At 62.4% G+C, this 55,052-nt stretch carries 58 protein-coding genes and 2 tRNA genes (2 of these 60 cut by a window edge); 35 read left to right on the top strand and 25 right to left on the bottom strand.

Annotation, left to right across the window (positions count from 1 at the left end; genetic code table 11):
• Positions 1–206, top strand: the final stretch of a protein-coding gene (locus B5M07_RS01600; protein ID WP_120349948.1) for an NAD-dependent succinate-semialdehyde dehydrogenase. It extends 1,270 nt beyond the left edge of the window; only the last 206 of its 1,476 coding nucleotides appear in the window; its start codon lies beyond the left edge, outside the window; it ends in the stop codon at positions 204–206.
• Between the two features lie 180 nt (positions 207–386).
• Here B5M07_RS01600 and B5M07_RS01595 read toward each other — a convergent pair whose 3' ends face one another.
• The 7 genes from B5M07_RS01595 to B5M07_RS01565 form a co-directional block, all read right to left on the bottom strand.
• Entirely contained in the window at positions 387–941 is a 555-nt protein-coding gene (locus B5M07_RS01595; protein ID WP_120349947.1) for a hypothetical protein, read from the bottom strand.
• Between the two features lie 247 nt (positions 942–1,188).
• The gene (locus B5M07_RS01590; RefSeq protein WP_067631156.1) at positions 1,189–1,659 is read right to left on the bottom strand and encodes an Hsp20 family protein; all 471 of its coding nucleotides are present in this window, start codon (positions 1,657–1,659) and stop codon (positions 1,189–1,191) included.
• A gap of 149 nt (positions 1,660–1,808) precedes the next feature.
• Positions 1,809–2,639: a trypsin-like serine peptidase gene (locus tag B5M07_RS01585; protein ID WP_120349946.1), complete on the bottom strand. Its 831-nt coding sequence runs from the start codon at positions 2,637–2,639 to the stop codon at positions 1,809–1,811.
• 49 nt (positions 2,640–2,688) lie between these two features.
• Positions 2,689–4,017 (bottom strand): glycolate oxidase subunit GlcF, encoded by a 1,329-nt coding sequence (gene glcF / locus B5M07_RS01580; RefSeq protein WP_120349945.1) that lies wholly within the window; start codon positions 4,015–4,017, stop codon positions 2,689–2,691.
• A 13-nt stretch (positions 4,018–4,030) separates the two neighbouring features.
• Positions 4,031–4,399, bottom strand: coding sequence for a hypothetical protein (locus B5M07_RS01575; protein ID WP_132444067.1), 369 nt, complete (start codon positions 4,397–4,399; stop codon positions 4,031–4,033).
• Positions 4,396–5,514, bottom strand: coding sequence for an FAD-binding protein (locus tag B5M07_RS01570; protein WP_120349943.1), 1,119 nt, complete (start codon positions 5,512–5,514; stop codon positions 4,396–4,398). The genes B5M07_RS01575 and B5M07_RS01570 overlap by 4 nt, the downstream gene beginning before the upstream one ends.
• Entirely contained in the window at positions 5,511–6,962 is a 1,452-nt protein-coding gene (locus B5M07_RS01565) for an FAD-linked oxidase C-terminal domain-containing protein (RefSeq protein ID WP_120349942.1), read from the bottom strand. The genes B5M07_RS01570 and B5M07_RS01565 overlap by 4 nt, the downstream gene beginning before the upstream one ends.
• 185 nt (positions 6,963–7,147) lie before the next feature.
• Here B5M07_RS01565 and B5M07_RS01560 point away from each other — a divergent pair, with 185 nt between their 5' ends.
• Positions 7,148–7,504 (top strand): hypothetical protein, encoded by a 357-nt coding sequence (locus B5M07_RS01560; protein ID WP_120349941.1) that lies wholly within the window; start codon positions 7,148–7,150, stop codon positions 7,502–7,504.
• A gap of 11 nt (positions 7,505–7,515) precedes the next feature.
• Here B5M07_RS01560 and rlmH read toward each other — a convergent pair whose 3' ends face one another.
• The 3 genes from rlmH to B5M07_RS01545 all read right to left on the bottom strand — a co-directional run bounded on the left by rlmH (position 7,516) and on the right by B5M07_RS01545 (position 9,921).
• Positions 7,516–7,986, bottom strand: coding sequence for a 23S rRNA (pseudouridine(1915)-N(3))-methyltransferase RlmH (gene rlmH, locus B5M07_RS01555; protein ID WP_120349940.1), 471 nt, complete (start codon positions 7,984–7,986; stop codon positions 7,516–7,518).
• 23 nt (positions 7,987–8,009) lie between these two features.
• Entirely contained in the window at positions 8,010–8,381 is a 372-nt protein-coding gene (gene rsfS / locus B5M07_RS01550; RefSeq protein WP_120349939.1) for a ribosome silencing factor, read from the bottom strand.
• A 184-nt stretch (positions 8,382–8,565) separates the two neighbouring features.
• The gene (locus tag B5M07_RS01545) at positions 8,566–9,921 is read right to left on the bottom strand and encodes a mechanosensitive ion channel family protein (RefSeq protein ID WP_120349938.1); all 1,356 of its coding nucleotides are present in this window, start codon (positions 9,919–9,921) and stop codon (positions 8,566–8,568) included.
• A gap of 278 nt (positions 9,922–10,199) precedes the next feature.
• Here B5M07_RS01545 and leuC point away from each other — a divergent pair, with 278 nt between their 5' ends.
• A complete protein-coding gene (leuC, locus tag B5M07_RS01540; protein WP_067940991.1) occupies positions 10,200–11,606 on the top strand; it encodes a 3-isopropylmalate dehydratase large subunit in 1,407 nt (468 codons plus the stop codon).
• 38 nt (positions 11,607–11,644) lie between these two features.
• Here the strand turns inward: leuC and B5M07_RS01535 are convergent, their stop codons facing one another.
• A complete protein-coding gene (locus B5M07_RS01535; RefSeq protein ID WP_120349937.1) occupies positions 11,645–11,860 on the bottom strand; it encodes a DUF2945 domain-containing protein in 216 nt (71 codons plus the stop codon).
• Positions 11,861–11,940: 80 nt separating this feature from the next.
• Between B5M07_RS01535 and leuD the strand changes: the two genes are divergently transcribed.
• From leuD to B5M07_RS01510, 5 genes are all read left to right on the top strand, one after another.
• The gene (leuD, locus tag B5M07_RS01530; RefSeq protein ID WP_120349936.1) at positions 11,941–12,546 is read left to right on the top strand and encodes a 3-isopropylmalate dehydratase small subunit; all 606 of its coding nucleotides are present in this window, start codon (positions 11,941–11,943) and stop codon (positions 12,544–12,546) included.
• A 275-nt stretch (positions 12,547–12,821) separates the two neighbouring features.
• A complete protein-coding gene (locus tag B5M07_RS01525; RefSeq protein WP_120349935.1) occupies positions 12,822–13,652 on the top strand; it encodes a hypothetical protein in 831 nt (276 codons plus the stop codon).
• Positions 13,535–14,641 carry an endonuclease/exonuclease/phosphatase family protein gene (locus tag B5M07_RS01520; protein WP_120349934.1) on the top strand — a complete coding sequence of 369 codons (1,107 nt, stop codon included), beginning with the start codon at positions 13,535–13,537 and terminating at the stop codon, positions 14,639–14,641. Before B5M07_RS01525 ends, B5M07_RS01520 begins: the two co-directional genes overlap by 118 nt.
• A 70-nt stretch (positions 14,642–14,711) precedes the next feature.
• Entirely contained in the window at positions 14,712–15,818 is a 1,107-nt protein-coding gene (gene leuB / locus B5M07_RS01515) for a 3-isopropylmalate dehydrogenase (RefSeq protein WP_067939242.1), read from the top strand.
• A gap of 188 nt (positions 15,819–16,006) precedes the next feature.
• Positions 16,007–16,083 (top strand) — tRNA-Pro (locus tag B5M07_RS01510).
• Positions 16,084–16,135: 52 nt separating this feature from the next.
• Here the strand turns inward: B5M07_RS01510 and B5M07_RS01505 are convergent.
• Both B5M07_RS01505 and B5M07_RS01500 read right to left on the bottom strand, forming a co-directional pair.
• Positions 16,136–16,894, bottom strand: coding sequence for a MauE/DoxX family redox-associated membrane protein (locus B5M07_RS01505; RefSeq protein WP_120349933.1), 759 nt, complete (start codon positions 16,892–16,894; stop codon positions 16,136–16,138).
• A gap of 146 nt (positions 16,895–17,040) precedes the next feature.
• Positions 17,041–18,438 (bottom strand): sensor histidine kinase, encoded by a 1,398-nt coding sequence (locus B5M07_RS01500; RefSeq protein WP_120349932.1) that lies wholly within the window; start codon positions 18,436–18,438, stop codon positions 17,041–17,043.
• A gap of 218 nt (positions 18,439–18,656) precedes the next feature.
• Between B5M07_RS01500 and queC the strand changes: the two genes are divergently transcribed.
• The 5 genes from queC (at position 18,657) to B5M07_RS01475 (ending at position 21,772) form a co-directional block, all read left to right on the top strand.
• On the top strand, positions 18,657–19,358 hold the full coding sequence (queC, locus tag B5M07_RS01495; protein ID WP_120349931.1) for a 7-cyano-7-deazaguanine synthase QueC: 702 nt from the start codon (positions 18,657–18,659) through the stop codon (positions 19,356–19,358).
• Entirely contained in the window at positions 19,358–19,711 is a 354-nt protein-coding gene (gene queD / locus B5M07_RS01490; RefSeq protein ID WP_067939230.1) for a 6-carboxytetrahydropterin synthase QueD, read from the top strand. Before queC ends, queD begins: the two co-directional genes overlap by 1 nt.
• A complete protein-coding gene (queE, locus tag B5M07_RS01485) occupies positions 19,708–20,415 on the top strand; it encodes a 7-carboxy-7-deazaguanine synthase QueE (RefSeq protein WP_067624221.1) in 708 nt (235 codons plus the stop codon). The genes queD and queE overlap by 4 nt, the downstream gene beginning before the upstream one ends.
• A gap of 15 nt (positions 20,416–20,430) precedes the next feature.
• On the top strand, positions 20,431–20,895 hold the full coding sequence (gene queF, locus B5M07_RS01480) for a preQ(1) synthase (protein ID WP_067624216.1): 465 nt from the start codon (positions 20,431–20,433) through the stop codon (positions 20,893–20,895).
• 211 nt (positions 20,896–21,106) lie between these two features.
• Complete coding sequence (locus B5M07_RS01475; protein ID WP_067624211.1) at positions 21,107–21,772, top strand: L,D-transpeptidase; 666 nt, start codon at positions 21,107–21,109, stop codon at positions 21,770–21,772.
• 46 nt (positions 21,773–21,818) lie between these two features.
• Here the strand turns inward: B5M07_RS01475 and B5M07_RS01470 are convergent, their stop codons facing one another.
• Both B5M07_RS01470 and B5M07_RS01465 read right to left on the bottom strand, forming a co-directional pair.
• On the bottom strand, positions 21,819–22,091 hold the full coding sequence (locus tag B5M07_RS01470) for a hypothetical protein (RefSeq protein ID WP_120352118.1): 273 nt from the start codon (positions 22,089–22,091) through the stop codon (positions 21,819–21,821).
• 109 nt (positions 22,092–22,200) lie between these two features.
• Positions 22,201–22,277, bottom strand: a tRNA-Arg gene (locus B5M07_RS01465).
• A gap of 172 nt (positions 22,278–22,449) precedes the next feature.
• Between B5M07_RS01465 and B5M07_RS01460 the strand changes: the two genes are divergently transcribed.
• A complete protein-coding gene (locus tag B5M07_RS01460) occupies positions 22,450–23,487 on the top strand; it encodes a LacI family DNA-binding transcriptional regulator (RefSeq protein WP_120349930.1) in 1,038 nt (345 codons plus the stop codon).
• Entirely contained in the window at positions 23,484–24,698 is a 1,215-nt protein-coding gene (locus B5M07_RS01455) for a winged helix-turn-helix domain-containing protein (protein ID WP_120349929.1), read from the top strand. The genes B5M07_RS01460 and B5M07_RS01455 overlap by 4 nt, the downstream gene beginning before the upstream one ends.
• On the opposite strand, the gene B5M07_RS01450 is transcribed toward B5M07_RS01455, so the two are convergent.
• On the bottom strand, positions 24,695–25,390 hold the full coding sequence (locus B5M07_RS01450; protein WP_120349928.1) for an aspartate/glutamate racemase family protein: 696 nt from the start codon (positions 25,388–25,390) through the stop codon (positions 24,695–24,697). The genes B5M07_RS01455 and B5M07_RS01450 overlap by 4 nt on opposite strands.
• 163 nt (positions 25,391–25,553) lie before the next feature.
• Here B5M07_RS01450 and B5M07_RS01445 point away from each other — a divergent pair, with 163 nt between their 5' ends.
• The 8 genes from B5M07_RS01445 (at position 25,554) to B5M07_RS01410 (ending at position 33,200) form a co-directional block, all read left to right on the top strand.
• Positions 25,554–26,795: an NAD(P)/FAD-dependent oxidoreductase gene (locus tag B5M07_RS01445; RefSeq protein WP_120349927.1), complete on the top strand. Its 1,242-nt coding sequence runs from the start codon at positions 25,554–25,556 to the stop codon at positions 26,793–26,795.
• Between the two features lie 38 nt (positions 26,796–26,833).
• Positions 26,834–27,823 (top strand): TRAP transporter substrate-binding protein, encoded by a 990-nt coding sequence (locus B5M07_RS01440; RefSeq protein ID WP_120349926.1) that lies wholly within the window; start codon positions 26,834–26,836, stop codon positions 27,821–27,823.
• Positions 27,824–27,899: 76 nt separating this feature from the next.
• Positions 27,900–28,424: a TRAP transporter small permease gene (locus B5M07_RS01435; RefSeq protein ID WP_067631297.1), complete on the top strand. Its 525-nt coding sequence runs from the start codon at positions 27,900–27,902 to the stop codon at positions 28,422–28,424.
• A 4-nt stretch (positions 28,425–28,428) separates the two neighbouring features.
• Entirely contained in the window at positions 28,429–29,745 is a 1,317-nt protein-coding gene (locus tag B5M07_RS01430; RefSeq protein WP_120349925.1) for a TRAP transporter large permease, read from the top strand.
• Positions 29,746–29,751: 6 nt separating this feature from the next.
• Positions 29,752–30,687 (top strand): hypothetical protein, encoded by a 936-nt coding sequence (locus tag B5M07_RS01425; protein WP_162931782.1) that lies wholly within the window; start codon positions 29,752–29,754, stop codon positions 30,685–30,687.
• Positions 30,680–31,408: a 5-oxoprolinase subunit B family protein gene (locus B5M07_RS01420; RefSeq protein WP_120349924.1), complete on the top strand. Its 729-nt coding sequence runs from the start codon at positions 30,680–30,682 to the stop codon at positions 31,406–31,408. The genes B5M07_RS01425 and B5M07_RS01420 overlap by 8 nt, the downstream gene beginning before the upstream one ends.
• Entirely contained in the window at positions 31,405–32,436 is a 1,032-nt protein-coding gene (locus B5M07_RS01415) for a biotin-dependent carboxyltransferase family protein (protein WP_120349923.1), read from the top strand. Before B5M07_RS01420 ends, B5M07_RS01415 begins: the two co-directional genes overlap by 4 nt.
• Positions 32,433–33,200, top strand: coding sequence for a LamB/YcsF family protein (locus tag B5M07_RS01410; RefSeq protein WP_120349922.1), 768 nt, complete (start codon positions 32,433–32,435; stop codon positions 33,198–33,200). Before B5M07_RS01415 ends, B5M07_RS01410 begins: the two co-directional genes overlap by 4 nt.
• On the opposite strand, the gene B5M07_RS01405 is transcribed toward B5M07_RS01410, so the two are convergent.
• The gene (locus tag B5M07_RS01405) at positions 33,197–34,066 is read right to left on the bottom strand and encodes a branched-chain amino acid aminotransferase (RefSeq protein ID WP_120349921.1); all 870 of its coding nucleotides are present in this window, start codon (positions 34,064–34,066) and stop codon (positions 33,197–33,199) included. The genes B5M07_RS01410 and B5M07_RS01405 overlap by 4 nt on opposite strands.
• A 171-nt stretch (positions 34,067–34,237) precedes the next feature.
• Between B5M07_RS01405 and B5M07_RS01400 the strand changes: the two genes are divergently transcribed.
• From B5M07_RS01400 to dxs, 5 genes are all read left to right on the top strand, one after another.
• Positions 34,238–34,750 (top strand): MarR family winged helix-turn-helix transcriptional regulator, encoded by a 513-nt coding sequence (locus tag B5M07_RS01400; protein WP_120349920.1) that lies wholly within the window; start codon positions 34,238–34,240, stop codon positions 34,748–34,750.
• Positions 34,747–35,448 carry a response regulator gene (locus tag B5M07_RS01395; protein WP_067628577.1) on the top strand — a complete coding sequence of 234 codons (702 nt, stop codon included), beginning with the start codon at positions 34,747–34,749 and terminating at the stop codon, positions 35,446–35,448. Before B5M07_RS01400 ends, B5M07_RS01395 begins: the two co-directional genes overlap by 4 nt.
• Before the next feature lie 109 nt (positions 35,449–35,557).
• On the top strand, positions 35,558–35,800 hold the full coding sequence (locus tag B5M07_RS01390) for an exodeoxyribonuclease VII small subunit (RefSeq protein WP_067264990.1): 243 nt from the start codon (positions 35,558–35,560) through the stop codon (positions 35,798–35,800).
• Positions 35,801–35,808: 8 nt separating this feature from the next.
• Complete coding sequence (locus B5M07_RS01385) at positions 35,809–36,693, top strand: polyprenyl synthetase family protein (RefSeq protein WP_120349919.1); 885 nt, start codon at positions 35,809–35,811, stop codon at positions 36,691–36,693.
• A gap of 41 nt (positions 36,694–36,734) precedes the next feature.
• Entirely contained in the window at positions 36,735–38,663 is a 1,929-nt protein-coding gene (gene dxs, locus B5M07_RS01380) for a 1-deoxy-D-xylulose-5-phosphate synthase (RefSeq protein WP_120349918.1), read from the top strand.
• On the opposite strand, the gene B5M07_RS01375 is transcribed toward dxs, so the two are convergent.
• The 7 genes from B5M07_RS01375 to B5M07_RS01345 form a co-directional block, all read right to left on the bottom strand.
• Positions 38,660–39,256, bottom strand: coding sequence for an exopolysaccharide biosynthesis protein (locus B5M07_RS01375; protein WP_120349917.1), 597 nt, complete (start codon positions 39,254–39,256; stop codon positions 38,660–38,662). The genes dxs and B5M07_RS01375 overlap by 4 nt on opposite strands.
• 26 nt (positions 39,257–39,282) lie before the next feature.
• A complete protein-coding gene (locus B5M07_RS01370) occupies positions 39,283–40,137 on the bottom strand; it encodes an SDR family oxidoreductase (RefSeq protein WP_120352116.1) in 855 nt (284 codons plus the stop codon).
• A 51-nt stretch (positions 40,138–40,188) separates the two neighbouring features.
• Positions 40,189–40,887 (bottom strand): YjbF family lipoprotein, encoded by a 699-nt coding sequence (locus B5M07_RS01365; protein ID WP_162931781.1) that lies wholly within the window; start codon positions 40,885–40,887, stop codon positions 40,189–40,191.
• Positions 40,884–43,052, bottom strand: a complete 2,169-nt coding sequence (locus tag B5M07_RS01360; protein WP_254693944.1) for a YjbH domain-containing protein — start codon at positions 43,050–43,052, stop codon at positions 40,884–40,886. Before B5M07_RS01360 ends, B5M07_RS01365 begins: the two co-directional genes overlap by 4 nt.
• Positions 43,053–43,205: 153 nt before the next feature.
• Positions 43,206–45,089 (bottom strand): polysaccharide biosynthesis protein, encoded by a 1,884-nt coding sequence (locus B5M07_RS01355; RefSeq protein ID WP_120349915.1) that lies wholly within the window; start codon positions 45,087–45,089, stop codon positions 43,206–43,208.
• Positions 45,090–45,331: 242 nt separating this feature from the next.
• Entirely contained in the window at positions 45,332–45,943 is a 612-nt protein-coding gene (locus tag B5M07_RS01350) for a sugar transferase (protein WP_067942490.1), read from the bottom strand.
• Between the two features lie 10 nt (positions 45,944–45,953).
• On the bottom strand, positions 45,954–46,847 hold the full coding sequence (locus B5M07_RS01345) for an NAD-dependent epimerase/dehydratase family protein (protein ID WP_120349914.1): 894 nt from the start codon (positions 46,845–46,847) through the stop codon (positions 45,954–45,956).
• A gap of 143 nt (positions 46,848–46,990) precedes the next feature.
• On the opposite strand from B5M07_RS01345, the gene B5M07_RS01340 reads away from it, so the two are divergent.
• Positions 46,991–48,109, top strand: a complete 1,119-nt coding sequence (locus B5M07_RS01340; protein ID WP_120349913.1) for a polysaccharide biosynthesis/export family protein — start codon at positions 46,991–46,993, stop codon at positions 48,107–48,109.
• Between the two features lie 6 nt (positions 48,110–48,115).
• Here B5M07_RS01340 and B5M07_RS01335 read toward each other — a convergent pair whose 3' ends face one another.
• Positions 48,116–49,360 (bottom strand): glycosyltransferase family 4 protein, encoded by a 1,245-nt coding sequence (locus B5M07_RS01335; RefSeq protein ID WP_120349912.1) that lies wholly within the window; start codon positions 49,358–49,360, stop codon positions 48,116–48,118.
• Positions 49,361–49,483: 123 nt separating this feature from the next.
• Here B5M07_RS01335 and ade point away from each other — a divergent pair, with 123 nt between their 5' ends.
• From ade to msrA, 6 genes are all read left to right on the top strand, one after another.
• Positions 49,484–51,286 carry an adenine deaminase gene (gene ade / locus B5M07_RS01330; RefSeq protein WP_120352114.1) on the top strand — a complete coding sequence of 601 codons (1,803 nt, stop codon included), beginning with the start codon at positions 49,484–49,486 and terminating at the stop codon, positions 51,284–51,286.
• Positions 51,283–52,746: an AMP nucleosidase gene (locus tag B5M07_RS01325; protein ID WP_120349911.1), complete on the top strand. Its 1,464-nt coding sequence runs from the start codon at positions 51,283–51,285 to the stop codon at positions 52,744–52,746. The genes ade and B5M07_RS01325 overlap by 4 nt, the downstream gene beginning before the upstream one ends.
• A gap of 127 nt (positions 52,747–52,873) precedes the next feature.
• Complete coding sequence (locus B5M07_RS01320; protein ID WP_007118569.1) at positions 52,874–53,161, top strand: HU family DNA-binding protein; 288 nt, start codon at positions 52,874–52,876, stop codon at positions 53,159–53,161.
• Positions 53,162–53,600: 439 nt separating this feature from the next.
• Entirely contained in the window at positions 53,601–54,470 is an 870-nt protein-coding gene (locus B5M07_RS01315) for a DMT family transporter (RefSeq protein WP_120349910.1), read from the top strand.
• Positions 54,471–54,549: 79 nt separating this feature from the next.
• Positions 54,550–54,999: a peptide-methionine (R)-S-oxide reductase MsrB gene (msrB, locus tag B5M07_RS01310; RefSeq protein WP_067624619.1), complete on the top strand. Its 450-nt coding sequence runs from the start codon at positions 54,550–54,552 to the stop codon at positions 54,997–54,999.
• A protein-coding gene (gene msrA / locus B5M07_RS01305) for a peptide-methionine (S)-S-oxide reductase MsrA (RefSeq protein ID WP_120349909.1) crosses the window boundary here: on the top strand, positions 54,996–55,052 show its start. It continues 453 nt past the right edge of the window; 57 of the gene's 510 nt are visible here — the first part of the coding sequence; the start codon lies at positions 54,996–54,998; the stop codon falls past the right edge of the window. The genes msrB and msrA overlap by 4 nt, the downstream gene beginning before the upstream one ends.

The following is a 55,052-nucleotide window of genomic DNA, read 5'->3' as shown; positions in this document are numbered from 1 at the left end:
CCTCCTACTTCTATGCCAAAGACCTCAGCCGTGTGTACAAGGTCGCCGAGGCGCTGGAATATGGCATCGTCGGCGTGAACACTGGCATCATCTCGACCGAGCTTGCACCCTTCGGCGGGGTCAAGCAATCCGGCCTTGGCCGCGAAGGCAGCCACCACGGGATCGAAGACTACCTTGAGATGAAATACGTCTGCCTGTCGGTCTAAAACTTAAAGACCAGCTGAAACGATCTAGGGCCGCCGGGATCACCCCGCGCGGCCCTTTCTTCACAGTGAAAGTCAGGTGTGAGGTAACGGCCCCGCCCCCCGGCACATAAAAAAGCCGACAGCACTTTCGTGCTGCCGGCCTCCGGGCGGGGGAGAGAAACGCCCTGGGAGTGACCCGTCTTAGTTGGTCCGGGTCTGCGCCGCGCTGCCCGCATTCACTTGCTGGGTCAGGGCTGCGGCGAATTCTTCGCCTGTCATGCCGATGACAAGTTGGCCTTCGGCGTCAACATCTTGGTCGATCTGCACGACTGCGCGGTCGCTATCGGCAGCGAAATCATTGGCCAGATCGATGGAATAGCGCACAGAGCCATCGGCCTGTGGTTCCGCATTGGAAATCGTGCCAATGACAGTGTCGTCCGACGCGACGGCCACGGTGCTGCCATCCAGCGCGATATCGACATCCGTGTCGCTCTCGCTCGGCATGGTCTCAGCGACCCGGTCTTCGACGTTCAGATCGGTGTCGGCCGAGATGGCGCTATCGGCGCCCGCCGCGACATCAGCACCGGTCGCAGTGTCGGCCATATCGGCGCCTACACCGGCGTTTGCTTCGGCATTCACATCAGCGCCAACGCCGACATCGGCGGTCTGAGCCTGTGCAGCAATCGGGGCGGCCAAAAGCGCCGTGACAGCCGTGGTCAGGGTCAGCTTGCGTAGGGAATTTGCATAGTTAGTCATGGTTCTTCCTTTCATTGCGCGTGCGGTACTCTGCACGCTGTTGCCCGAGCACGCCTGCCCGGTCCCCCACTCAACCCGACAGCTTTCGCATGGTTTCCCCCGCCCTGCTGCGCAGCAGAAAGCCGCCGTTTTCGCGCCCCACCTTCGGCAGATATTCTCCCACGAAGGGGCCCCCTCAAGCGCCGTTGCCAACAAAAAAAGGCCCGCTGGATAGCGGGCCTTCATAAAGCTCGGCATGGAACCGTGCTTAGTTCACGGATTTGGCGTCAACCACGTCCTTGTCGATCGACTTCACCTCGGAAGAGATGGCGATCTGACGTGGTTTCAGGGCCTCAGGCACCTGACGCTCAAGCTCGATATGCAGCATGCCGTTGGCATGGGCCGCGCCGATCACCTGAACGTGGTCCGCCAAATGGAAGCGGCGTTCAAAGGCGCGGGTGGCGATGCCACGGTGCAGGTAGGACTTGGCCTCATCCTCATCAGCCTTGCGGGCCGAAACGATCAGCGCCTTCTCACGGACTTCGACGCTCAGGTCGCTGTCGGAGAAACCAGCCACGGCGATCGAGATGCGGTAGGCATCGTTATCAAGCTTTTCGATATTATACGGGGGATAGCTGGGGGTGGCCCCATCATTTGTCAGAACCCGGTCCATCATGTTGGCGATCTGGTCAAAACCAACGCTGGAGCGGTAAAGGGGTGCGAAATCAAAACTACGCATGTGTTCATCCTCATCAGTGAGCGATTGACATATCGGGCCTTCCACCATTGGACAGACCCGGTTTTTCAAGCGCCGAAGCCCTATAGAGGCACTTCGGCAAAGCTCATGTGGGAAGGGTTTTGCGCGCTTTCAAGTCTTGGGCCACAGATTTACGGGCGGATGAATTTCGCCCCGGTGCCACGCTCTTCTCCGACCCGGATGCGTTTGCCTGCCGGGTTGGAATCCAGAAACACACCTTTGCCCGCCACCAGTTCCGCTTGCAGCAACGCCAAGGGCGCGCCCAGAGCGGTGCCAAGGGATACCTGCGTGCCCTCGACCTCGGCCTTGGCCGAAACGACTGAGACGATATGCGCCTCACCTGCGACAATGCTAAAGATCGGCGCGCCGCTGGAGCCGAAATCGACCGCGCAGGAGGTCACCAGAACCCCTTCCTGCTGGGCCAGCACCTTGCAGACCTCTTGCAGGGACGGCGCCTCGGCCCGGTCGCGGGCATAGCTGACCACGCCCACGCTGTCGCCGGGACGGGGGCGCGCGGCGGTGCCAAAGGGCCGGATCGTCGTGTTGCGGATGGGGCGGGAGAGTTCCAAGAGCGCCAGATCGTTGCGCACCCGGCCCGAGGAGACCTCACCATCATAGACGTAGTCGGGGTGCACCACGGCGCGGCGGATATCGCGGTAGGCACCGGCGCGGCCATTGCGCCAACCGGCAAGGAATTGCACCTCGCCATGGTCGATCCGGGCCTTGGTTTCGCGGTCAAACAGGCAATGCGCGGCGGTCAGCACCAGACGCGGAGCGATCAACGTGCCGGTGCAAAACCCGGTGCCGCCGATGTCGAGACGGCCCACGGCCTCCCAAGCGGCGGCGTCCACACCGTTGTCGAGCGCCTTGAGCGCGCTGTCTTGGGCCAGCGCCGCCGTGGCGAGGGTAAATACGCCGAGAATAGCCGCCAACAATTGTCGCAAAATGCACCTCAAAACCATGTCCACTTTGGCGGATATAGGGGAGTTGCGGCGAAAATACGGCGTAGGCTTAACGCAAACGCGGCACCTGCGCGGGCGCATCGGGATCACGGCTGAGCGCGGGCGGTTTTGGCCCACCGCAGGCCCAATCGAGCAGTTCGACGCTATGCACCACAGGCACCCCGGTGCCCGATCCGATCTGCATCATGCAGCCGATGTTGCCCGCCGCGATGACGTCTGGGGATTTCGCCTCTAGCGTCTTGATCTTGCGTTCTTTCAGCTTTGCCGAAATCTCGGGCTGCATCAGGTTATAGGTGCCCGCCGAGCCGCAGCAGAGGTGACTGTCCGCCGGTTCTACCACCGTAAATCCCGCCTGTTTTAGCAGCGTCTTCGGCGTGGCCTTGATCTGTTGCCCATGTTGCAGCGAACAGGCCGCGTGATAGGCGACGACCATGCCCTGCTCAGCCGGTTCGACAAAGGGCAGGTCCAACTCCGCGAGCAGCTCCGTCACATCCTTTGCCAAGGCCGAGACCCGCGCGGCATCCTCTGCCAGCGGGTCATTGCGGAACATATGGCCGTAGTCCTTGACCGTGGTGCCGCAGCCCGAGGTGTTGATCACGATGGCATCCAGCCCCTCGCCATCCATCTCAGCACGCCATGCCCGGATATTGCGTGCGGCATGGGCGTGGCTTTCATCGGTCTTGCCCATGTGATGGGTCAGCGCGCCGCAACAGCCCGCGCCTTCGGCCACCACCACCTCGCAACCCGCGCGGGTCAGTAACCGGATCGTGGCGTCATTAATATCGGTGTTCAGGGCCTTTTGCGCGCAGCCGGTCATCAGGGCCACACGCCGCAGCGGTTTGCCCTTTGCCGGGAAGCTTTGCGGATCGTCATTGCGGCTGACCGGAGGGATCGTTTTTGGCGCCATCTCAAGCATTGCGCGCAGCCGGGCGTCGGGCATCAGCCGCGCGAAAGGCCGCCCGATCTTGGCCCCCAATAGCGCCAGTCGAAAGCGTGTCGGATAGGGCAGGATCCGCGCCAGCATCCAGCGCAGCGCGCGTTCGCCTAGGGGCCGTTTATACCGTTCCTCGATATAGCTGCGGGCGTGATCGACCAGATGCATGTAATGCACGCCCGAGGGGCAGGTCGTCATACAGGCAAGGCAGGACAGGCAGCGGTCGATGTGCTGGACCGTCTTTGGGTCAGGATCACGGTCATTCTCAAGCATGTCCTTGATCAGGTAAATACGCCCGCGCGGGCTGTCCAACTCATCGCCCAAGACCTGATAGGTCGGGCAGGTCGCCGTGCAGAAACCGCAGTGCACACAGGCGCGCAGAATGTCGTTGCTGCGCTGCGTGTCAGGATCCTGCAATTGCTCGGGGGTAAAGGTGGTTTGCATGGATGCTCCGTTACTATGTGCTGCGCATCAGATTGGCGAGGACAAGGCCGAACCAAGGAACCGTCGTGCCTACGGCCCCCAAAACCCCGCTCCACCGGCGCATGGCGGGGCGCGGATCGGCGCGGCGCAGTGCTTGGACCACCAGCGCGATCACCCCGATCCAAGCGGCCCAGAGGGTGAGGGCGATGACCCCCAGCAACCACGGGCTGTCGCTCCAATAGCGCAGCAGTCCATAACGCAGGCCGGTGGCGAATAAAAAGGCGGCCAAGACCATCGCCCCCAAGGTGCGGACGGCCCGCAGGGAAGGCGGCACGGCGATCAACGCCTTAAACAGAAACGGGCCGATCAGAAAAACGATGAGAAAGACCAGCATCAATGTCATGGGGTCAGCGCCAAGGCTTCGGCGTTGAAGATGCCGCGCGGGTCGAACTTGGCCCTCAGCCCCGCCGTCAACCGCGCCACGCCCGGCGCTTCGGGTTCCTGCCGGGGCAGCAGAGTCTGCGCCGCGCTTTCGGCCCGCAATAGGGTCGCGTGACCGTCATACCGCCCCAACCGCGCGCGCAGGTCGGTGCCGGGCGCCATGCGCAGCCAGATCAGCCCCCCGGCCCAGTCATAAAGATGTGCCTCGGCCCCGGCTTTTGCCGCCAGCGCGGGGGCCTCGGTCGGGCGGCAGTGCACCCGCCAGACATCCCCCGCCGCCCCATGAAAGGCCGCAACATCGCGCAAATCGCGCCAGAGGGTCGCGGAGGGCTCTGCGTCCAGCACCTCAAGCTCGGCCCCCGTTGCGGCCAGCAAATCCTTCAGCCGCCCCGTCCGGTAGGAGACCGAGGTCTCAAACCCCTCCAACCGCAGAAACGACCGCCCCTGCGCCGGATCATGTGCCGCGCCGGTAACCTCAAAGGGGCTGCGCATGGCCAGCGCCATGGCGGCGATGGCAGCGGCGTCGTCCAGCCCCGAAAGCACGAGCGTTGCGCTGGTTTCCGGGGTGGGCAGCACCTTTAGCGACACCTCGGTCACGGCCCCCAAGGTTCCGCGCGACCCGGCCATCAGCTTGACCAGATCATAGCCGGTGACGTTCTTCATCACCCGGCCCCCGTTTTTGATAACGCTCCCCTGCCCATCGACAAAGCGCACGCCCAGAAGGAAATCCCGCGCTGCGCCGATGGCAAGCCGCCGCGGGCCGCTTACGTTGGCCGCAAAGATCCCGCCGATGGTCGGCGTGCCGCTGCGGCCCATAAGCGCGCGGTGGTCCATCGGTTCAAAGGCCAGCCGCTGCCCTTCGGCGGCCAATGTCGTCTCAATCTCGGAGACTGGCGTCCCCGCCTGCGCCACCAGCGTCAGCGCGCCCGGCTCATAGAGGCTGATGCCCCGCAATCCGGCAAGCGACAGGTCCGCCCCCGGCCCGGCCATGCCGCGCGTATTGCCACCCCGCAGGGACAAGGGCGCCTGCGCGGATCGGATCGCCTCGACCACTTCTGCTTCAGTCGTTACCGTCACGCGGCCACCGATGCGCCGCTGCCGCGCCGCCCTTCCGTGACATCCAAAGGAAAGACCTTGGCCGGGTTCAACAGCCACGCCGGATCAAACACGTCTTTCACAGCCAACTGCGCCTCCAGATCCGCCGGGGCATATTGCACATGCATCAGATCGCGCTTTTCGATGCCGACGCCATGCTCTCCGGTCAGACAGCCGCCCGCCTCAACACAAAGCCGCAGGATATCCGCGCCGAAGGCTTCGCATTTTTCCAGATCGCCGGGTTTGTTGGCATCAAACAGAATCAGCGGGTGCATATTGCCGTCGCCTGCGTGAAAGACGTTGCCGACTTTAAGGCCATAGCTGTCCGACATCTCGCCAATGCGCCGTAGCACCATCGGCAGCTCGTTCACCGGGATCGTGCCATCCAGACACATGTAGTCGTTGATCTGCCCCATCGCACCGAAGGCCGATTTGCGCCCCAGCCAGATCGCCGCGCTTTCTTCGGCGCTGGTGCTTTCGCGCAGTTCCACCGGGTTGTGGCGGCGGGCGATCTCGGTGATCAGGGCAAGCTGGTGATCGATCTCGGCGTCGGAGCCTTCGACCTCGACGATCAGCAGCGCCTCGCACATCGGGTAGCCTGCATGGGCGAAAGCCTCCGTTGCCTCGATACAGGGGCGGTCCATGAATTCGATCGCCACCGGCAGCACCCCGGCCTTGATGATGTCGCTGACACAGGCCCCCGCCACGGCGTTATCGTCAAAGCCCATCAGCACGGGCCGCGCGCCTTCGGGCTTGGGCAGAATCCGCAGCGTTGCCTCTGTCACCACGCCCAGCTGACCTTCGGAGCCGCAGACCAGCCCCAGAAGGTCCAGCCCGCCTGCATCCATATAGCCCCCACCGATTTCAACCACGTCGCCATCCATCATCACCATCGTGACGCCCAGCAGGTTGTTCGTGGTGACCCCGTATTTCAGACAATGCGCCCCGCCTGAATTCATCGCGATATTGCCCGCGATGGCGCAGGCCAACTGGCTGGAAGGGTCTGGCGCGTAGAAGAAGCCATCCTCCTCTACCGCGCCGGTCACGCTGAGATTGGTGCGCCCGGTCTGCACCCGCATCAGGCGGTTGTCATAATCGACCTCAAGCACCTCGGCCATCCGTGCCACACCCAGCACCACACTATCCGCCGTCGGCAGCGCGCCCCCTGCGAGCGAGGTGCCCGACCCGCGCGGCACGACCGGAACGCCTTCCTCATGGCAGATGCGCAGAACGGTCGAGACTTCTTCGGTATTGGCAGGCAGGGTCACGGCAAGGGGCGGACATTTATAGGCGGTCAGCGCGTCGCATTCATAGGCGCGGGTCTCATGCACATCGTCGATCACGGTATTCTCTGGCAGGGCCGCGCGCAGCCGTGCAACGACACGCGCCTTGCGCGCAATGATCCCGGCGTCGGGTGTTGGCATCTGCATGGCGATCCTCCTCTTACCGTGCAGCATAGGCCTTGCGCTGCGGGTTTGGCCAGTTTGCCGCGCGGATTGTGCAATTGCACCACTAATTCGCAGCATCACGGCGAATTGCGTGAGACCGACATCTGCTCACCTTGGAACCGCCGCCAGATGCGCTATATTCAGTCTGTTATTTTAGGTGGTCTTACATGTTCAAACGCAGCCTCATCCTCGCCTCGCTGGCTTTTGCCACACCGGCTTTGGCCGACCCGCCATCTATTGTGAATGTCACGGTTGAGCAGCTTGGTGACCTCTGGAAATTTGATGTCACCATTCGCCATGACGACAGCGGATGGGACCACTACGCCGATGCTTGGCGCGTTCTTGATCCCGATGGGGAGCCTCTGGGCACGCGCAATCTGGCCCACCCTCATATCAAAGAGCAGCCGTTCACCCGGTCACTGTCCGGTGTGCGTATCCCTGATGGGGTGGCTGAGGTGAGCATCCAAGCGCGCGACAGTTTGGATGGCTGGTCTTCCGAGGTTGTCACGATCCCGCTGCCCTAACCGAGATCCCCTCAGACCCGGTGGTAAGGCCCGCCCGATAGAATCGCCGCCGCGCGGTAGAGCTGTTCGGCCAGCATGACCCGCACCAGCATATGCGGCCAGACCATCTTGCCAAAAGACAGCGCATGATCCGCCTGCGCGCGCAGGCTGGGGTCGATGCCATCCGCACCGCCTATAACAAAGGCCAAATCACCCCGCCCGGCATCACGCCAAGTGCCAAGCCGTTCAGCAAAAGCAGGGGAGGTTTCGACTTTGCCGCGCTCATCCAACACGCAAATCACCGCACCTTGCGGAATCGCGCGTTGCAACAGGACGGCCTCGGCAGCCATGCCGCCGCCCTTTTTATCTTCCATCTCGACCACACGCGCAGGACCAAGGCCCAGCCCGCGCCCGGTCCGGTCGAACCGGGTGAGATAATCATCGACAAGAGTTTTTTCGGGACCGGCGCGAAGCCGGCCCATGGCGCAGAGATGTACCCGCATGGCTTAGTCCCGCAAAAGCAGGATCAGTGCGGCATGACCGCAGCCGCGTCTTCGCCGCCCAGCCACATCTTTTCGAGCTGGTAGAACTCACGCACTTCGGGGCGGAAGACATGCACAACAACGTCGCCTGTGTCGATCAAGACCCAGTCGCCGGTTTCGCGGCCTTCCATCTTGGACGTACGCCCGGTGGCGTCTTTGACGGCCTGCGCCAGCTTTTCCGCGATCGCCGAAACTTGCCGCGAGGAGCGGCCCGAGCAGATCACCATATAGTCGCCGATGGCCGTTTTGCCGCGCAGATCGATCTGCACGATGTCTTCGGCCTTGTCGTCATTCAGCGAGGAAAGGATAAGCGCCAGCAGGTCGTCGCTGGTTGCGATTTGCGAGGCGGCAGTCATTGCGGCCCCATGGTCAGCAGCCTGCGCTGCGTCAACGTTAAGAGACAGGACATTGTCCTCCTTCGTAATGCACCGCCAATGCTGAACGCTTGCCCCGGTGCCGAGCCCCCCTAATTTAGCGATATAGGCCAGATTTTTCAATGGACCCTATGCGCTCCGCGTGAACCGGGGCGCAAATCCCCGCCTAGTCAGGCAAATTCTCCGCCGCCGCCACCCTTGAGAGCGCCAATTGACTGTCTTCGATGACTTTCACCTCGCGCTGCGGGAAGGGGATGGAAATGTCGTTTTCCTTGAACGCATCCCAAAGCGCCAGATAGACATTGCCGCGAATGTTGGTCAGCCCGCCGGTCGGATCCTTGATCCAGAAGCGCAGGATGTAATCCACCGACGAATCGCCAAACCCGACGATATGGCAAACGGGCGCCTTGTAGCTTAACACCCGGTCGACGCCCTTGGCCGCATCGACCGCCAGTTTGCGCACCACATGCGGATCATCCGAATAGGCTGTGCCGAAATAGATATCGAGGCGCACAAAGTCATTGGAATGCGACCAGTTCACCACTTGTCCGGTGATCAGGTCTTCGTTCGGGATCAGGTATTCTTTGCCGTCCCGCGTCACCACAGAGGCATAGCGCGCGCCCAGTGTCTGGATCCAGCCAAAGGTCTCCCCCAGACTGATCACGTCGCCCGGTTTGATCGACTTATCGAGCAGAATGATCACGCCCGAGACGAGGTTCGACACGACCTTTTGCAGACCAAAACCAAGGCCCACACCGATCGCACCCGAGAGCACCGCCAGCCCCGTCAGATCAATCCCCACGGCCCGCACGCCGATAAAGAACGCCAATCCATAAAGCAGGATCTGCACGCCCTTCACCGCCAGCACCTGCATCGACGGGCTGATGTCTTCGTTCTTACGGATCGTCGCAGCAGTTGTCGTGCTGGCAAGCCGCGCCATGGTCAGCAACGCGCCGACCACCACCAAAGCCGTCAGGACGGTCAATACCGACAGCCGGAACTCCCCAATCGTCAGCGCCACGTCATCCAGAAACACCGCCACATCGTCCGCGACATTCAGCATGTAGAGCGTGGCATAGATCCACAGCCCCCATGTCACCATGCGCCGTAGGGGGCGGTTGCGCACCAGACGCGCGGCAAAGGCGATGCCGACATAGATCGCCGCCAATGTCGCCGCCAAGCCGATAAGATAAGACCGCGATGGCCAAGTGACGTTCTGCATCACCTGATACAACAGCCCCGCCAGCAGCGCGAACCACATCAGCCCCAGCCGCCGCTTGACCTGCACCACCACCCGCAGTTGCCACTTGGACCACCCTTCGCGCGAGCGGACCCAGTTTTGCAGCATCACACCGGTGACCCGATGCAGGATCCACGCCAGCGCAACCAAGGCCAGCAAGATCAAAATCTGGTTCTGCCGCCAACCGGGGCTTAGGACGCTCTCACCAAAGCCGAGCACCCCATCGAACAAAGCCTGAAGCGATAGAAGGAAGTTCGAGAAAGGGTGGGACTCAGGGATCATGTACGGCCTTTGCAACTCAGGAAGATCACGGTTGCACAGGCTCCTCGCCAGAGCAAGAACCGCCGCGCGACCGGCCCCGCACACCGCCCCACGATGCCACCTTGCGAGACTCGCTCAGGGTCTATATCCAAGGCCCCATGATACTGGTGTTTGATCTTTGCGACCGTGCGCGTCTGCGCGAACGCTTTTTCGGCGCGACGCATAGCGTTCTGGCCCGACTATAAGCCAGCCCTCTCAGCCACACCCATAGCCATTCCAAACCACGGGAGAGGACCATCATGTCCCCCAAGACGCTTTACGATAAAATCTGGGACGCCCATGTCGTCCACGAAGCCGATGACGGTACCTGCTTGCTTTATATCGACCGTCACCTCGTCCACGAAGTGACCAGCCCGCAGGCCTTTGAAGGACTGCGCATGTCGGGCCGCACCGTCCGTGCACCGGACAAGACCATCGCCGTGCCGGACCACAACGTGCCCACCACCGAAGGCCGCGAAGACCCCGAGGCGATGACCGAAGACAGCCGCATTCAGGTCTCCGCCCTCGATAAAAACGCGCGTGAATTCGGCGTGCATTACTACCCTGTCTCGGACGTGCGCCAAGGCATCGTGCATATCGTCGGCCCCGAGCAGGGCTGGACCCTGCCCGGCATGACCGTCGTCTGCGGCGACAGCCACACCGCGACCCACGGCGCTTTCGGCGCTTTGGCCCATGGCATCGGTACATCGGAGGTTGAGCACGTCCTTGCCACCCAGACGCTGATCCAGCGCAAGGGCAAGAACATGAAGGTCGAGATCACTGGCAAGCTGCGCCCCGGCGTCACGGCCAAGGACATCACCCTTTCCGTCATCGGCGCCACCGGAACGGCAGGCGGCACCGGCTATGTCATCGAATATTGCGGCGAAGCGATCCGCGACCTGTCGATGGAAGGCCGCATGACCGTCTGCAACATGGCGATCGAGGGCGGCGCGCGCGCGGGGCTGATCGCGCCGGACGAAAAGACCTTTGAGTATTGCAAAGGCCGCCCCCACGCCCCGAAAGGCGCACAATGGGAAGCGGCGATGGACTGGTGGAAAACGCTCTTCTCTGACGAAGACGCTCATTGGGACAAGGTCGTGACGCTGAAAGGCGAAGACATCGCGCCGGTCGTCACGTGGGGCACCTCGCCCGAGGACGTGCTGCCGATCACTTCGGTCGTTCCTGCGCCCGAGGATTTTAAAGGCGGCAAGGTCGACGCGGTGAAACGCGCGCTGGAGTATATGGACCTGACACCGGGCCAGAAACTGACCGACATCCAGATCGACACCGTCTTTATCGGCTCCTGCACCAATGGCCGCATCGAAGACCTGCGCGCCGCTGCCGCCGTGCTGAAAGGCAAGAAGATCAAAGACGGTTTGCGGGCCATGGTCGTACCCGGCTCAGGCCTCGTGCGTGCGCAGGCCGAAGAAGAAGGTCTGGCGGACATCTTCCGCGAGGCCGGTTTCGAATGGCGTCTTGCGGGCTGTTCGATGTGTCTGGCGATGAACCCCGACCAGCTTGCCCCCGGCGAACGCTGCGCGGCCACATCGAACCGCAACTTCGAGGGGCGTCAGGGCTATAAAGGGCGCACGCATCTCGTATCGCCCGGCATGGCCGCGGCGGCTGCTCTCACCGGTCATTTGACCGACGTGCGCGAATTGGCGTGACCGACCGGGGCGTGGATACCGGGCGCGTTGCGCGGGGCTCAGTTGGCCTTGCGCAACTCGCTGCCAGACTTCAGCACTTCGCTGCCGTCGTCCTGTTCGATCTTATAGGCCGGTTCGTCATCGCTCGCTTTGCGGGTCACCTCGCTGCCCTGCAGCTTCAGCGTGATCTTCTGCGTGTATTTCTTGACGATCTTGCCGGTCCCGGTGCCATTGCCCCAGTCCCATTCCACTTTCGTGCCGGTTTGGTACGACATGCCATGCCCTCCTGATACCCCATTTGCCTAGAACGCGCCGGTCAGCGGCGCGGTTCCCGCAATCTCCGAAGGATAACCCGATGGAAAAGTTTACAGAAATCACCGGCACCGCGGCTCCCATGCCGCTGGTGAACATCGACACCGACATGATCATCCCCAAGGTCTTTCTCAAAACGATCAAACGCTCGGGCCTTGGCGTGAACCTGTTCGACGAAATGCGCTATGACCGCGAAGGCAACGAAATCCCCGATTTCGTGCTGAACCAACCACAATACCGCGACGCGCAAATCCTTGTCGCAGGCGACAACTTCGGCTGCGGCTCCTCGCGCGAGCATGCGCCCTGGGCGATCAAAGATTTCGGCATCCGCTGCGTCATCGCGCCCAGCTTTGCGGACATCTTTCACAACAACTGCTTCAAGAACGGCATCCTGCCGATCGTTCTCCCGCAAGAGCAAGTCGACGTGCTGATGAAGGACGCCGAGAAGGGCTCCAACGCGCGGATGACCATTGATTTGGAAGGCCAGACTGTCACCACTTCGGACGGTGAGAAGTTCCCCTTCGAAGTGGACGCTTTCAAAAAGCATTGCCTGCTCAACGGTCTGGACGACATCGGCCTGACGCTTGAAAAGGGCACGGCGATCGACACCTATGAGGATTCGCTCAACCAGAGCCGTCCTTGGGTCTAAGGGCCATTTCCAAACTCAAATTGTGGGCGTAAATCCAGCGCCCACAAGATGTTGCGGCCTGCCATCAACCTGCCACGAAATTGATGCAAGAACGCACCACCCTTTCCCTCAAAATACCCCAGAACCCTGCTCTTCTCCACGCGGAGCCTTGAGGCGCGCGCGGAAAGAAGGCAAAAATTGGACAATAATGAGGCGAGCCCCAGCAACCGGGGCCATCAAGTTGGAACAAGCACGCGGCAATGTATCGCGTCTGGCCAGTTTGGAAGGGCAGAGCAGTGATCGGACGAATGACAGGCGCGGCGACGCGTGGCCTATTGGTGGCGCTATTGATAGCCACACCTGCGCTCCTTTTGCCGGGCGCCGATGCGGAATCGAGCCAGATCACCCTGCTCCTCGCCTGTATCGCGTCGATTTTGACCTTCATGGAATACAACTCGCGCCAACCGAGCATCGTCGAATTTCGCGATGCGCCACCCTTCAATCGGCTGCGCTTCATCAGCCTGCTGTTCACCATCGTCGTTCTGTCACTGATCGCACGGGGCCAAGCGGCCCCCACCCTGCTGACAGGCGCACTGACCTCGCTCGGCGTGATCTTGGGCAACGCGCTTGATTTCCCCTATTCCCCGGTGCGGCTGGTGGTGCTGATGATGCCCGCCGATGCCCCCTATGAGGCGGTCAATCTGATCCGCACGGCAGCGGGGCTGGCCTACCTCGTTTCGCTCATCGCATTGGCGACCTTCGTGGTGCTGGTGCGGGTCATGGGCTGGCCCGCCCGCCAAGGCGCCTTTAACGTCTGGGTGAATCTGCCGCTCTTTGACCCAACCGCCGGGGGCGACGTGCTTTACCGTCTGCAACGCGATGCACGGATCAACATCGCGCTTGGGTTCTTGTTGCCCTTCATCATCCCCGCAGTGGTCAAAGCCACTGCCGATCTGCTAGATCCGATCTCACTCAGCAATCCGCAAACCATGATCTGGACAATAAGCGCATGGGCATTCCTTCCGGCCAGTATGATTATGCGGGGCATCGCCATGGGGCGCGTGGCCGAGATGATCCACGACAAACGCCGCCGCGCCTACGCCGAAGCGCATATGCAGGCCGCCTGATCAGACTGCTGCTGGCGTTTTTCCTGCTGACTGGTTTCGCACAGGCCGAGCCGCTGCGCATCGCCACCTTCAACACCGAATTGTCACGCAAAGGGCCGGGCATTCTGCTGCGCGACATCCTGCGCGGCGATGACCCAAGCATCGCTTCGGTGGTGCAGACCATCGCCGCCGCCGATCCCGATATCATCGCCCTCCAAGGCATTGACTACGATCTCGAACGCAGCGCCCTTAATGCCCTCGCCGATGCCCTCACCGCCGCAGGCGCGCCCTACCCCCACCGCTTTGCCGCACCCCCCAATGCAGGCCGCCAAAGCGATGTAGATCTGAACGGTGACGGCAAGCTCGGTGGCCCGCGCGACGCCCAAGGCTATGGCCGTTTCTTTGGCCAAGGCGCGATGGCGCTCCTCTCACGCCACCCGATCCTGACAGAAGACCTACAGGACTTCAGCACCCTCATTTGGCGCGACCTCCCCGGCTCGCTCTACCCGATGATCGACGGCAAGCCCTTCGCCGGAGCCGAGGCCCACGCCACGCAACGTCTGTCGTCCAACAGCCACTGGGCCCTGCCCGTCCAGCTGCCCGACGGCCCAATCACCCTGCTGACCTACCACGCCACCCCACCCGTTTTCGACGGCCCCGAAGACCGCAACGGCCGCCGCAACCACGATGAAACAGCCTTCTGGTCTCACCACCTTGCCGGAGTGATCGGCACCCCGCCCCAAGATGCTTTCATCCTCCTCGGCGATGCCAACCTTGATCCTACGCGCGGTGAAGGACGCGGTGACGCCATCGCCAGGCTGCTCGCTCACCCCACCTTGCAAGACCCGCTGCCCGGCCAATCTACAGTCGACTGGTCGCAAACCGGCCCGATGCGCGTCGACTACATCCTGCCCTCCCGCGACTGGCAGGTGCTCGACGCTGGCCTCATTTGGCCCGAGGGGGAAGACGCCAGCCGCCATGCACTGGTCTGGGTCGACCTCACCCGCTGACGCGCCGCTATCTTGACCCTTCGGAACCCGCAGGCTACCCAATCTCCAACCGTATTTTCAGGAGTTTCCCATGGCCAACCCATCCTTGCTCATCCTACCCGGCGACGGCATCGGTCCCGAGGTTATGGCCCAGGTCACGCGCATCATCGATTGGTTCGGCGAAAAGCGCGATCTGGCCTTCGACGTAGAGCATGATCTGGTCGGCGGTGCGGCCTATGACAAACACGGCACGCCCCTGCACGACGACACGATGGCCCGCGCCCTCGAAGTCGACGCGGTGCTTCTGGGCGCCGTCGGCGGCCCGAAATACGACGACCTCGACTTCTCGGTCAAACCCGAACGCGGCCTTTTGCGCCTGCGCAAGGAAATGGACCTCTTCTCCAACCTGCGCCCGGCACAATGCTTTGACGCGCTGGCCGATTTCTCCTCGCTGAAAAAAGACATCGTCGCGGGCCTCGACATCATGATTGTGCGCGAACTGACCTCCGGCGTCTACTTCGGCGAACCGCGCGGCATCTTCGAGGAAGGCAACGAACGCGTCGGCATCAACACGCAGCGCTACACCGAAAGCGAGATTGAGCGCGTCGCCCGCTCCGCCTTTGAACTCGCCCGCCGCCGGGGCAACAAAGTCTGCTCCATGGAAAAAGCCAATGTCATGGAAAGCGGCATCCTCTGGCGTGAAGTCACCCAACGGGTTCGTGACGCCGAATATCCCGATGTCGAACTTAGCCACATGTATGCCGACAACGGCGCCATGCAACTGGTCCGGGCCCCCAAACAATTTGACGTCATCGTCACCGATAACCTCTTCGGCGACATCCTCAGCGACTGCGCCGCCATGCTCACGGGCAGCCTCGGCATGCTGCCCTCCGCCAGCCTCGGCGCGCCCAATGCCGATGGCCGGCCCAAAGCCCTCTACGAGCCCGTCCACGGCTCCGCGCCCGACATCGCGGGCCAAGGCAAAGCCAACCCGATCGCCTGCATCCTCAGCTTCGCCATGGCGCTGCGCTATTCCTTCGACCAAGGCGAAGAAGCCGCGCGCCTGGAAAAAGCCGTCGAACAGGCACTGGCCGACGGCGCCCGCACCCCCGATCTGATGGGCCCCGAAGGCGGCACTCCCATCACGACCGAAGAAATGGGTAACGCGATCCTCAAAGCGCTCGACGCGAGCCTCTAAAGAACCGCGGCGGGGTTCACGCCCCGCCGCTTCCCCCTTCATTCTTTCTCAAATACCCGCGGGGGAGCAGCCAAAGGCTGCGGGGGCAGCGCCCCCAACTGCGCCCGATCTCCCCATCCGCACCGCAAAATCCCTACAACTGACCAATTGCCAATTACGCCACGCTGCGCTATGCGCTGCACATCGGTCGGGCTGTAGCGCAGCCTGGTAGCGCACCTGCTTCGGGAGCAGGGGGTCGGAGGTTCGAATCCTCTCAGCCCGACCAGATATCCCCCTGATACCAGCCTACGCCCAAACCTCGGCGCGCCCCGATCCGCTTAGCCGTAGACCTTGATCAACATCCAAATCCCCATGCCCAGCATCATGACGTTCTCGGTGAGCGAGACGAACCCAAGCGGCACATTGCTTGAGCCACCCACACAGGCGCATTTCAGCTCGCGCTTGTCGACATAGACCGCCTTGATCACCGACACCGCGCCGATCGCGCCGATGACAATCGCGACGGGGGCCGACAGCCATGTCAGCGCGCCGGCTGTCATCAGGATACCGGCCAGCGCCTCGCCAAAGGGGTAGACCTTGCCATAGGGCACCCAACGCTGCGCCAGCAGGTCGTAGTTCAGGAACATCGTGGAAAAGCTCTCGATGTCCTGCAATTTTTGTACGGCGAGGAAACACATCGAGATCGAGATGAACCATTCAAATGCCCGCAGGGTGAAGATGCTGTCGAAGGCGTACCAAGAAAGGCCCAGTGCCATCAGGAAGGCCACGCCGAAAATGGCGATGACGGGCTGATAGCTGGTGTCCGACTGTTCTTCCTTGGGCTTGTCCAGACCGAAATGCACACGCAGATCGTCGTAGCCGCCTATCCGCTCACCATCGATAAAGGTCTGCGGCGTGGTTTCCACACCCTCTTTTGCCATGAAGGCGTCGGTCTCTTCGCGCGTGGTAAGGTGGTGATCTTCGACGTGACAGCCCTGCCGCTCCAGCAGGTCTTTAGACTTCAACCCAAAGGGACAGAGGTGCTGCTCCATCACCATGCGGTAAAGCTTTGCGGTCTTGTCCTGTCCTTCGGCCATCCTAGCCTCCTATTGCTTTTCCAAACGACGTGTCTGGGGAAGGAACAAGTTTCCAGCGCAGGAGAGTTCCGCAAAAGCGCCATTTTGCGCCACCGGGAACGGCCCTTGCGGGCATACATCCCCCGAGGAGCAAGGTTTCGTGACCTTCAGGTCACCTTGACAAGATGCGCGGCGGGGATCGTCACGGTCCAAGTCAGCGCGTCTTCACTGGTCACCGTATCCGCCGAGCCATTGACCATGGCGGGGGCCAATACGGAAAGCACCTTGCTGCCAAAGCCAGACGCTTTTTTGGCGGAAGAATCAAATGTGATGCCGGTCTCGACCCACTGGAAACGCAGACCGCCCTTTTCGGTGTGCGACCAATGGCACCGGATATCGCCGCGCCCGCCGCTCATCACACCGTATTTGGTGGAATTCGTCGCCAGTTCATGCAGCGCCATGCCGATCAATTGCAAAGCCTGCGGCCCCAATGCGACGGTGGGGCCTGCCACATCCACCCCCTTGCCTTGCAAATGCAAGAAGGGGTCCAATTGCGCCCGGACCAGTTGTGCAAGGTCCACAGAGGACCATCCACCATCAACCAGCAAATCGGTTGAACGGGCCAGCGCCTGAATACGGTCCCCGAAGGATTTGTTGAACTCCGCCAGCGAGGCGGCCGAACTCGCCGTTTGACGCTGCATCGCAGTCACCAAAGACAGCATGTTCTTGGCGCGGTGGATGACCTCGCGCGAGACGAGATCGCGCACCTCTTCGGCTTTGCGCGTCGCGGTCACATCGTGGTGGATATTCGAGATTGAAACGATATCCCCCGACAGCGTCCGGATGGGCGTGCAGGCGATTGTGACATGCCGCTCGGTGCCGTCCTTGGCGACCCGCACCGCATCGAACTGGCGCAGCTTACCCGCCATAATCTGATCGCGATATTCAAGCACCCGTGTCGGCCAATCCGGCGGATACAAAAGCTCGACCGACCGGCCCAATGCCTCCTCTTCGGTATAGCCATAAAGCCGCTCGGCGGCGGGGTTCCAGCTGATGATACGGCCATCCATATCATAGGTCAGGATCGCTTCGCCCGTGGTGGCGACGAGGGCAGCAAAGGTTTCAGCACGCACATGGGCACGCTCGATATCGTCATGGGCCATGCGGCGCGTGGTGACATTGCGGTGCTGCAAAAGCAGACAGGGCGCGCCTTGGATTGTCATGCGGTTGGCGTTCAGCTGAAACCAGCGCCGCACGCCCGGCCCATCACAGGGGTATTCCCCCTCAAAGGCGGCACCGGTTCTCAATGCCTGTCGCAGCCCGTCCAGAACGGTTTCCGCCTGCACCACGGAATCCATCACCGCCGCTTTGCAGATGTCAAAGTAATTGGCCCCGACATAATGCGACCCGGCGTCCCCGCCGTTCTCTTCGCAAAAGATCTTCCACGCCATATTTACCGCGACAATCTCGCCGGTGGCGTCAAGGATGACCACTTCGTCGGTCATCGCCTCGATCAATTCATAATGGCTGGCGTCAAGCGTGACGCTTTGGCTGCTTTTCAACATATCCTCACCTTAGCGCGGATTCGGACCTGGCTAAAGTTAACTTAGGTTTAATCGTTAAGGCCAAATCCCTTATTTTAACGGGCTCCGACAGCGCCCCTCCTGCCCTTATGCCTGCGACCCGGCGCCGCTGCCCGGAAGGCTTGCAATCTCTGAAAATTCTGAAATAAGCCCCGCCATCCGGTCGCAGCCTACCCGGACATCAAAACAAGGGCCCCAGAATGAAAACACTTGTCATCTGCTCAGGCGGACTCGATTCCGTGTCGCTTGCGCATATCACCGCCGCTGAGCATCACCTCACCCGGCTTGTCTCTTTTGACTATGGTCAACGCCACCGCAAGGAGGTCGACTTCGCCGAAGCCGCCGCCAAACGGCTTGGCGTGCCGTTCCACCTGATCGACATGCGCGGCATCGGTGCTGCGCTGTCAGGCTCCGCCCTGACCGATGATATCGACGTGCCCGATGGGCATTACGCCGAAGACACGATGAAGATCACCGTCGTGCCAAACCGCAATGCGATCATGCTGTCGATCGGCTTTGGCATCGCGGCAGCGCAAGGCGATGAGGCCGTGGCGACCGCCGTGCATGGTGGCGACCACTTCATTTATCCTGACTGCCGCCCCGGCTTCACCCGCGCCTTCGACGCAATGCAGCAGGCCGCACTCGACGGCTATGCCAATGTGCGCCTGCGCACGCCCTTCGTCGAGCAAAGCAAGGCCGAGATCGTCCGCCAAGGCGCGCGCCATACCACGCCTTTCGCCGAGACGTGGTCTTGCTACAAAGGCGGCGCGGTCCATTGCGGGCGCTGCGGCACCTGTGTCGAGCGGCGCGAAGCCTTTCATTTGGCCGAGGTCACCGACCCGACGGTCTATGCCGACCCGGACTATTGGACCACGGCACTCGCCACACGAGGGGAAGGCTGATGTTCCGTATTCGCAAGGAATTCCACTTCTCCGCCAGCCACCAGTTGACCCACCTGCCCGACGACCACCAATGCGCGCGGCTGCATGGGCACAACTATATCGTCGTGGTCGAACTGGCCGCCGAGACGCTCAATGCCGACGGTTTCGTGCGCGATTATCACGACCTGAAGCCGCTGAAGACCTATATCGACGATCACTTTGACCACCGACATTTGAACGATGTTCTCGACGGCCCCTCCACGGCCGAGAATATGGCAAAGCATTTCCACGATTGGTGCGCGGCGCGTTGGCCGGAAACCTGCGCAGTGCTGGTCAGCGAGACCCCCAAGACATGGGCGGAATACCGGCCATGAGCCTGCGCATAGCCGAGATTTTCGGCCCCACCATTCAGGGCGAAGGCGCGCTGATCGGGGAACCGACGGTATTCGTTCGCGCGGGCGGCTGTGACTATCGGTGTAGCTGGTGCGACAGCCTGCACGCCGTCGACAGCCAATACCGCCATAGCTGGGCCCCCATGTCCACCGAGGATATCTGGCGCCGGATCCGCAAACTCTCCAAGGATCAACCGCTGACCGTTTCCCTTTCCGGAGGCAACCCGGCAATTCAGGATTTCGGCCCGCTGATCCGGATGGGGCAGGCCGCGGGCTACCGTTTCGCCTGCGAGACCCAAGGCTCCATCGCGCGCCCATGGTTTGCCGATCTTGATACGCTGGTGCTCTCTCCCAAACCGCCCTCAAGCGGTGAGACTGTCGATTGGGATGCCTTCGACGCCTGCCGGGCCTTCGGCGCTCAGGCGCGCCAACAGGTGATGAAGATCGTGATCTTCGATGAGATCGACTACCACTGGGCCCGCGAAGTGCATGCGCATCACCCCGATATCCCGCTCTACCTCCAGCCCGGCAATCCCGAGGTCGACCCCGCCACGCCGGTTGACCCGCAGGCGCTGGCCGACCGTCTGGGTTGGCTGACCGACCTTGCCATGACCGATCACTGGTTCGCCCCCCGCATCCTGCCGCAGCTTCATGTCCTGATCTGGGGCAACAAGCGCGGCGTCTGACCGATGGAGACACCTATGTCCGAAGACATCTACAGCAATCTCAAACAACTCGGCGGTGAGACCCGCATTCCCGCCAGCCCCGAAGAGGCCGAGTTGGAGCGGGTGCCGAACCCGCAGGCCGATGTCGCCTATAACGTGCGTTTCACCGCGCCCGAGTTCACCTCGCTCTGTCCGATGACCGGCCAGCCGGACTTTGCGCATCTGGTGATCGACTATGTGCCCGGCCCGTGGCTGGTGGAATCCAAATCGCTCAAACTCTTCCTGACCTCGTTCCGCAATCACGGCGCTTTCCATGAGGATTGTACGGTCTCCATCGCGCGCCGCTTGGCCGATTTCCTTGATCCGCAATGGCTGCGGATCGGCGGCTACTGGTATCCGCGCGGCGGCATCCCCATCGATGTGTTCTGGCAGACCGGCCCCCTGCCCGAAGGCGTCTGGATCCCCGATCAGGGCGTGCCGCCCTACCGGGGCCGTGGCTGAGCGGGCACCGCCAACCCCACCCTCACCCCCAGTGCCTTCGGGGCGCGCGACCCCCTGCGCGCCCCTGTTTTCGTGAAAACCGTGTGTTTTAGATCACATTCTCTTTAGCAACGGCCTTCTTCCTTGAACCTCCGGCGGGGAAAGGCCGTTAGTCTTTCATACACGCATACGACCCTGCCCTGCGCAGAGAGGTCAACCACGGAGCGACCACATGCTGACAAGACGTCATTTCATCCAGACCACCACAGCGCTTTTTTCCGGCGCGATTGCCACTCCTTTGATGGCACGCACCCGCCCCAGCGAAGCGGAGAAAGCCGCATGGGACGCGCGGATCACCCCGACAGGGTTTGACCCTGCGACCAGCAACCCTTGGGGCGTCCACCCGCGTTTCCTGCCTCAGCGGGTTGTGGCGAACGACAATCTGCGCGTCGGTGACGTTCACGTCGATGCCGTTGCACGCTATGTCTACCATATCGAAGAAGGCGGCACCGCGATGCGCTACGGCGTGGCGATTGCGCGCGGCAACCTTTATGAGCCGGGCACCTATACGATCAAGCGCAAGGTGGAATGGCCGCATTGGACCCCCACTCAAAACATGATCAAGCGCGATCCCGAGCTTTACGCGGGTCTCGAAGACGGCGTGCCCCCCGGCCCTGAGAACCCCCTCGGCTCGCGGGCGCTTTATCTATTCGAAGGCAACCGTGACACCTATCTGCGTATCCACGGCACACCCGAGCCGCGCAGCATTGGTGGGCGGGCCAGCTCTGGCTGTGTGCGGATGATTATGGCGCATATTAACCAACTCTACCCGAATGTGCGGACCGGCTCGACGGCCTATCTCTATTCGGCAGAAGAAAGCGTCGTCGCGCGCAGCTAAGCCGCGACGCAGGACGGGGACCGCGAACAGGCGGTCCCCATTCTCATTAGGCTTGGCGTTTGGTGCAGATCGGATTGCCGCCCACCGCCCGCAGCGGCACCATCGTCGTCTCAACCGGACCGCTGTGCTGATACCAATAGCAGCCATCTTCGGGCAGCAAACGCGCCGTGGACAGATCTTGGTTCGGCGCGGCAAGGCGCACCACCGACTCGGGCAGATTGCCCACCCGTGCCGACCCGCCCTGTGGCGCGGTCGCGGGCACCGTACATCCGGCAACAGCCAGCAAGGCCGCCCCGATCACAAAAGTTCCAGTTTTCATCAAAGCCTCTGCCATTCCTGATTATATCCCGCGCAATCTGACAGACCGGTTGGGGATTTCAAGCAACAACGGGGTGAATGGGGCAGATGTTGGCATCGCGCAAGGCGCATGGCGACCCCGGCAGGATTCGAACCTGCAACCTGCCCCTTAGGAGGGGGCTGCTCTATCCAGTTGAGCCACGGGGCCGACAGGGGCGGTTTAGCGCAAGCAGGGGGCGATGTCATCGGCAGAATGGCCACCGATTGGTGCGGCGCCCCGGCCCGACTGCACGACCTGACTGCACGGCCAGACTGCGGCAGTGCTTGATCGCGCGTCCCGCTTCGCGCTACCTATGGGTGAGACAAACAGGAAAACCAAATTGACCACACCCCCCAAACGCCCGTTGACCCTACGCGATGTGTCCGATGCTTGTGGCGTTTCCGAGATGACGGTCAGCCGTGTCCTGCGCAAACGCGGCGACGTGTCAGAGGCCACCCGCAACCGTGTTCTCGCCGCCGCCAAGGCGCTTGGCTATGTGCCCAACCAGATCGCCGGATCGCTGGCCAGCCAGCGCGTGAACCTTGTGGCGGTGGTGATCCCGTCACTGGGCAATATGGTGTTTCCCGAAGTCCTGAACGGCATCAATCAGGTGCTCGAAGACACCCCGCTGCAGCCGGTCGTGGGGGTGACGGACTACCTCCCCGAGAAGGAAGAGCGGGTGCTCTATGAGATGCTCTCGTGGCGGCCTTCGGGGGTGATCATCGCGGGGCTGGAACATTCCGACGCCACCCGCGCCATGCTGCGCAACGCCGGCATTCCGGTGGTCGAGATCATGGACACCGACGGCAAACCCGTCGATGCGATGGTGGGTATTTCGCACCGTCGCGCGGGGCGCGAGATGGCGCAGGCGATCCTGCGCGAAGGCTATGAGCGGATCGGTTTCATGGGCACGAAAATGCCGCTGGATCACCGCGCCCGCAAACGGTTCGAAGGTTTCACCGAAGGGCTCGCTAAGGCAGGGGTGGAGATCGAAGACCGCGCCTTTTACTCCGGCGGCTCCGCGCTGGCCAAGGGTCGTGAGATGACGCAAGAAATGTTGGAACGCTCACCCGACCTCGATTTCCTGTATTACTCCAATGACATGATTGGCGCAGGCGGGCTGTTGCATCTGATCGATCAAGGCATCGATATCCCCGGTCAGATCGGTTTGGCGGGGTTCAACAACGTCGAACTGTTGCAAGGTTTGCCGCGTCAATTGGCGACGATGGATGCCTGCCGGAACGAGATCGGTCAGGCAGCGGCGCGGATCATCCTCAACCAGACCCAGCCCGAGCCGGACCCGGAAATGCAGACCCAGATCACCCTGACCCCGACGCTGTCGCTGGGCGACACCCTGCGCCGCCGCCGTCAGGGGTGAGCCGCCCAAGGCTCGCCAATGCCGCCGCGCGGCGGTTGTTTTTGGCGCGTCACCTGCTGTCCGACCCGCCGCAGGGCCCGGCCAAGGGCGCGGCACTGCTCAAGTTGATCCATGACTTGGGGTTTGTGCAGCTCGACAGCATCAATACCGTGGCGCGGGCGCATGATCTGATCCTCTTTGCACGGCGTCCTCGGTATCGCCCCGCCGCCCTGAAACGGCTCTATGAAAAAGACCGCGCGCTGTTTGAGCATTGGACCCATGACGCCGCCGTCATCCCGATGGAATTCTACCCCCAGTGGCACCTGCGCCGCACCCGCGATGCGGCAAAGCTGCTGGGCCGTTGGAAGGACTGGCAGCGCCATGATTTCGAAGCGCAGATGCAAAACGTGCTGGCGCAGGTCCGGGCGGAGGGCAGCGTAACCTCATCGGATGTGGGCCGGGACGAGCCGCGCAGCAGCGGAGGCTGGTGGCAGTGGCATCCGTCGAAAACCGCGCTGGAGTATCTGTGGCGCAGCGGCGCGCTGGCGGTGACCGGACGCGAGGGGTTTCGCAAGCGCTATGATCTGACCGAACGGGCGGTGCCTGCCGTGCTGCACGATCCGGCCAATGCTCCCGGCACGGGGCAGACAATCGACTGGTGCTGCGATCAGGCGCTGGCGCGTTTGGGCTTTGCCACGGCGGGGGAATTGGCCGCCTTTTGGGCCCATATCTCTCCCGCCGTGGCGCGCGGATGGTGCGCGGCCGAACAGGCCGCCGGGCGGTTGGAGGAGATCGATATCGAGGCCGCCGATGGCAGCCTGCGCCCTGCCTTTGTCCGCCCCGGTTGGGCCGAAGACCCCGCCCTCACCCGCGACCCGCCCAAACGTCTGCGCGTGCTCAGCCCCTTCGACCCGGCCCTGCGCGACCGCAAACGCGCGGCACGGCTTTTCGGGTTTGACTACCGGATCGAGGTCTTCGTGCCCGAGGCGCAGCGTAGATACGGCTACTATGTTTTCCCCTTGCTACAGGGCGACCGGCTGGTGGGCCGCGTTGATATGAAAGCGCATCGAGACGCGGATGAGCTGCGCATCACTGCGCTGTGGCCCGAGCGTGGCATCCGCTGGGGCAAGGGGCGGCAGGCGGCGTTTGAGGCGGAAGTGCACCGGCTCCTGCCCCTCGCCGGGGTGAACAAAGTTCGCTTTGTCGACGGCTGGCTGCGCGCGCCGCTTTAGGCGAAACGGGGCGGCAGCAACCCTGCGTGAAACCAGTTGAGATAACTGTGGATCGAATGCACGGGCCGCCCGGTCGCCGCCGCGATGTCGGGGGCGTATGGCACCATATTAGTGCACTCCAACAGGATCGCGCCGACATCTGCCTGGGCCTCCACCAACTGCTGCGCCGCCTGCACCATCTCGGCCCGCGCCTGCGGCACTTCAAGGTCGGGCAAATTGCCAAGGATCGTCCGGGCGAAACTGCTGCCTTCCAACCCCATCACCGGGCTGCCTTCGGGCACGCCCGCCGCGCGCAGATGGGCGGGCGAAAGCGTGGCGGCAGAGATCGTTAAAATCCCCACCCTGCGCCCGGGCGGCAGGCAAGCCGCGATCTGCCCGGCCTGCTCTAACGCCGAGGCCGCAACGGGCACGTCCAACGCCTCGGCCAGACGGGGCCGGATCAGGGCCAAGAACCCGCAGGTGGTGGCGATGCCGGAGCAGCCTTCGGCGACCAAGTCCCGCCCCACCGCGATGAATGCCTGCACAAAGGGTTCGATATCATCGCAAACGATGGCTTCGGGCGTGGCCCCCGGCACAACAGCATAGCGCACCGGAAACGACCAACTCCCCGCATTGCCGACATCGCCCAGAATGCGGGGGAAGCGCGTGTCGAGCATCAGTATCCCCAGCCGCGCGCCTGTCTCGTTCGCCATATGCCCTCCGTTTGGGCGCAGGGTGCCTTTGCGGGCAGCGGGAGACAAGCAAAACCATGACGATGACATTTTATCAGCATTTTGTTGACGTGGTGATTTTTTGTGTAAAGATGCCCCAAAGGAAACAAGCCATGACCCAACGCGAAATCGAAAGCCGCCACCCATGAGCCAGCATGTTGTCGTTATCGGTGCCGGGATTGTCGGCGTCTCTGCCGCAATCTGGCTGCGCCGCGCCGGGGCCGAGGTGACGCTGCTGGACCGGTCTGAGCCGGGGCGCGGCACCTCGCATGGCAATGGTGGCGTGCTGGCGGCGGCGGGCGTTGCGCCGGTGACCGGGCCGGGCCTGATGCGGAAATCGCCCGGCATGCTGCGCGACCCCGAGTTCCCGCTGTTCCTGCGCTGGCCCTATCTGCCCCGCCTGCTGCCGTGGCTGCGCCGCTACATGGCCCACGCCAATGATGCCGACACGCGCCGCATATCAGCCGGGCTCGCGCCTATCGTCAGCGACAGCGTGGCCCAGCACAAAGCCCTCTGCGCCGATTTGGGGCTGGAGGATTGGGTTCACGACAGTGACTACTGCTTTGCTTATACCAGCCGCGCTGCCTTCGAAGCCGAGAGCTACACTTGGGCGCTGCGCCACGAGGCGGGCTTTGTGCCAGAGATCATCGAAGGCAACGCGGTGCAGGAATTCGACCCAGCTTACGGCCCGCAGATCACCTGCGTCGCCCGGTTGGCCGACCACGGTTTCATCGCCGACCCCGGCGGCTATGTCCGGGCGCTGGCCAAGGCGTTTGAGGGGATGGGCGGCACTATTAAACGGGCCGAGGTTGAGGACATCACGATCCTCGATGAAGAGGTCACTTCGGTCCTAACCGACCAAGGCCCGCTGCCCTGCGACGACGTGCTGCTGGCCACCGGCGTCTGGTCGAAACCGCTGATGCGCAAGCTTGGGATCAATGTGCCGCTGGAGTCCGAACGCGGCTACCACATCGTCTTCAAGGATGCTGAGGGCGGCCCGTCGCGCCCCACCATGATGGCAGCGGGCAAATTCGTGGCCACGCCGATGGCCGAGGGGCTGCGCTGCGCCGGGATCGTCGAATTCGGCGGGCTGAAGGCGGGCGCATCCAAAGCGCCACTGGCGCTGCTGCGCCGTCAGGCCAAGGCCGCCTTTCCCAACCTCACCGCCGAGGAAGAGATCGAATGGCTGGGGCACCGACCCGCCCCCAGCGACTCGCTGCCCCTGATCGGGCAGATCGGGACGAGCCGGGTCTATACCGCCTTCGGGCATCACCACATCGGGTTGACGGGCGGGCCGAAAACGGGCCGACTGATCGCCGGATTGATCACGGGGCAGCCGCCAAACACGGATCTAACCCCGTATCACCCCCAGCGCTTTGACAGATAACGCCAAGCGCGCACGCAAATAAACAAGGGAGAAACCAAATGACACTGACAGCAAGACTGATGGCCGGCGCGGCGATGACCGCCCTGACACTCGGCACCGCCATGCCCGCCTTCGCGGCCGAGAAATGGGACATGCCGATGGCCTATTCGGCCTCGAACTTCCATTCCGAGAACGGCATGCAATTCGCCGAATGCGTGACCGAAGCCACCGGCGGCGAGATTGAGATCACTGTGCATCCGGGCGGCGCACTTTTCGCTGGGGCCGACATCAAACGCGCGATCCAGACCGGTCAGGTTCAGATCGGGGAGCGTCTGCTCTCTGGCCACCAGAACGAGAACGCGGTCTTCGGCTTTGACTCCATCCCCTTCCTCGCGCCTTCTTTCGAGGCGAGCGCGAAGCTCTGGGAAGCCGCCAAGCCCAAAGTCGAAGCCGTGCTGGAAGAGCAGAACCTCGTCCTGCTTTATAACGTGCCATGGCCACCTCAAGGGCTCTACTTCAAGAAAGAAGTCGGCTCGGTCGAGGATATGAAGGGCGTCAAGTTTCGCTCCTACAACAACACCACCGCGCGTTTGGCCGAACTGACCGGCATGTCGCCCGTCACCATCGAAGCCGCCGAAGTCAGCCAAGCCTTCGCCACGGGCGTTGCGGAATCGATGATCTCGTCGGGGGCCACCGGCTATGACCAGAAGGTCTGGGAAAGCCTGACGCATTTCTACGAGGTCGACGCTTGGCTGCCGCGCAACTACGTGATGGTGAACGCCGATGTCTGGGCCGAAGTCACGGACGCCAACAAAGAGGCGATCACCACCTGCGCCACCGAGGCCGAAGAACGTGGCCTGCAAGCCTCCAAGGACTACACCCAGTTCACCTATGACGGGCTGCGCGAAGGCGGCATGAACGTGGAGCCTGCCAGCGAAGAGCTGATGTCCGGCCTGCGCGAAGTGGGTGAGACCATGACGCAAGAATGGCTCGAAGCCGCGGGCGAAGACGGTCAGGCGATCGTCGACGACTATAAGGCGATGCAATAATCACGAAACCTGCGGCGGTCCGTTATTCGGGCCGCCGTTCTCATGCCGGGGCATGACTTGACTGAGGGAGAGCCAGATGAAGGCGCTGCGCAGACTATTGGACGGACTTTACATCGGGGCGGGGGCGCTGGCGGCGCTCTGTCTGGTGGCCATCCTCACCTTGATCGTGGCCCAGATGGTCGCCCGCTGGACCGGCAATGTCTTTCCGGGCGCGGCCAGCTATGCGGGCTATGCCATGGCCGGGGCAAGCTTCCTCGCCTTTGCCAATGCGCTGAACCGCGGCTCGCATATCCGCGTGTCGATCCTGCTCAATGCGCTGAGCACGGGCGGGAAGCGGCTGCTTGATATCTGGTGTTTCGCCGTGGCGGCGGCGGTCGCGTGGTACTTCACCTATTACGCCTATTGGTTCGTCTACTGGTCGTGGAAGTTCAACGAGGTCAGCCAAGACCAAGATGCCACCGCGCTTTGGATACCGCAATCTGTCATGGTCATCGGCGGCGGCATCCTCGCCATCGCGCTGACGGACAACCTTTTGCATCTCATCTTCAAGGGCGACCACCGCGTCACCCGTGACCTAGTCGATCAAAGCTTCGGGGAATGACGCCATGACCGAGATCTATGCCATTGCCCTGTTCCTGATCGTCCTCTTTTTCCTCCTCGGCACCGGTGTTTGGGTCGGGCTCGCCCTGATGGGCGTGGCTTGGGTCGGGATGGAGCTTTTCACCACCCGCCCCGTCGGCGACGCGATGATCACCACCATCTGGGCCAGCTCCTCTAGCTGGACCCTGACCGCGCTGCCGCTCTTTGTCTGGATGGGCGAAATCCTTTACCGCACGCGATTGTCGCAAGACATGTTTCGCGGGCTGTCGCCGTGGCTCGCGAAACTGCCGGGCGGGTTGGTGCATACCAATATCGTGGGCTGTACCGTGTTTGCCGCCGTCTCCGGCTCTTCCGCCGCGACGCTGACGACCGTGGGCAAAATGTCGATCCCCGAACTTCGGGCGCGCAACTATCCTGAGAAGATGATCATCGGCACGCTGGCCGGGGCCGCGACACTGGGCCTGATGATCCCGCCCTCGCTGGCGCTGATCGTCTACGGGGTGACGGTGAACGAAAGCATCACCAAGCTCTTCTTTGCCGGCGTCATGCCCGGCCTGCTGCTGGCGCTGATGTTCATGGGCTATGTCGCGATCACCAGTAAGCTGTCGAAAGACTGGAACCCCGATATCGAGACCGACATGAGCTTTGCCGACAAGCTGCGCAACTCGCGCTTCCTGCTGCCGGTCTTTGCGCTGATCTCGGTCGTGATCGGCTCCATGTACCTCGGCTTTGCCACGGCGACCGAAGCCGCCGCGATCGGCGTGATCGGCTCCCTGACGCTGGCGCTGTTCCAAGGCTCGCTGAACTGGCACAGCTTCCGCGAAAGCCTGATGGGCGCGATGCGCACCTCCGCCATGATCGCGCTGATCCTTGCGGGCGCGGCGTTCCTGAAACTGTCGATGGGGTTCACCGGCCTGCCCCGTGCCTTGGCCGACGGGATTGCGGCGATGGAGCTGTCACGGTTTGAGCTGCTGATGGCGCTTTTGGTCTTCTATATCGTGCTGGGCATGTTCCTCGACGGGATTTCCTCGGTCGTGCTGACCATGGCCGTGGTGGAGCCGATGGTGCGCGGCGCAGGCATCGACCTGATCTGGTTCGGCATCTTCGTTGTGGTCGTGGTTGAGATGGCGCAGATCACCCCGCCGATTGGCTTTAACCTTTTCGTGCTGCAAGGCATGACCGATCACGAAATGGGCTATATCACCAAGGCCGCGCTGCCGATGTTTGCGATCATGGTTTTCATGGTTTTCGTGCTGATCTGGTTCCCCGAAGTGGCGACGTGGTTGCCTGAAAACCTGCGCAGCGGCCCGGCCAGCGGGTGATCCATCATGCTGCATATCCTCAGACTGGCCTCGCGCCATGCGCGGGCCTGCCTGATCGTGGGGCTGCTGGCGGGGCTGGGACTACCCAACCTTGCGGCGGCGCTGGCCGAGTGGTTGCCGCAGATGGTCGCCGCGCTGCTGACGATCACCGCGCTCAGGATCGGGCATCGCGCGGCCCTTGGGGCTGTACGGGATCTGCTTTGGGGATTGGCCTCGGTACTGGCATTGCAGACGGCACTGCCCCTGCTGCTGCTGGGGGGCTTCGTGCTAGCCGGGCTGGGGCAGACCCCTGCGGCACTGGCGGTGACGCTGGCCGCCGCGGCCCCGGCGCTGACGGGCAGCGTCAACCTTGCCCTGTTGCTGCGGCTCGACGCCGGGCGGATGATGCAACTGATGGTGCTGGGCACCGCGGCTTTTCCGCTGACGGTACTGCCGGTCTTGGCCTTGCTGCCGCAACTCGGACCAGCCTCGGACGTGGCCCAAGCCGCGCTGCGTCTGTTGGCGGTGATCCTTGGGGCGACGGGCTTGGGCTTTGCCCTGCGCCATGTCCTCTTGCCGCGCCCCTCAGCGCGTCAGATCGAGGCGCTCGACGGGGCGTCGGTGCTGGCCTTCTCGGTCATCGTCATCGGGCTCATGGCGGCACTCAACCCCGCGCTGCGGAGCGATCCTTGGGCGGTGGCGGGCTGGACGGTGCTGGCCTTCGCCCTAAGCTATCTGTTGCAGGCGGGCACATTGCTTCTGACGCGCCGTGGCCCCCTGCATGCCGTGGCTGGCCCACTGGCGATCGGCGCGGGCAACCGCAATATCGCGCTGTTCCTCGTCGCACTCCCGCCCGAGGTTCTGGCGCCCTTGATGATCTTTATCGGCTGCTGGCAACTGCCGATGTATCTGACCCCGGTGCTGCTGCCGCGCCTTTACGAAAGGATGCTCTCCAATGACTGACTGGCCCCGCATCCGCAGCGTCGGTCTCTCTGGCCTGTTGATCACCTTCGCCGAGAAGATGTCCGAACCGGCCAACCGCGCCGCCCTCGCCTTTCGCGCGGCGGTCGAGGAACAGGACTGGCCCGAGGTGCGCGAGACCAGCACCTCGCTGGTATCAACCTTCGTGCAGTTTGAGGTCAGCCAAGACGCCATCACACAGATGACCGACCGCCTGCGCGACTTGCTCGAAACCCGCGATTGGTTCGCCGAAGCCCTGCCCGCCGGGCGCAGCCTGTGGCATGTGCCGACCGTCTATGGCACCGACCTCGCCCCGCAGTTGGAGGAAGCCGCCGAGGCCGCGGGCCTCGACCCCGACGCGGCCATAGCCGAGCTGTCGCAGGCTCGCGTGCGCGTCCTCACCATCGGCTTTGCCCCCGGCCAGCCCTATATGGGTGAACTGCCCTCGCATTGGGACATCCCGCGCCAGCAGGGGCTGACAAAATCCGTGCCCTCCGGCGCGCTGGTCGTGGCGATCCGGCAGTTGATCATCTTCACCAATGCCTCCCCCACCGGCTGGCGGCACATCGGCCAGACCGCCTTTCGCACCTTCCGCCCCGGCAGCGACATGCCCTTCCCCCTGTCGCCGGGCGATGAGCTGATTTTCCCATCCATCACCCGGCAAGAGTTCGACCGTATCGCCGATGACCCCACCGGCGGGGCCGAGCGGGAGGCGCTGACATGAGCGGCACGCTGACCATCCTCCAAGCTGGCCCGGCGATGACGGTCCAAGACCTTGGCCGCCCCGGCTACCGTGCCCTTGGCCTGACCCATGGCGGCGCGGCGGACCCGGCCGCCCTGCACGAGGGGGCCGCCCTGTTAGAGCAAGATCCGAACTCTGCCGCGCTTGAGATGGCGGGCAGCGGTGGCAGTTTCCAAGCCGATGTAGGCATCCGCATCGCGCTGACCGGGGCGCAGATGCAAGTAAGCATCGACGGCGAGCCGATTGCATGGAACGCCAGCCACCTGCTGCCTGCGGGGTCCAAGCTGACCATCGGCGGCGCGCGGGATGGGGCTTATGGCTACCTGCATGTGGGCGGCGGCTTTGATATTGAGCCGGTGATGGAGTCCCGATCCAGCCATCTGGCCGCTGGCATTGGCGCGCTGCTGCAAAGCGGGGAGACGCTGCCGCTGGGGGCGGACAAGGGCGGTGAGACGAACCTCACCCTGCCCCGCGAGAACCGCTTTGGCGCGGAGCGTGTGCGCATCGTGGCTTCCATGCAGACCGACGCCTTTGATGAGGCAACCCGCGCACGCTTTACCGAAACCATCTTCCGCCGTGACCCGCGCGCCAACCGCATGGGCGCACGGATGGATCACGAGGGCGAAGGTTTCGCCACCGGCGGGCAGTTGACCATCGTCTCCGAAGTCATCACCCCCGGCGACATCCAGATCACAGGTGACGGCGCGCCCTTTGTTCTGATGTGCGAATGCCAGACCACTGGCGGCTACCCCCGTATTGGGACCGTGATCTCCTGCGATCTGCCAATAGTGGCGCAGGCCCAGCCGGGTGCGGCGCTGCAATTCGAGTTCATCGACCTCGACGAAGCCCTCGCCGCCGAGACACGCCACCGCGCCGACCTCGCCGCCCTTCCCAAACGCCGCCAGCCCCTGTTGCGCGATCCCGCGCGCATCCGTGATTTGCTGGGCTATCAACTGATCTCTGGCGTGGTTTCGGCCACCGCCGATCCATTCGAAAAGGACACGCCATGACATCCGTCGATCTGAACGCCGACATGGGCGAAAGCTTTGGCCCATGGACGATGGGCGACGACGCGGCGCTTTTGCGCATCGTGACCTCGGCCAATATCGCTTGCGGCGGCCATGCGGGTGACGCCGATGTCATGGCGGCAACCATGTGGACGGCGCATGAAAACGGCGTCGGCATCGGCGCGCATCCGGGCTTCATGGATCTCGCGGGCTTCGGGCGCAACCGCATGGCGGTGCCGCGCGGCACGCTGCAAAACCAGATCCGCTATCAGGTCGCGGCAAGTGTCGGCATGGCCCGCAGCGTTGGCGCAGAGGTGCGGCATCTGAAGCTGCACGGCGCGTTGGCGAATATGGCGTCCGAAGATGAAGGCTTGGCCCGTGATCTTTATGAAGCGGCGCTCAGCGTGGCCCCTGACCTCATCGTCATGGTGCTGGCCGCCACGGCGCAGGAAAAAGCGGTGAAATCACTGGGCTGCAAATGGGCCGGAGAAATCTTTGCCGACCGCGCCTATAACGACGACGCCACGCTGGTCGACCGCAGCAATCCGGGCGCGGTGATCCATGACGCCGATCACGCCGCCGCCAGAATGGTCGAGATGGTCAAAGCCGGCGCGATCATCACCGAAAGCGGGAAACACATCCCCACGCGGATCGACACGATCTGCCTGCATGGCGACACGGCAGAGGCCGTTCAAATCGCAACCGCCGTCCGCAAGGGTTTGCAGGACGGCGGGGTAACTTTGGCAAAGTTCGGCGGCAGCGTTTAGCTGCGCACCAGCTTTTCATAGTCCAAGGCGATTTCGCGCGTGATCGCGCCCACCTCGAATTTCCAGTCGCCGATCTGGCCCACCGGGGTCACTTCGGCGGCGGTGCCGGTCAGCCAGCACTGCTCGAAACCTTCGAGTTCCTCGGGCATGATGTGGCGCTCGTGGACTGTAATCCCCTTGTCCTTCAGCATGCCGATGACGGTCTGCCGGGTGATGCCATTAAGGAAGCAATCGGGCGTCGGCGTGTGCACTTCGCCATCCTTGACGAAGAAGATATTCGCGCCCGTCGCCTCGGCCACATAGCCGCGGTAGTCGTACATCATCGCGTCCGAACAGCCCTTCGCTTCGGCGGCGTGTTTGGACATGGTGCAGATCATATAGAGACCTGCCGCCTTGGCGTGGCTCGGGATCGTCTCTGGTGAGGGGCGCTTCCATTTGGAGATGTCGAGCTTGGCGCCCTTCATCTTGGCGTCACCGTAATAGGCACCCCATTCCCATGCCGCGATGGCCAGGCGCACCGGGTTGCGGGCCGAGGCGACACCCATATCTTCGCCCACACCGCGCCATGCGACCGCGCGCACATAGGCGTCTTGCAGGCCAGAGGCGGCGAGGACTTCGGCCTTGGCGGCTTCGATCTCATCAATGGTGTAGGGGATCTCAAAATCGATCATTTCGGCCGACCGCTTCAGGCGCTCGGAATGCTCGCGGCTTTTGAAAATCTTGCCGTTATAGGCGCGCTCGCCCTCGAACACCGAAGACGCATAGTGCATCGCATGGGTCAGGATGTGGACATTGGCCTCGCGCCAGTCCACCATTTTGCCATCCATCCAGATGTACCCATCTCGGTTGTCATATCCGCCTGCCATGGTGTTTACCTCCCAAATGACGCGCTATCTTTTCAAAAATTGCGCAAAAATCGGCATATGCAGACATTTAATTGCGCAAAACACGGGATTCGATAGCCTTTCACTATTGGAATGTCAACAACGCTGACGTAAACTGGTCCTTAACAAGCCCGAGAGAGATTGAGACATACTATGGCTGACGGGCGCATGATGGCCCCTAGCAGCGGCGACAGCCTGCTGTTTTTGACCGACGAACAACTGCGGCAGGGGATTGAGGCGATGTTCTTTGCCTATCGCGGCTTCACTGCCGATCCCGACAGGATTCTGGCCGATATGGCCTATGGCCGCGCACATCACCGCGCCATCCACTTTATCAACCGCGCCCCCGGCACAACGGTGAACAACCTGCTCAACATCCTCGGGGTCACGAAACAATCGCTCAACCGTGTCTTGCGCACGCTGATCGCCGATGGTCTGGTGCAAAGCAAGGTTGGCCGCAATGACAAGCGCGAGCGGCATCTGTTCCTGACCGACGATGGTCGCAAGCTGGAACAAGAGCTTTCCGATGCTCAGCGCGCGCGCATGCGGCTGGCCTTTCGCACCGCCGGGCCCGAAGCCGTGGCCGGTTTCAGAACGGTATTGGAGGCCATGATGGATCCCGAAATGCGCCAGAGCTTTGACCGGCTCCGCGAAAGCGCCCCATGAACGAGCTTGACGCGCACCTGTTGGTTGTCGACGACGATGAGCGCATCCGCAGCCTGTTGAAAAAGTTCTTGATGCGGAACGGCTTTCTGGTCAGCACGGCCCGCGATGCGGCCCATGCGCGCCGGGTGCTGGCGGGGCTAGAGTTTGATCTGATCGTGCTCGACGTGATGATGCCCGGCGAAGACGGCATGGCGCTGACCCGATCCCTGCGCGAAACCCTGCAAACGCCGATCTTGCTGCTGACCGCCAAGGGCGAGACCGACAACCGCATCGAAGGGTTGGAGGCCGGGGCGGATGATTACCTGCCCAAACCTTTTGAACCCAAAGAACTGCTGCTGCGCATCAACGCGATCCTGCGCCGTATGCCCGACACCTCAGCCGCCGACGCCGCGCCAAAAGTGCTGTCGCTCGGCGTGATCCGCTATGACATGGAGCGGGGTGAAATGTGGCAGGGCGACGATCTGGTACGTCTCACCGCGACCGAAGTGCAGCTGATGAAGATTTTCGCCGCGCAGCCCGGTGTCGCGCTTAGCCGATCCAAACTGGTCGAAGAATTGGGCCGCGACCGGGGCCAAGCGCAGGAACGCGCGGTTGATGTTCAGATCACCCGCCTGCGCCGCAAGATCGAAAGCGATCCGAAACAGCCGCAATACCTGCAAACCGTGCGCGGCGCGGGCTATATGCTGGCCCCGGACTGACCCGGCCCTTTTAGCAGAACACATAGGTAAAATTCATAATGCCAGCCCGCTGGCAATGCCCGGCGCGAAGCACTATTGTCGCGCGAAATTCCGACCAACGAGGCGCGCAATGTCTGACACACCCGTAGAAGAGATGAACTTTGAGACCGCCATGGCCGAGCTTGAAAAAGTGCTGGGCCAACTTGAAAATGGCAATGTCGCGCTGGACGAAAGCATTGCGCTTTACGAACGCGGGGCCAAGCTTAAGGCGCGCTGCGAGACCAAGCTGAAAGAGGCCGAAGAAAAGGTCGCCGCGATCACTCTTGATGGCGATGGCAACCCCAATGGGCTGAAACCCGTCGAAGGGCTTTGACCGCCTGCATGACCTTCCAGCCCACCCCCCTTCCCTTGGCAGAGGCGCTTGCCCATGCCCGTGATCTGGCGCAAGCGCAGATCGAAGCGGCCTTCGCCGAGCGCCAGGGCCCGGTGGCCGAGGCGATGCGCTATGCCTGCGGCGGCGGCAAGGGGCTGCGCGGCTTTCTGGTGATCGAATCTGCGCGGCTGCATGGCATCGCCCCCGGTATGGCTGCCCCAGCCGCTGCGGCCATTGAGGCGCTGCATGCCTATTCGCTGGTGCATGACGATCTGCCCTGTATGGACGACGACGATCTGCGCCGGGGCCAGCCCACGGTGCACCGCAAGTGGGATGAGGCGACCGCCGTTCTGGCCGGGGATGCGCTGCAAACGCTGGCCTTTGAATTGCTCGGGCAAGCGCCCTGCCCTGCAGAGGCGCGTCTGACCCTGATGACCAGCCTTGCCCAAGCGGCAGGTGTGGGCGGCATGGTCGGCGGCCAAGCGCTGGACATCGCCGCCGAAACCGCCTCCGCGCCGCTCTCGCTGGCCGAGATCACGGCGCTTCAGGCCGGTAAGACCGGCGCATTGATCGAATGGTCTGCCATGGCCGGGCCACGGATGGCCCGGGCCGATGCCACCGCCCTTGGCGCTTATGCCAAACACCTCGGCCTCGCCTTTCAGATCGCCGATGACATCCTTGACGTCGAAGGCGACGCTGAAACGGTCGGAAAGGCCGTCGGCAAGGACGACGCGGCGGGCAAAGCCACGTTTGTGTCCCACCTCGGTCTGGCCGGGGCCAAAACCCGTGCCGCCGAATTGGTGGACATGGCCTGTGACGCTCTATCTGAATATGGACCAGAGGCGCAGAGCTTGCGAGCCGCTGCCGCCTTCGTTATTGCCCGCGACAGCTAGCCGGGCGGCACATGCGCCAATGCGGCACCAGAGAGGCCCCGATGAGTGACAAACCCGCCACCCCCCTGCTTGATCAGGTCACCCGCCCTGCGGACCTGAAACGCCTGTCCGATGCCGAACTGACCCAAGTCGCGCGCGAGTTGCGGGCCGAGACGATCTCGGCCGTGTCGGAAACCGGCGGACACTTGGGCGCAGGGCTTGGCGTGGTGGAGCTGACCGTGGCGCTGCATGCGGTCTTTGACACCCCGCGCGACAAAATCATCTGGGACGTCAGCCACCAATGCTACCCGCATAAAATCCTCACCGAACGCCGCGACCGTATTCGCAGCCTGCGGATGAAGGACGGGCTGTCGGGCTTCACGAAACGCAGCGAATCCCCCTATGACCCCTTCGGCGCGGCGCATAGCTCGACCTCGATCTCGGCCGCGCTCGGCTTTGCCGTCGGCCGCGATCTGGGTGGCGTGATCCCCGAAGGATTGGGCGACGCGATTGCCGTGATCGGCGACGGCGCGATGAGCGCGGGCATGGCCTATGAGGCGCTTAACAACGCGGGCGACCTGAAAAAACGGTTGATCGTCATCCTCAACGACAACGAGATGTCCATCGCCCCGCCCGTCGGCGCAATGTCGAGCTACCTCAGCCGCCTCTATGCCGAAGCGCCGTTTCAGGACTTCAAAGCCGCCGCCAAAGGCGCGGTGAGCCTGCTGCCCGAACCGTTCCGCGAAGGCGCCAAACGCGCCAAGGATATGCTCAAGGGCATGGCCGTCGGCGGCACCCTGTTCGAGAACCTCGGCTTTTCCTACCTCGGCCCGATCAACGGGCACGACATGGACCAGTTGCTGCCCGTGCTGCGCACCGTTCATCAACGCGCGACGGGGCCGATCCTGATCCATATCCAGACGCAAAAGGGCAAGGGCTATGGCCCTGCCGAAGCCGCGCGTGATCGGGGCCATGCCACGGCAAAGTTCAACGTGGTGACCGGCGAGCAAAAGAAAGCCCCCTCCAACGCGCCGAGCTATACCCGCGTTTTCGCCGACAGCCTGCTGGCCGAGGCCGCCGAGGATGACAAGATCTGCGCCGTGACCGCCGCCATGCCCGATGGCACCGGGCTTGATCTTTTTGCCGAACGCTACCCCAGCCGCTGTTTCGACGTAGGTATCGCCGAACAGCATGGCGTGACCTTTTGCGCGGGGCTTGCGGCGGCGGGGATGAAGCCCTTCTGCGCCATGTATTCAACATTCTTGCAGCGCGGCTACGATCAGGTCGTGCATGACGTCGCGATCCAGCGCCTGCCGGTGCGTTTCGCCATCGACCGCGCCGGGCTGGTGGGGGCTGATGGGCCGACCCACGCGGGCGCATTCGACGTGGCCTTCCTTGCCAACCTGCCGGGTTTCGTGGTGATGGCCGCCGCAGACGAGGCCGAGTTGCGCCATATGGTCGCCACCGCCGCCGCCCATGACGAAGGCCCTATCGCCTTCCGCTATCCGCGCGGCGAGGGGCGCGGGGTCGAGATGCCAGAGCGCGGCACGCCACTGGAAATCGGCAAGGGCCGGATGATCCGGGAAGGCAGCAAGGTTGCGCTCTTGTCCTTTGGCACGCGGCTCGAAGAAGTTGAGAAAGCCGCAGAGCAGCTTAGCGCCAAGGGCATCACCCCCACCATCGCCGATGCGCGTTTTGCCAAGCCGCTGGACCGCGACATGATCCTGAAACTGGCCGCAGACCACGAAGCGCTCATCACCATCGAAGAGGGTGCCGTGGGCGGCTTTGGCAGCCATGTGGCGCAACTGCTGGCGGATGAGGCTGTTTTTGATAAGGGGCTAAAATTCCGCTCCATGGTGCTGCCCGATACTTTCATTGATCAGGCCAGCCCGGCGGATATGTATGCGGTGGCCGGGATGAACGCGGAACAGATCATCGCCAAAGTGCTTGAGGTGCTCGGTATCGGCGATCTGGACGCGCAGCGCGCCTAGCTGCTGGCGGCGGTCAACACCAGCAGGGCGCCCGCGCTCAGCGTGATCGCCACGCAGAGATAGCCCAAAAGCACGAACAGCCCGTCGCGAGTGAAAAGACCGAAAACCAGTAACGCCACGGTGCCAGCGCCGAGCGACGACATCATCGGCAAGACCTCCATAAAGGGCCAGCCGAGCGGGATGATCGTGACCACGACAAGCGTGATGAAACGCATCGGACCGGTGGTGAGGAACTGAAGACGCGGCTTGCAGCGCCCGTCGACAAAGGCGCAGGGACGACGCAAAAAGCGCACGCAGCCGCTTAACCGATGGCCCGCCACTTCGCGCCGCAGCAAAAACTGCGGCATCCAAAGCCTGCGCCGCCCGGTAACGGCCTGCACCGCCAAAAGGATGATCGTCACCGCCGCTAGGGTCGAGACGCCGGGGATTCCCGACAGGGGCGAGACCAGCAGCAAGGCGACAATCAGGATCAGCGGTGTGATGGAACGGTCGCCGATCTCATGCAGCACATCGTTGATCGACACCGTCTCCTTCTCTGCCGCGCGCTCCATACTGTCCAGCAGATAGGCCAACGTGTGTTCGTCTTGACGCATTCGGTGCCTCGGGCGGTGCCACGGGTTCAGTCATCCGCCCCCAGCAGCGCGGCCAGACCCGAGCGATAATCAGGGTAGATCGGTTGCCAGCCCAACGCCGCCTTGGCGTGATCGTTCCGGACCTTCTTGCTCTCCGCATAAAAGCTGCGGGCCATGGGGGTCATCTCGGCCTCGTCGAAGTTCACCGCCGGGGGTAAGGGCAGGCCCAAAAGCGCGGCGGCATGGCCGATCACATCTTGGGGCGGAGCGGGGTCGTCGTCGCACAGGTTGTAGATCGCCCCCGGCTGCGGTTTTGCCAACGACAATTCCAGCGCTTGAGCGATATCCTCCACATGGATCCGCGAAAAGACTTGGCCCTGCTTGATGATGCGCCGCGCCGTGCCCTTGCGCACCTTGGCAAATGGCCCGCGTCCGGGGCCGTAGATGCCCGCCAGCCGAAAGATATGTAGCGGCAGATCGGGGATCGCGCCCCATGCCGCCTCGGCCTGCACCCGCGCCGCGCCGCGTCGGGTAGAGGGGGCAAGCGGCGTGGTCTCATCCACCCAATCGCCGCCGTGGTCGCCGTAGACGCCAGTGGTCGACAGATAGCCCACCCACCGCAGATGCGGGGCGGCGGCGGTGATCTGATCCTGCAACTCCAGCAGAACCGGATCGCCCTGCGGCCCCGGCCCGGCAGAGACCAGCAGGTTCGGCACCTCTTGCAAAAGCGCGCTCAGATCGTCGCCGGGCCAGAGCATCGGCTCCACCCCCGTCGCGGCAATCTCTTTAAGCTTTTCGGGGCTGCGCGTGGTGCCGATGATGCGCCAGCCCTGCGGGATCAACCGGGCGGCCAATGCGCGTGCGCTATAGCCATGCCCAAGGGAAAGAAGCGTTTTATCCATCTCGCCAAATTGGCCCGCGCGGGCTGCGATCACAAGCGCCAAGCAGGGATTTTAATCTTTCAGAAGGTCGATCGCCATATAGCCGAATTGCGGCCCGGCCCATTGCCGCGAACGGCGGAGTTTGCCGGTGCCGACCTCGGCCCAATAGTCATTGCTGAAGGTCGTTGCGCCATAACCGCAGTCCTCACGAAAATGACGCACGGACAGGCGACGGTCCACGATCTGGATCGTTTCCGGACCCAGATGGGTCACGTCGCAGGCAAAGGGCACCGTCTGTGCAGTGCCATCCAGCCGCGCCAGCGTGATCAGCCTTTCGCCGCCGCCGCCCTGCCCGTCCAGCGCCGCAATCACCGTTTGCGCTTGGGCCGAGCGCATATCGCCACCAAGCCCCTTGGTGCCGACCAGCACGCCTTCGCGCAGGACGATCTGAGCCTGATCCGTGGATTGCCAGACCTCAACCATCCCCGGCGTGCCATCAGACCGCCGAGCGACACGTTTCAGAAAGTCCTGCAGCCCGGTGTTTTCCGGCACCACCTGCATGACCGCGCCGGGCGTCTGATCCAGCAGCGTGCGGGTCACTGTCACCCGCCCCTTGGCTGGCGCATCGGGCCCGGTGCGGTCTTTGAGAATGCTAAACAACGTGCTGCCCGCGCTGAGCAGCGGGCTGCGTTCCTCTTCGCGCCCTCCGCCCGCACAGGCGCTCAAGGTAAGGCTGGCGATCAACAAAAGACCGGTTGCAAAATGCTTCATTCCCAGACCCTCGACCATTGATCTTCCAGTGAATTGCGATGGCCACTGCGCACCTGTTCATAAAGCCGGCCCGGCACCTGAAGCCGCGCCCCGCCATCCCGCTGGATCGGTCGGATCGTGGTAGACAAGCTGCGTTTGTCCGGCTCGCCCAAGAACCAACCGATGGGGATCGTCAGGTTGATGCCCTTGTCAAAAGACCCCTCGCCAAACTCTTCGGCCGAGACATCCGTGATGGTGAAAAAGCCGCCGACCTTCCAGCCGTTGGTAAATTCGCGCGTCAGGGTCACGGTCGCACCGACATCACCGGCCAGATAGCGGCCCACGTCCAATTGACCATGATAGCCGCCGCCAAAGGCGTAATAGGCCGAAACATGGCCCGTCGCCACGCTGTAATCGAGAAAGCCCAGAGCACCGTCATAATCGCGCTGCTTCACGTAATTCGCCTCAACCCCAAGAGCGAGATTGCTGTTAACAGGCTTCCACAGCAATTCGGCCGAGACGCCCCCGAACATCCGTTCAAGATAGCCTGCTGTGACCCGCGCATAGAGGTCATTGCCGGGCTTCCATTGCTTGCTCACATAGGCATTGTCGATGATCGTCTCGCCTTCGCGGGCATAGCGCGGCCCCTCGGTGCGGACGGTCGGAAGCCTTGAATTGCTCGGCGTCGTCTTATCGCCCACTGAGCCAAAAAGACGGTGCTTCAGACCGCCTGCGACGGTCCAGCCCGGCGCGGGGCGATAGCTGGCCGTGACCTCCACGCCGCCATCCAGGCGAACCGGCTCTTCCGGGTCGAAATAGCTGGGCGACAGATAGGGGCCGATGGACCAGGCGAAATCCGGGTAGAGGTCGTCATTTTCCATCGCGCCGGGCAGCCGGGGAGTGGCCTCACCGATGCCCGCCACCGCCAGCAGCGCGTCGGCGGCCTGCGGGTCAAACTCCAAAGCCTCAAGGTCAGAGCGGCGCAGGGTCACGGCGGATTGCGCCAAACCCTCTTCGACCAAGACGATGCGGAAGGTCTCAACCGAGGCGGGCAGCACCCAAGCCAGCGCGCGCGCACCACGCCCCACAGCAACCGCCGGGGCCTGATACCGGTCATTGCGCAACCGCAACTCGGCCTTGGCGGAATCAAGCGTCAGCGCCACGAGGGAAAGACCGCTGGCATCTAGCACCTCTTTCACCTGATCGCGCAGGCTGCGCTGCTGGTTGGTGCTGGCGGCCCATTGCGTATCCCAAGCCGCCGGAGAGGTCGCGCGGCTGGGGCGTACCTTGAGCGGCGCGACCGGGGTAATCTTGACCGGCGTCAGCGGCTTGCGGGGGTTCAACTGGTATTGCAGGTTCACCCCGATCTCGGACCCATAGAGATAATAGGCCCCCAACCGCAGCCCGTCGGAATATTGGTATTCGGTGCCGAAGTTGAACTGCGATTTACGGGTAAAGATCTCGCGCGAGCCGTCTTCGGTCTCATAGGCGTCGGAACTGTATTCCGCCTTGAGGGTCCAACGGTCATTCACCGCCCACTCTACCCCGGCGAAGGGCGCAGCCGACCCGCGAAACCATTGATCAAACGAAGGTTTGCCCCCCGTGCTGCCTCCGACAAAGGAGCCACGGTTGCCACCAAAGGGCGCACCGATGCTGCCGTAGCTGCCCAGACGCCCCCAGCCCAGACCACCGGTCACCTTGACGCGCCCGGGCAGCAGCGTGTTGTCGAAAGTCTTGGTCGCGACGACATATTCGCCCGCGTAGATCCCAGTGCCTGCGAAATCCTGCAAACCTACGGTGATCGCAGGCCAGAAAGCGCCTTCCTTTTTCAGCATATAGCGCAGGTCAAAACTTCGGTCGCGATAGGTATCGAAATTCCCGGGAACGACATCGGTCCAATCCCGAATTCCAACGTAGCGAAAGCTGGCCGACAGGCGCGGTGTGGCCTGAAAGGTCAAGGTGGTGCGCGTCATGCCTGCAAAGTTTGAGACCCCGATGGCAAGCTGCCCATCCGGCAGTGCATGGGCGGTTGGCATATCGACCAGCCCCGGCGAGCCGTAAAAGTTGAGCGAAGGACGCTCGGGGGTTTCAAAGATGTCGTAAGTCGGATCAGCCAGCGCAACACCGGGCAGCGCCACCCCCGCCAAGAGCATCGACACCAGCGGCCCACGGTTCAGCCTACGCATTCCTAATTTCGTCCGCTGATCCACAAAGCGCCCCTTACCTGCGATATTGTTGGCTAGATTTGGCACGGACAGCCCCTGCAAATCAATCTCTGTCCCGCCACCGTTTTGCCGCGCGCCGCGACCGCGGCAATATCGCGACATGTGACGGTCCGGTCAGGAGGATTTTCTCAGCGCCTCGGGCGGGGCGAAGCCTTCGACCCAGCGGTAGACAACCTGACGGGCCAGATCTTCGTCATTGGCAACAAGTGCTTCGCGCAAGTCCCGCAGGACCGAGGCGATTTCCAGTTCGTTCAATCCGTTTTCCCGCGCAGAATAGATCTTGGGATGCGCCGTGTTGATGAGCAAACCGCTCAGCGTTAACTCCTCTGTCATCTTCTCGCCGGGGCGCAGGCCGGTGATCTCGATCTCGATATCGCCATCGGGGTTGTCTTCGTCCCGGACGGTGTATCCGGCCGTTTCAATCACTTGCCGCGCAAGTTTCAAGATGGGCACGGGCTTGCCCATGTCCAGAACGAAGACCTCGCCCCCTTGGGCCAGCGATCCAGCCTGCAAGACCAGACGCACGGCCTCTTCCACCGTCATAAAGTAGCGCGCCACGCCCCGATCCGTCACCGTCAACGGGCCGCCGCGGCTAACCTGCTCTTGAAACAGCGGCACGACAGACCCGGACGACCCCAACACATTGCCAAAACGGACCATCGAAAAGATGACACCGCCCTCGCCGCCATATTTGCGCGCCATATCCTGAATGACGAGTTCGGCAAGCCGCTTGGACCCACCCATGATATTTGTCGGTCGCACGGCCTTGTCGGTCGATACCAGAATGAAACGCTCCACGCCTGCGCGGGCGGCCTGCTCGGCCAGCGCCTGTGTGCCCAAAACATTGTTCACCAGCCCCGAAAGCGGGTTCGCCTCGACCAGCGGGACATGCTTATAGGCGGCGGCATGAAGGATCACATTGACCCCGTGCTGCGACAGCACTTTGCGCAGCTGCCGGGTATCCGTGACCGTACCCAGAACCGAGACGATTTCGATGTCGCTGCCCTCGGCCAACTGCCGGATCTCCATGTCGGCGTTGTAGAGGGCCAGTTCGCTCAGTTCGAAGAGCACCAGTTTGGTGGGCCGGCAAAGCAGAACCTGACGGCAAAGCTCCGACCCGATGGAGCCGCCCGCACCTGAGACGAAAACTACCTTACCGGCATAGCTCTCTCCGCCTTCGTTGATCAAAGGGGTGATTTCATCGCGGTTCAGGAACCGACGCGGAGAAACGGGGGAAAGCTTGTCGACCAAAGCCTCTTCCCCGATCAATTGCGCGAAGGACGGAAGGGTTTGCACCTCCAGACCCAGCTTCTCCAGCCGTCGGGCGATCTGCGCCTGCTTTGGGGTGCTTAGCGAGGGCACGGCCAGCAACACGCGGTCGATCTGTTTCTCGACGACAAGTTCAGCAATGCCGCGCGAGGAATAGACCGGCAGTTTTGAGACGTTGAGCCCTTGCAGCGCAATGTTATCATCGACAAAGGCAATAGGCTCAATCGTTTCATGGCCGCGCAGCGCCGAGACCAGCTGTGTCCCCGTGGTGCCCGCGCCATAAATCAGGACACGGCAGCGCGCGTCGCCGGTACGGTAGATTTGCAGCACGATATGCAACAAGATTACCCGCGACAGCACCACCAGAGAGAAAATGATCGCCCCGAACATGATATGCACGCCCAGCGGGAAATCCAGCCCCAGAAGGGACGCGCCCAGCAGGGATACGCCCGCCAGGGTGGTCCCCAAAATAGCGGTGCTACCGACCGCTGCGGTCTCATAGGCGTTCAATTGTGTGCTACAGACCCCCAAGCGGATCGATACGAGCACACCAACAATCAGGGTAAGAGGTAATACCGGGGCATAGTTGGCGAGTGTTTCGAGAAGATGCTCAGGCAGCCCGCGCACAGCCAAGGCGGCAATCGTGGAGACAACGATTAAAAGGGAGTCGAGCGCCAACATGATCACGCGCTTTTGCCGTTTGGTCAGCGACTTGATGATGCTCAGCATGCGCCGTCTCCTGTCTACGTGTATATTAGCGACCGCGATGCGCCCGAAACGTATTAGTAGCTCTCTTTCGTCCATGGAGCTCTTTCTGAGCACCAGCAAGCGGAAAAACAGTAAATAGCGCTCAATGTGTCATCAATCGAATCTGGATTCGCTTAAATTTTCAGCAAACAATGCCACGATTTTGTAAAAAACACCAATTTTTAACTATTTGCCCCCGGTCACGCCGCGGGCCACCGCCACCTTCATCTGCGTCTAAAAAGGTTGCTGATAGTTTGAAACACCAAATCGAAGTCGTAACATGTGCTTTGATGGCGCTGATAAATCAGATCTAGTTGGGCTTTGCGCGGGACGCAGATACGACAATAGACACGGTCGGTCTCTTCCGGGGTCTCGCAGCGCGACAGCAGCCGTTCTTCATGTTTGTGAAACCGGATCGTGGCCAACCCGGTCACGCCGGGCCGGGATTTCAGAACCTCGGCATAGACCTCGGGAAAACGCTCCACATATTCGCGCAGCGGCGGACGCGGGCCGACAAAGCTTAGATCGCCGCGCAGGATATTCCAAAGCTGGGGAAACTCATCCAAGCGCCGCGCCCTGAGCCATGCGCCGGTGGGGGTGATCCGCGCGGCTTTGTTGCCGCCCGATACGCCCTGATCCTTCTCTGCCACGGTCATCGTACGCAGTTTCCAAAGGTTGAAACTCTGCTCAGGCGTTTTCATCCGCTCGGCCACATGAAAAAGCGGCCGCCCCTCTTTCAGCAGCAACCAGACCAGCAACCCCAGCAGGATCGGCCCCAAGATGATGACAAGCAGGCTGGCGAAGAACAGATCGAAGATGCGCTTGCGCCACGTCATTGAAGGGTCTTCATCGTTTGTTCATATCCTGCTGCCATTCACGTACCATACCGGCGGGCGTTTGAGTTTCTGGCGTGAAATCGACGTGGCATTCAAGCGCATTCGTATCCAGCCGCACCTCAGGAATGGCGGTGGCCGGGGCCGGTTTGGGCTGCCACGCCAGCCCCGCCGCATCGAGCAGCGCCCCCATTTGCACCGCGCCGGGGGCCGCGATATTCAAAACGGGCGGCAGGTCGTCCACATGGCAGAGCGTGCAGAGCACCCGCGCCAAGGTCACCGGCCCGATATAGCTGCGGCTAGGCGTGGCGCCATCGGGGAAGCGATCAATCTGCATTGCCGGTTGCCAGCCGCCAAGGATCGCATCCGCGCCGACCACATTGCCGATCCGCAGCGCGGTGACGGCAGTCTTGCCTCCCGCTTCTCGCACCGCCTGTTCCATCGCCAGCTTCTGCCTGCCGTACTCCGAAAGCGGAGCGCAGGGCATATCCTCTCGCAGGGGACCGTCTTGCGCGCCATAGACCGCTGCCGAAGAGGCGACAAAAAACCGAGGGACCGCCGCCGCCTCTGCCAGTTTCAGCGCGGCGAGGGCGAGGGTGACGTTATCCTCCAGCGCTGCGCCGCAGGCCCCCGCCCGGGCCGGGGTCACCCCGGCCAAAGCGATCACCGCCCGCGCCCCACGCGCGGTGGATATCGCCGCATCACTTGGCCCCTCTCCCGCTGCTGGCAGATCGAAATTGTAAAATCCGGGTCGAGGCTGCCGCGACTGGCTGCGCAGAGCCTGCGGTTCAGGCCAATGACGGCGCAGCATGCTGCCCAAACGCCCCGTCGCGCCCAACAAGAGAACCCCGTCAAAATCCGCCGGGCCGCTTGAAACCGCGCTGTCTTTCGTAGTCATTGACGCCATAGGTTCAGCCTCTATCCTGAGGGGCTAGAATTTCGGATGGGGGCCGGGTTTACAACATCCTTTGCAAGCCGCCAATTAACACTGCATACAGGCACAAGTACCCCGGTTTACCGGTGAAACACAAGAAAGCGACTGCGCATCTCATGAAGCACCTGAGCAAACTGTTCCTCTTGGCCCTGATGACCTTCTCGCTGGCGGCATGCAGCAACCTTCCGCGTGGTGCAGCCATCCAAAAAGAGGTCACAGAGGAAGCGGCCGCGCCGGATGCCGATATCGCCGTTTATCCCGTCACCCGTGCCTTTCTGCCCAGTGTTGCTCAGTGGCCCCGCACCGGCGAAAGACGCCATGGCTGGATCGGTGCCAGCCGAGGGTCGAGCGCCCAAGTCATCCGCCCCGGTGATCGGCTGGACATTCTGGTTTGGGACAGCAGCGACAACTCGCTGCTGACTTCACCAAGCCAACAGGTTGCCACCCTGTCCGGCATTCGCGTTTCTGAGAGCGGGACGATTTTCATGCCCTATATCGGCAAGGTTCAGGTCTCGGGCCGGACCCCGGATTCAGCGCGGCAATTGCTTCAGCGTCGGCTTGAGACGATCGTGCCCTCGGCACAGGTGCAACTGGCCATGACCGAAGGGCGCAGCAACTCCGTCGATCTGGTGAGCGGCGTGAGCAGCCCCGGCAACATCCTGATGCCCGACAATAACTTTACCGTGCTGGCGGCGATCTCGGCTGGTGGCGGGGTGCAAAGCGGCATCGAAAACCCGCAGGTCAAACTGCTGCGCGGCCCAAACATCTATACCACGTCGATCGACCGGCTTTACGAAAACCCCAGCCTTGATACCCGGCTGATCGGGGGCGACAAACTGATCATCGAGGATGACCGCCGTTACTTCCTGTCGCTGGGTGCCGCCGGAAGGGAGGCACAGTTTCCCTTCAACCGCGATGAGGTCTCTGCTCTGGATGCGCTGGCGATCATCGGTGGGGTAAACGAATCCCGCGCCGACCCCGAGGGCATTTTGATCCTGCGCGAATACCCCGCCAGCGCGGTCAGCGCCGGGGTGCGCGGCCCGCGCCGCACGCGGGTGGTGTTCACACTGGATTTGACCACATCTGACGGGCTGTTCTCGGCGCGGAATTTCCACATTCAATCCGGCGATCTGGTGCTTGCAACCGAAAGCCCACTGTCGGACACGCGCACCATTCTGGGCCTCGTCGGATCGGTCTTTGGGCTGGTGAACACCGCTGGAAACCTTGGCAACTGATCCTCGCTAGCTGATCCGTTTGCTGTCGGGCACCAATGCGTTGATCCGCGCGAGGTGTTCGGGCAGGCAGCGGGTAAGGAAATCGCAATGCTCAACCACATGCGCCCGCGCCGCCGGGCCGAGATGGGCGTGATCCTGCGGATTGGCAAGCACCTCCACCACCTGCGCCGCCAGCGCATCGGGGTCAAAGAAATCCACCAGCAGCCCGGTCTTGCCATGGCTCACCGCCTCGCGCACCGGGGCCACATCAGAGGCCACGATCGTGGCTTGCATCGACATGGCTTCGAGCAGTGACCAAGACAGCACAAAGGGCATCGTCAGATAGATGTGACAGCGGCTGATCTGCACAAGCTTCTTGAAATCGGGGTATGGCACTTTGCCGACGAAATGCACCCGCTCCCAATCGACCTTGCCCTGCAGTTCTGCCGCCATCTCTCCGCGCAACCCGCCGGGATGGTCGCTTTGCTTGCCGTAGGACACCTCATTGCCGCCGACGATCACCACCCGCGCAGCGGGCCGCTCGGCCAAGATACGCGGCAGAGCGCGCATCATCGTGTGAAAGCCCCGCGTCTTTTCCAGATTGCGCGCGACATAGGTAATGATCTCATCCTTGCGCGTCACGGGCTCTGCCAAACGCCCCAACCGCAGGCTGACATCCGGGTCGGGCAATAGCTGATCGGTGCGGATGCCATCATGGCAGACATAAAGCTTGCGGTGAAAGCTTTCGGGGAAACGGTCGCGTTGCCAATGGGTCGGACAGTGGCCCAGATCGACGGTTTCGATATTGGCCAGCGGCACGATATTGCGCGCATGGTTAAGATAAGGCGCATGGGTCGAGATTTTCTCGGCTGGATCAAAGCCGACCATCCCACCGGTCATGTTATAATAATACTCGAAATAGCCGATGATCGGAACATCGGGCCAAAGCTCTTTGAAAAAGCTTAACTCCCCCCAACCGACGTGGCCGATGATGATGTCGGGGCGAAAGCCCTCTTGCGTTTCGATCTGCCGGGCCGCGCTGACGGCCCCGAAACCATTGCCCGAGGCTTCTTCCCAAACGCGCGAGAGCCCATAGGCTTTGTCGTCGGGCCGATGATGGGGGCGGTAGACCCGGGTTTCGACGCCGGGCAGATTTGGGGCGTTCTGACGCTGGGTCAGAAAATAAATCCGATGCCCGCCCGCCTGCGCCAGCCATTGCACCAACTCCCGGTATTGGCCGGGCATGTTCTGGTGCACAAAGAGAAAATTCATCAGATGGTTCCGTAAATGCCTTGGGCCCCAGTTAGCCGCAAGCGGCGCGTTCTGGCAACATCCCGCGCCCTTTCATATCGCGGGCCCGCTTGAACCTCCCCCGGCCCTATGGCACCTTTGGACATGACAGATAAAACGTTCCCCACTTGGCCCGATGTGGCCGCACAATTGGTCGAGGTCGCCGCCGGGCGGCGCGCGGCCGATACGATCATCACCGGCGGCATTTGGGTGAATGTGCACACCCGCGAATGCCTGCCCGATCACGACATCGCCATCGCCGCCGGGCGCATCGCCTTTGTCGGGCCGGATGCCAGCCACTGCCGCGGCGATGATACCCGCATTATTGAGGCCAATGGCCGCTATATGGTCCCCGGTCTTTGCGACGGGCATATGCATATTGAATCGACCATGCTCACCCCGGCGGAGTTCGCCCGCGCCGTGATCCCGCATGGCACGACATCGGCCTTCACCGACCCGCATGAGATCGCCAATGTGCTGGGGCTGAACGGCGTGCGCATGATGCATGACGAAGCGCTGATGCAGCCGATTAACATCTTCACGCAAATGCCCTCCTGCGCGCCTTCGGCCCCGGGGCTGGAAACCACGGGTTTTGAGATCACCGCCGAAGACGTGACCGAAGCAATGGCATGGCCCGGCATCGTGGGCTTGGGCGAGATGATGAACTTCCCCGGTGTCAGCAACGCCGACCCGCAGATGCTGGCCGAAATTGCAGCGACCCAGCGGGCGGGCAAGACCGTGGGCGGGCATTACGCTTCTCCCGACCTCGGCCCCGCCTTTGCCGCCTATGTGGCGGGCGGTCCGGCGGATGACCACGAAGGCACCTGCGAAGCCGACGCCGTGGCGCGGATGCGGCAGGGCATGCGCTCAATGATCCGGCTCGGCTCGGCGTGGTATGACGTGAAGACGCAGATCACCGCGATCACCGAAAAAGGGCTCGATCCGCGCAACATGATCCTGTGCACCGATGACAGCCACTCTGGCACCATCACCAACGAAGGGCATATGAACCGGGTGGTGCGTCATGCCATCGACTGCGGCTGCGAGCCGTTGATTGCCTTGCAAATGGCGACGATCAACACCGCGACGCATTTCGGGTTGGAGCGGGAGATCGGCTCGCTCACGCCGGGCCGCCGAGCTGATGTGATCCTGACATCGGACCTTGCGAGCTTCCCGGTAGAGACGGTGATCGCACGCGGCGACGTGGTGGCGGAAGATGGCAAATGCCTTGTCGATTGCCCGCATTTCGACTGGCCTAACAATGCTCGCCAGACCGTAAACATGGCCCGAGACCTGAGCGCCGATGACTTCGACATCGCCGCACCCGAAGGCGCGAACGCAGTCACCGCCAATGTCATCGGCGTGGTCGAAAACCAAGCGCCCGCACGCGCGCTGAAGTTTGAACTGCCCGTGACCGAAGGCCGCGTGCAGGGCACTGGCGAGGTCTGCCAGATCGCACTGGTCGAACGCCACCGCGCCACCGGGACGGTGACCAACGCTTTCGTCTCGGGATTCGGCTATGAGGGGCGCATGGCCATGGCCTCGACCGTGGCGCATGACAGCCACCACATGATCGTCGTGGGCACCGATACCGAGCAGATGGCGCTGGCCGCCAACCGGCTGCGCGAAGTCGGCGGGGGCATCACGATCTTCCGCGAGGGCGAGGAACTGGCGCTTGTCGCCCTGCCCATCGCCGGGTTGATGTCTGACCGCCCCGCCGCTGAAGTCGCCGCCGATGCCGAAGCCCTTGTGCAGGCGATGATCGACTGTGGCTGCAAGCTGAACAACGCCTATATGCAGCATTCGCTTTTGGCCCTTGTGGTGATCCCTGAGTTGCGGATCTCGGACCTCGGGCTGGTCGATGTGCAGAAATTTGAAATCATCCCATTGTTAGAGCCGCAAACATGACAACGATCCTGACCCCGGACACCCCGAACCCGGAAAGCTTCCGCGATGCGACAGCTGCCGTGGACCGCCTGACCGAACTTTATCAGCAGGCCACGACCTTCCTGCATGATGCCTTTGCCAAGGCGATGGAGACTTCGGCCCCCGATGCCCGCGTGCGTGCCTTTTATCCCGAACTGCGGTTTCGCACCTCGTCTTATGCCCATGTCGATACGCGCCTGTCCTTCGGCCATGTCTCTTCTCCCGGCACCTTCGCCGCGACGATCACCCGGCCTGATCTCTTTCGGAACTATCTGATCCAGCAGATCGGCCTGCTGATTGAAAATCACGACCAGCCAGTGATCGTTGGCCCGTCGACCACACCGATTCCGGTACATTTCGCCATGACGGGTGATAATGCGCTGAACGTGCCCCAAGAAGGGGCCGCCGATTTCACCCTGCGCGATGTCTTTGACGTGCCGGACCTGTCGACCACCAATGATGATATCGTCAACGGGACCTACGTGCCTGAGGACGACGTGCGCCCGCTCGCGCCCTTTACCGCGCAGCGCGTCGATTACTCCCTCGCCCGGCTGGCGCATTACACCGCCACGGACCCTGAGCATTTCCAGACCCATGTGCTGTTTACGAACTACCAGTTCTATGTGACCGAGTTTGAGCAATACGCCCGCGAGATGCTGCGCGACCCCGAGAGCGGCTATACCGCCTTTGTCTCGACCGGCAATGCCGAGATCACCGATCCCGATGCGCCTTTGGCAGAGACGCTGAAGACCCCGCAAATGCCGACCTATCACCTGAAACGCGCCGACGGTTCGGGCATCACGCTGGTGAATATCGGTGTTGGCCCGTCGAACGCAAAAACGGCAACAGACCATATCGCCGTGCTGCGCCCCCATGCGTGGCTGATGGTTGGACACTGTGCCGGGCTGCGCAATACGCAGGCTCTGGGCGACTTCGTATTGGCGCATGGCTACCTGCGCGAGGATCACGTTCTGGATGACGACCTGCCGGTCTGGGTGCCGATCCCGGCGTTGGCCGAGATCCAGATCGCGTTGGAGCAGTCGGTGGCGCAGGTCACGCAATTGGAGGGCTATGAGCTCAAACGCATCATGCGCACCGGCACCGTCGCCACCATCGACAACCGCAACTGGGAACTGCGCGATCAGAGCGGCCCGGTGCAGCGCCTGAGCCAATCCCGCGCCGTGGCATTGGATATGGAAAGCGCCACGATCGCGGCCAATGGCTATCGCTTCCGGGTGCCCTATGGCACGCTGCTGTGTGTGTCGGACAAACCGCTGCATGGTGAATTGAAACTACCCGGCATGGCCTCGGACTTCTACAAGACCCAAGTCGCGCGCCATCTGATGATCGGCATTCGCGCCATGGAGCTGCTGCGCCGCATGCCGCTGGAGCGGATCCACAGCCGGAAACTTCGATCCTTCGACGAAACGGCGTTCCTATAGGGGCTAAAACAGCGGAAAATCGCATGTTTTCACGTTTAGAGCGCCACAATTCGTTGTGTTATCCCACAACATACCGTTACATTCCGGCCATGAGGCCCTAAAAAGCGGGCAGTCTAAGGAGAATAAAATGGCAAAACCGATGACCAAGACCCAGCTCGTTGCTGCTCTGGCAGAAGAGATGGACACCGACAAGAAATCCGCAGGCGCAGCGCTCGACGCCGTTTGCAACCTGATCACCCGTGAAGTGTCCGCCGGCGGTGCCGTGACCCTGCCGGGCGTTGGCAAAATCTATTGCCGTGAGCGCCCCGAGCGGATGGTCCGCAACCCCGCCACTGGCGAGCAGTTCAAGAAAGACGCCGACAAAGTGGTCAAGATGACCATCGCGAAGGCGCTGAAGGACAGCGTGAACGAGTAAGCCCTGGGCTGAATGTTTGCGAAAGGGTCGCCTTCGGGCGGCCCTTTTTCGTTTGGGAGGAGGAAGGTGCGCGCCAGTACACAGATTAGCGATCTCGCGTTTTCCCGTTTGAGGTTTGCATTTCGCAGGGCCATCGCCTGCCCGCGGGTCGGCGATCCAACAGACGCTCCATGCACTTTATGGTTCAGCCATAATGTGCGCTTTCAATGTCGTGTCCAGCCTCGCCAAATCGCCTACCCGGTCGCACCAGCGGTGCGCCCGAACTACCACGGCACGCCTCTGGCGTGGCGGGCGGGCAGGCGATGGCCCGGCGCCTGCGGCTTGATTCCGGGCAGTGTCGAATTCCTAAAGCTTGGGTATTCTTCAACTCACCAAACCCACCTTGCCCTCCCCCTTCAAACCCGCCATTGCTTAGCAAGTTCAGCACAGGGGGCATTTCATGGACATCCGCGCAATTCTCATGGGACTGGCCTTTGCCGTGATGTGGTCCTCGGCCTTCACCTCTGCCCGTATCATCGTGATGGATGCCTCGCCCCTGCTGGCTCTCTCTCTACGCTACCTGATCTCTGGCCTGATCGGCGTCGGCATCGCGCTGGCCCTGGGGCAAAGCTGGCGGCTCACCCCCGCGCAGTGGCGGGCGACGATCATCTTTGGCGTGCTACAAAACGCGGTTTACCTTGGGCTTAACTTCATCGCCATGCAGACCATCGAGGCGTCCCTCGCCGCGATCATCGCCTCCACCATGCCGCTTCTTGTGGGCTTCGCCGCATGGGCGTTTTTGGGTGAGAAGCTGCGCCCTTTGGGCATTGCGGGACTGTTTGCCGGTGTCATTGGCGTCGCCATCATCATGGGCGCGCGCCTCGGCGGGCAAGTCGACCTCTATGGTCTCATCCTTTGCGCCATCGGCGTGGTGGCCCTCACCGCAGCCACCCTGTTGGTGCGCGGCGCGACCTCGGGCGGCAACTTCCTCATGGTCGTCGGCTTGCAAATGCTTGTCGGCTGCGTGGCCCTCTCCATCGCCACCCTGCTGTTTGAGACACCCCGCATCGACCCCAGCCTGCGCCTGACGCTCGCCTTCGCCTATACCTGCCTTGTCCCCGGCCTTGCCGCCACCGTGGTCTGGTTCTGGCTGGTCAATCGCATTGGCGCCACGCGGGCGGCCACCTTCCACTTTCTCAACCCGTTCTTTGGCGTGGCCATCGCGGCCCTGCTGCTGGGCGAAACGCTGGGTCCGCGCGACATCCTTGGCGTCGCCATCATTGCAGGCGGCATCCTTGCCGTGCAGGTCTCGCGGCAACGCAAGGCGTAACGCCAGTGTGAGCCGCAAACCCTTTGAATTTCACCGCCACACACCATCTAATAGGCCAAGCCCATGAATGGAGGACCCCATGCCCCAATACGAGAAAACCAACGCCGCGATTGATGCGCTGAGCCCCGAAGAATTCCACGTCACGCAGCGCAGCGGCACCGAACGCCCCGGCACCGGCAAATACCTGAACAACAAAGAGCCGGGCATCTACGTCGACATCGTTTCGGGCGAGCCTTTGTTCGCCAGCGGTGACAAATACGAAAGCGGCTGTGGCTGGCCCAGCTTTACCAAACCGATCGTGCCTGCCTATGTCGAAGAGTTGGAAGACGCCTCGCTCGGCATGGTCCGCACCGAGGTGCGCAGCAAACACGGCGACAGCCACCTTGGCCACGTCTTTCCCGACGGCCCACCGGATCGCGGCGGGCTGCGCTATTGCATCAACTCCGCCTCTTTGCGCTTCGTCCACCGTGACGACATGGAGGCCGAAGGCTATGGCGAGTATCTCAACCAAGTGGAGAATGTGACATGACAACCGAACGCGCAGTATTGGCCGGTGGCTGTTTCTGGGGGATGCAAGATCTG

Origin of the sequence: Sulfitobacter sp. D7 (assembly GCF_003611275.1) — a bacterium.
GTDB classification, from domain to species: Bacteria; Pseudomonadota; Alphaproteobacteria; order Rhodobacterales; family Rhodobacteraceae; genus Sulfitobacter; species Sulfitobacter profundi.
The sequence above is the reverse complement of the archived record's forward strand: the minus strand, read 5'-3'. Positions and strand labels throughout refer to the sequence as shown.

Excerpts from the sequence above, each read along its gene's own strand:
- B5M07_RS01595 (WP_120349947.1), bottom strand. The coding sequence starts at position 941 with ATGACTAACTATGCAAATTCCCTACGCAAGCTGACCCTGACCACGGCT.
- B5M07_RS01590 (WP_067631156.1), bottom strand. The coding sequence starts at position 1,659 with ATGCGTAGTTTTGATTTCGCACCCCTTTACCGCTCCAGCGTTGGTTTT.
- B5M07_RS01585 (WP_120349946.1), bottom strand. The coding sequence starts at position 2,639 with ATGGTTTTGAGGTGCATTTTGCGACAATTGTTGGCGGCTATTCTCGGC.
- glcF (WP_120349945.1), bottom strand. The coding sequence starts at position 4,017 with ATGCAAACCACCTTTACCCCCGAGCAATTGCAGGATCCTGACACGCAG.
- B5M07_RS01575 (WP_132444067.1), bottom strand. The coding sequence starts at position 4,399 with ATGACATTGATGCTGGTCTTTCTCATCGTTTTTCTGATCGGCCCGTTT.
- B5M07_RS01565 (WP_120349942.1), bottom strand. The coding sequence starts at position 6,962 with ATGCAGATGCCAACACCCGACGCCGGGATCATTGCGCGCAAGGCGCGT.
- B5M07_RS01560 (WP_120349941.1), top strand. The coding sequence starts at position 7,148 with ATGTTCAAACGCAGCCTCATCCTCGCCTCGCTGGCTTTTGCCACACCG.
- rlmH (WP_120349940.1), bottom strand. The coding sequence starts at position 7,986 with ATGCGGGTACATCTCTGCGCCATGGGCCGGCTTCGCGCCGGTCCCGAA.
- rsfS (WP_120349939.1), bottom strand. The coding sequence starts at position 8,381 with ATGACTGCCGCCTCGCAAATCGCAACCAGCGACGACCTGCTGGCGCTT.
- B5M07_RS01545 (WP_120349938.1), bottom strand. The coding sequence starts at position 9,921 with ATGATCCCTGAGTCCCACCCTTTCTCGAACTTCCTTCTATCGCTTCAG.
- leuC (WP_067940991.1), top strand. The coding sequence starts at position 10,200 with ATGTCCCCCAAGACGCTTTACGATAAAATCTGGGACGCCCATGTCGTC.
- B5M07_RS01535 (WP_120349937.1), bottom strand. The coding sequence starts at position 11,860 with ATGTCGTACCAAACCGGCACGAAAGTGGAATGGGACTGGGGCAATGGC.
- leuD (WP_120349936.1), top strand. The coding sequence starts at position 11,941 with ATGGAAAAGTTTACAGAAATCACCGGCACCGCGGCTCCCATGCCGCTG.
- B5M07_RS01520 (WP_120349934.1), top strand. The coding sequence starts at position 13,535 with ATGGGCATTCCTTCCGGCCAGTATGATTATGCGGGGCATCGCCATGGG.
- leuB (WP_067939242.1), top strand. The coding sequence starts at position 14,712 with ATGGCCAACCCATCCTTGCTCATCCTACCCGGCGACGGCATCGGTCCC.
- B5M07_RS01505 (WP_120349933.1), bottom strand. The coding sequence starts at position 16,894 with ATGGCCGAAGGACAGGACAAGACCGCAAAGCTTTACCGCATGGTGATG.
- B5M07_RS01500 (WP_120349932.1), bottom strand. The coding sequence starts at position 18,438 with ATGTTGAAAAGCAGCCAAAGCGTCACGCTTGACGCCAGCCATTATGAA.
- queC (WP_120349931.1), top strand. The coding sequence starts at position 18,657 with ATGAAAACACTTGTCATCTGCTCAGGCGGACTCGATTCCGTGTCGCTT.
- queD (WP_067939230.1), top strand. The coding sequence starts at position 19,358 with ATGTTCCGTATTCGCAAGGAATTCCACTTCTCCGCCAGCCACCAGTTG.
- queE (WP_067624221.1), top strand. The coding sequence starts at position 19,708 with ATGAGCCTGCGCATAGCCGAGATTTTCGGCCCCACCATTCAGGGCGAA.
- queF (WP_067624216.1), top strand. The coding sequence starts at position 20,431 with ATGTCCGAAGACATCTACAGCAATCTCAAACAACTCGGCGGTGAGACC.
- B5M07_RS01475 (WP_067624211.1), top strand. The coding sequence starts at position 21,107 with ATGCTGACAAGACGTCATTTCATCCAGACCACCACAGCGCTTTTTTCC.
- B5M07_RS01470 (WP_120352118.1), bottom strand. The coding sequence starts at position 22,091 with ATGAAAACTGGAACTTTTGTGATCGGGGCGGCCTTGCTGGCTGTTGCC.
- B5M07_RS01450 (WP_120349928.1), bottom strand. The coding sequence starts at position 25,390 with ATGGCGAACGAGACAGGCGCGCGGCTGGGGATACTGATGCTCGACACG.
- B5M07_RS01445 (WP_120349927.1), top strand. The coding sequence starts at position 25,554 with ATGAGCCAGCATGTTGTCGTTATCGGTGCCGGGATTGTCGGCGTCTCT.
- B5M07_RS01440 (WP_120349926.1), top strand. The coding sequence starts at position 26,834 with ATGACACTGACAGCAAGACTGATGGCCGGCGCGGCGATGACCGCCCTG.
- B5M07_RS01435 (WP_067631297.1), top strand. The coding sequence starts at position 27,900 with ATGAAGGCGCTGCGCAGACTATTGGACGGACTTTACATCGGGGCGGGG.
- B5M07_RS01430 (WP_120349925.1), top strand. The coding sequence starts at position 28,429 with ATGACCGAGATCTATGCCATTGCCCTGTTCCTGATCGTCCTCTTTTTC.
- B5M07_RS01425 (WP_162931782.1), top strand. The coding sequence starts at position 29,752 with ATGCTGCATATCCTCAGACTGGCCTCGCGCCATGCGCGGGCCTGCCTG.
- B5M07_RS01420 (WP_120349924.1), top strand. The coding sequence starts at position 30,680 with ATGACTGACTGGCCCCGCATCCGCAGCGTCGGTCTCTCTGGCCTGTTG.
- B5M07_RS01415 (WP_120349923.1), top strand. The coding sequence starts at position 31,405 with ATGAGCGGCACGCTGACCATCCTCCAAGCTGGCCCGGCGATGACGGTC.
- B5M07_RS01410 (WP_120349922.1), top strand. The coding sequence starts at position 32,433 with ATGACATCCGTCGATCTGAACGCCGACATGGGCGAAAGCTTTGGCCCA.
- B5M07_RS01405 (WP_120349921.1), bottom strand. The coding sequence starts at position 34,066 with ATGGCAGGCGGATATGACAACCGAGATGGGTACATCTGGATGGATGGC.
- B5M07_RS01400 (WP_120349920.1), top strand. The coding sequence starts at position 34,238 with ATGGCTGACGGGCGCATGATGGCCCCTAGCAGCGGCGACAGCCTGCTG.
- B5M07_RS01395 (WP_067628577.1), top strand. The coding sequence starts at position 34,747 with ATGAACGAGCTTGACGCGCACCTGTTGGTTGTCGACGACGATGAGCGC.
- B5M07_RS01390 (WP_067264990.1), top strand. The coding sequence starts at position 35,558 with ATGTCTGACACACCCGTAGAAGAGATGAACTTTGAGACCGCCATGGCC.
- B5M07_RS01385 (WP_120349919.1), top strand. The coding sequence starts at position 35,809 with ATGACCTTCCAGCCCACCCCCCTTCCCTTGGCAGAGGCGCTTGCCCAT.
- dxs (WP_120349918.1), top strand. The coding sequence starts at position 36,735 with ATGAGTGACAAACCCGCCACCCCCCTGCTTGATCAGGTCACCCGCCCT.
- B5M07_RS01375 (WP_120349917.1), bottom strand. The coding sequence starts at position 39,256 with ATGCGTCAAGACGAACACACGTTGGCCTATCTGCTGGACAGTATGGAG.
- B5M07_RS01370 (WP_120352116.1), bottom strand. The coding sequence starts at position 40,137 with ATGGATAAAACGCTTCTTTCCCTTGGGCATGGCTATAGCGCACGCGCA.
- B5M07_RS01365 (WP_162931781.1), bottom strand. The coding sequence starts at position 40,887 with ATGAAGCATTTTGCAACCGGTCTTTTGTTGATCGCCAGCCTTACCTTG.
- B5M07_RS01360 (WP_254693944.1), bottom strand. The coding sequence starts at position 43,052 with ATGCGTAGGCTGAACCGTGGGCCGCTGGTGTCGATGCTCTTGGCGGGG.
- B5M07_RS01355 (WP_120349915.1), bottom strand. The coding sequence starts at position 45,089 with ATGCTGAGCATCATCAAGTCGCTGACCAAACGGCAAAAGCGCGTGATC.
- B5M07_RS01350 (WP_067942490.1), bottom strand. The coding sequence starts at position 45,943 with ATGACGTGGCGCAAGCGCATCTTCGATCTGTTCTTCGCCAGCCTGCTT.
- B5M07_RS01345 (WP_120349914.1), bottom strand. The coding sequence starts at position 46,847 with ATGGCGTCAATGACTACGAAAGACAGCGCGGTTTCAAGCGGCCCGGCG.
- B5M07_RS01340 (WP_120349913.1), top strand. The coding sequence starts at position 46,991 with ATGAAGCACCTGAGCAAACTGTTCCTCTTGGCCCTGATGACCTTCTCG.
- B5M07_RS01335 (WP_120349912.1), bottom strand. The coding sequence starts at position 49,360 with ATGAATTTTCTCTTTGTGCACCAGAACATGCCCGGCCAATACCGGGAG.
- ade (WP_120352114.1), top strand. The coding sequence starts at position 49,484 with ATGACAGATAAAACGTTCCCCACTTGGCCCGATGTGGCCGCACAATTG.
- B5M07_RS01325 (WP_120349911.1), top strand. The coding sequence starts at position 51,283 with ATGACAACGATCCTGACCCCGGACACCCCGAACCCGGAAAGCTTCCGC.
- B5M07_RS01320 (WP_007118569.1), top strand. The coding sequence starts at position 52,874 with ATGGCAAAACCGATGACCAAGACCCAGCTCGTTGCTGCTCTGGCAGAA.
- B5M07_RS01315 (WP_120349910.1), top strand. The coding sequence starts at position 53,601 with ATGGACATCCGCGCAATTCTCATGGGACTGGCCTTTGCCGTGATGTGG.
- msrB (WP_067624619.1), top strand. The coding sequence starts at position 54,550 with ATGCCCCAATACGAGAAAACCAACGCCGCGATTGATGCGCTGAGCCCC.